Below are 57,671 nucleotides of genomic sequence, written 5' to 3' on the forward strand. Positions count from 1 at the left end.
CCCACTCTCGGGCGTTCCCCCCCCCCCCCCCTCTCGCCGAGCGCCCGCGGTCTTTCTATCCCCCCCTGGCCATCCGTGTCGACCCCGCGACCGGTCAGGTTGCGGGCAAAGGCTCGGCGGGCGGGTTCCAGCAGCAGCTCTCCCGCAGCACCAAGCCCACCACCGACGACGAAGGTCCCCGGATCCAGGGCTGCTGCGAGGTTGGCTAGCCCGAGCCCCAGCCACTGCCCGACGTCGTCGACCAGTTCCCGGCAGGCAGGGTCACCCTCCAGCGCCAGCTTGGTAACAATGGCACCGGTGATGAGCTCCGGGTCACCGTCGACCTCCCGCAGCAGGGCCTGCGCCACTGGTGAATTGGCCATGGCGAGCTCGCGCGCTTCCCGCCCCAACGCGTTGCCCGACGCGTACTGCTCCCAGCACCCACGGTTCCCGCATTCACAGCGGTGCCCCTGCGGGACGATGATCTGGTGCCCAAACTCTCCCGCCACACCAAAGCGCCCCCGCTCCAGGACGCCGTCCATAATCATGGCTCCGCCGATCCCGGTCCCCAAAGTGATGCAGACCAGCCTGCTTTCGCCTTGGCCAGCACCGAACCGCCATTCCGCCCAGGCCGCGGCATCGGCGTCGTTCACCACGGTAACCCGGCGCCGCAGGATCCGCTCCAGATTGAAGCGAAGTGGCTCGTTGCGCCAGGCGAGATGGGGGCTGAACAGCACCGTTCCGTTGGTTAGATCCATCCAGCCCGCCGCACCAATCCCCACGGACCTGATCCGGTATCCAGCGGACAACTCGGTCACCAGCTCAGCGATGATCGCTTCCACTTGGCGAGGGTCGTGTCCGGGGGTGTCCCTTCGCGCCTCGGCCAGGATATTCCCGCGGATGTCGACGACCCCGGCCGCCACCTTCGTCCCGCCAATGTCGATCCCGATGGCGAGACCTCGCCGCAGGAAGGTCGGCGAGGCCGGCGAGCCTGTCGTGAAGGCCTCGGGCCGACGTCGGACGGCACTGCCACCAGCCCCGGGCGCCCGCAACTGGCTTCGCAACCGTGGCTGCGCCGCTGCGTCCGTCTGCCTGATCATGGTAAGTCCTCGTCCCTGGGCCAGCTCTAGGCGTTGTGTGACCGTTACCGATTCGTACATTACTGGAGAGTACTAACGCTCGCCGAACCTATAGGCTAATAAAATCCCGCAGGTCTTGGAGATATCAAAGGAGATAATCGTGCGCGAATACAGCGTCCCCGTTCTGGTGGACACCCCCCGTGACAGCAATATCACGGAGTTGGTTGTCAAGCAGGCTGCAAAGCCCTCCAACCCCGCGTTGTTCTCAAAGAAGGACAGTGCCGGCGAATGGCAAAACATTCGGGCGACTGAATTCCTCGCTGACGTCCATCTCCTCGCCAAGGGCCTGATGGCAAGCGGCGTGCAGGCCGGGGATCGCGTAGCCATCATGGCTCGCACCCGGTATGAGTGGTCCCTGGTGGATTTTGCCATCTGGTTTGCGGGCGCCATCTCGGTTCCCGTCTACGAAACCTCGTCACCGTCACAGGTCGGCTGGATCCTCGAGGATTCGGGCGCCGTTGCCGCGTTTGTCGAGTCATCCCGCCACGAGAACGTAGTCCGTCAAGCCGCCGCCGCAGCGAATATTCCAGGTGTCCAGCACGTGTGGCAACTCGATAACAACGGCCTCGACCCGCTGCGCAGTGCGGGCAGCGACATCGGCGACCAGGCATTGGAGGCCCGGCGCGTGACAGCCGGGCTCGACGACATCGCCACCATCATCTACACGTCGGGCACCACCGGCAAACCCAAGGGCTGCGAACTCACCCACGGAAACTTCGTGGACCTGTCGGTCAATGCCGCAGCAGCACTGCCGGAGGTAGCCCACGAAGGCGCGCAGACCATCATGTTCCTCCCCCTGGCCCACGTGTTTGCCCGGTTCATCTCGGTGCTGTGCGTCGCGTCTGGCGCGACAGTGGCCCACACACCCGACGTCAAGAACCTGCTCCCCGATCTGCAAAGCTACAAGCCGTCCTTCATCCTCGCAGTCCCCCGGGTGTTTGAGAAGGTTTACAACAACTCGATGCTCAAGGCCGAGGACGGCGGCAAGGGCAAAATCTTCCACGCCGGAGCCAAGGTGGCCATTGAGTGGTCCAAAGCCGACCAGGCGGGCAAGGTCCCGCTGACGCTCAAGGTGAAACACGCGGTCTTCGACCGGATCCTCTTCAGCAAGATCCGCGACGCCATGGGCGGCCGCGTGGAGCACGCAGTGTCCGGCGGCGCGCCGCTGGGCGACCGGTTGGGACACTTCTTCCACGGCATCGGTCTGATGGTCCTTGAAGGGTATGGACTCACCGAGACCACCGCCCCCATCACCGTCAGCACCCCGAAGCGGATCAAGATCGGCACCGTTGGCGCGCCCCTTCCCGGCAATTCAGTGAAGATTGCCGACGACGGCGAAATCCTCGCGAAGGGCGTGTGCGTGATGCGCGGCTACTACAAGCGCGACGACCTCACCGAGGAAGCCTTTGTTGATGGCTGGTTCCGCACCGGCGACATTGGGGAACTGGATACCGATGGTTTCCTCAAGATCACCGGGCGCAAGAAGGAAATCATCGTCACCGCGGGCGGCAAGAACGTCATCCCGGCGCTGTTGGAAGACACCATCCGCTCCAACGCCCTGGTGTCCCAGTGCGTGGTGGTCGGCGACCATCGTGCCTTTATCTCAGCCCTGATCACCCTTGACGAGGAGGCGCTGCCGGGCTGGCTGGAACGCCACCAGCTACCCAAGGACACCACCATGGCACAGGCCTCCGAGCACCCACTGGTCACCGCAGAGGTGCAGCAGCTGGTCGATCAAGCCAACGCCAACGTGTCCCAGGCGGAGTCGATCAAGGCGTTCCGGATTGTGGCAACCGACTTCACCGAGACCAGCGGGCATCTGACACCGTCGCTGAAGATCAAGCGGGCGCAGGTCCTCAAGGACTACTCGGCAGTTGTCGAGGGGATCTATTCGGCTCCGCGCGCCTAGCCAAACCCTCTGTCGGGGCTGGTTACCCGGTCTTCAGGGACAGTAGCGCGTTTTCGACTACTTCCGTGAGGGCCGGGTGGATCCAGTACTGGCCGCTCGCCATGGTGTGGGCATCGAGCCCAAAAGACATTGCCTGAATCACCGGCTGAATGATCATTGACGCCTCGTGACCCATGATGTGGGCGCCCAGGATGATACCGGTGCCCTGATTCGCGATCAGCTTCACGAACCCGGTGGTGTCCTCCATCGCCCAGCCGAAGGCCGTCGACCCGTACTGCTGCACTGCCACGGTGATCTCAAAGCCTTCCGCTTCGGCCTTCGCCAACGCTTCCGACTCGGTCAGTCCGACGACGGCGACCTGCGGGTGGGTGAACACGGCGGCGGGAACGAACCGGTGATCGCTGGTACGTAGGTCCTCCGGGTGCATCAGATTATGCGAGACGATCCGCGCCTCATGGTTAGCGACGTGCTTGAGCTGGAACTTGCTGCTGACGTCACCGAGCGCCCACAGCCCATCCACCGGCGTACCGTTGCGAAGCACCCGCTGCTGCCCGTCCACGACCAAACGTCCGTCGGCTTCAAGATCGAGGCCGACGACGGCCGCATCCAGCCGATCGGTGTTGGGCACCCTTCCGGCGGCCACGAGGACGACGTCGACGTCGAGTTCCCGTGCGCTGTCTCCCGCGAGGACGGCGCGGACAGAGCCGTCGCCGTTGGCGGTCAGCGAGGCAACCGTGTGGCCAAGGACAACGTCCCACTGGCGTGCCGCCTCCGCGGTGAACGCCGCGGAGACGGTGTCATCGAGGGCTCGTAGGAGCTGACCGGACCGGTTGACCACCGTGACAGCCGATCCGAACGCACCGAAAATGTGGGCGAATTCGGCGGCAATGTAGCCGCCGCCGATAATCAGGATGCGGTCGGGCAACTCGTCCAACCGCATGATGGTGTCCGAGGTGTGAACCTGAGGGAGGGTGATGCCGGGAATATCAGGCAGCACCGCGCGGGACCCGGCCGCGATCACCACCTGATCCGCATGAATCTCTTCGCCGGATCCGGTCACGAACGACTTGTCTCCGGTGAAGCGGACGTAATCTTCGTAGAGGGTCACGTTCTCGAGCTCGTCGGCCCGGTACCGTCTGCCATCCTGCGAGATCGCGTCGATGCGGGAGAAAATCCGATCCCGGATGGCACGCCAGCTGACACCGCGTAGCTCAAGGTCCACCCCGAGCGCTGCCGCTTCGTGGCCGCCGGTGGCAAGTTCCGCCGGGAAGACGAACATTTTGGTCGGGATACAGCCGACATTGAGGCAGGTTCCGCCGAAGACGCCGCCGTCGATCAGCGCCACCTTTCGGCCGTCCCACTCGGGGGTGATCAGGCTGTTCCCTGATCCGGAGCCGATAATCGCCAGGTCGTAGTGAGTCATTGCAGCTCGTCGACTACCAGGGCCGCCAATTCGATGGCTGCATCTCGGGTGGCCGGTTTGAGCTGGGCCAGATCGATGCGGGACCCCTCAGCGAGGTGACGGTCATAAGGAATTCGCACAACGGTGCTGACCCGGGACCGGAAATGATCCTCGATCTCTGCGACATTCACCTGAGTGCCATTGCCCGAGGACAAGTTGATCACCACGATGGCGCTAGCCACCAGATCCTGCCGACCGTGCGCCTCCAGCCAGGACAGAGTCTCGGAGGCGAGCCGCGCCTCGTCGACGCTACCCCCGGAAACCAGTACCACGGCGTCGGCCTTCTCCAGTGTTCCCTTCATCACCGAGTGCACCATGCCGGTGCCCGAATCGGTGAGGACAATCGAGTAGTAGCGGCTCAGGATGTCGGTAACCGCACGATAGTCGGCGTCGTCGAACGCCTGGGCAACAGCGGGATCCGTGTCGGACGCCAGCACGTGCAGCCGTGACCCTTCACGGGCCACATAGCTGGAAAGCTGGGCAAAGGAGTCGACCATGAACCGGTTCTGGACCAGTTGGCGTGCGGTGAAGTCCGCCTTGCCAGGTGAGCGATCGGAGAGCGTCCCCCGGTCCGGGTTGGCGTCCATGGCGATGATGCGGTCTTCGCGGATCTGGGCCAGGGTCATGCCGAGCAGCGTGGTGACGGTGGTCTTCCCGACACCGCCTTTCCGCGACAGCACCGGGACGAAGCGGGTGCGCTCGCCCAGCCGCATCGCAATCCGGTGCTCCAGCGCCCGTCGAATGCGAACGGCATCCGAGTCGCCGAGGTTTACGTAGCCGAAGGTGAGCGTGTGAAGCAGCCGACGCCACCCGTCGACGGGTGGCCGCTTCGTCACTTCAAGGAGCCTGTCGGCCGTCAGGGATGAAGCCGTCTCAGGGCCGGCTTCCTTCCGCCGGCGGGCGCGGCGCGCCTCAGCGGTCTTTGGGACAGGCCGGTCCGCCGGAGGCGCGGCCTTGCCGGTTGAGTTCGCTGGGGGATTTGCCGACGGAAACCAGCCGCCAAGGTCCGACGCCGCTTCGGGAATCCCTGCGGGGGCTGCGGGAAGGTTAGCCGCCAGCGGGGTCGCCGCGGGCACATCTGCCGGCGGGGTCGCTGCGGGCATTGAAGAAGTCGCAGTCATTGATGGTGCCGCGGCCGGGGTTTCGCCGGTTCCGAAGGACCATGCGGCAGCGTAATCGACCGACGATCCGGCCAGCGCACCATGATCGCGCCGCGGCTCCCCTGCGCTGGGCGCACTGGGCGCCGTGCCAACCGGGGTAGCAGGGGCGTCGGTGACGACGTCGGTGGAATCGACGTCGTCACCGATGAGAGACTCGGGCACATCAGCCTCTGGCGTTGTACCTTCGGACGTTTCAGCCTCGTGCGCTTCAAAAGGCGAATCGTCTGATGGGTCGTTATCTGGGCTGGCGGACGGGCCGGTACCAGACGGATCTTGCGGGGCCATGGTTCCTCACAGGGTCAGCGGGGCGCGCTAAAGGCGCCGTGGTCTCCAGCCAAACACTAGCGCACCGGACCCCGCTACAGGATACCGGCTAGGCGGTTTCGATCACCATCAACAGGTCCCCGCCCTGCACCTGGGACACGGCGTCGACGGCGATCCGCTGGACGGTGCCACCCACTGGTGAGGTGATTCCGGCTTCCATTTTCATGGCCTCGATGGTGGCGATCGTGCCGCCCTGTTCGATGGTGTCGCCTTCGGCAACGGTGATGGTGACAGCACCGGCGAACGGCGCAGCGATCTGTCCCGGCATCGCCTTGTCAGCTTTTTCGGCTGCTTTGACGTCGCTGTGGATGCTGCGGTCACGCACGACGACGGGTCGCATCTGCCCGTTCAGCGTGCACATCACGGTGCGCATCCCCTTCTCGTCGGGCTCGGACACGGCGCTGAGCGTGGCAATTAACCGGACGCCCTTCTCCAGCGGGATGACGTGTTCGCTGCCCTGCTGCAGGCCATAGAGGTAGTCCCGGGTGTCCAGGACTGACACATCCCCGTACGTTTCGCGGGTGGCCAGGAAATCCTTGGTCGGTCCGGCGAAGAGCAGCCGGTTCAGGGTGGCCCGACGCAGTTTCGAATCCCCGGTCAGTGCTTCCTGGTCCTCGGCGCTGAGCTCGGTGTCACGAACCTTGACGTCACGGCCCTGCAACGCCTTGGTGCGGAAGGGTTCAGGCCAGCCGCCGGGAGGGTCACCGAGTTCGCCGCTGAGGAAACCGATCACCGAATCGGGGATGTCGTAGTTCTGCGGGTTCTGCTCAAAATCGGCGGGATCCACGTTGGTGCCCACGAGCTGCAACGCAAGATCCCCCACCACCTTCGACGACGGCGTGACCTTCACGAGGCGCCCCAGCATCCGGTCAGCTGCCGTGTACATGTCCTCGATGGCTTCGAACCGTTCCCCGAGGCCCAGCGCGATGGCCTGCTGGCGAAGGTTCGACAGCTGGCCGCCCGGAATCTCATGCCGGTACACCCGCCCTGTCGGTCCTGGCAGCCCGGATTCGAACGGGGCATACACGCGGCGGACCGCTTCCCAGTAGGGTTCCAGCGAGCAGACAGCCGCCAGAGAAATCCCGGTATCCCGTTCAGTGTTGGCCAGGGCCGCGACCAAGGCCGACGCCGAGGGCTGGCTCGTGGTGCCGGCCAGGGATGCGCTGGCGACGTCGACGGCGTCCACCCCCGCATTCACGGCGGCGAGCAGGGTGGCCAGCTGGCCACCGGCGGTGTCGTGGGTGTGGAGGTGAACGGGCAGGTCGAACCGTTCCCGCAGGGCAGTGACCAGCTGGGCCGCGGCCGCCGGCCTGAGCAGCCCCGCCATGTCCTTGATCGCCAGAATGTGGGCGCCGGCGTCGACCATCCGCTGCGCCAACTCCAGGTAGTACTCGAGCGTGTACAGCTTTTCCTCGGGGTCCAGCATGTTGGAGGTATAGCAGAGCGCCACCTCGGCGACGGCGGTGCCGGTGGCCCGGACCGCGCGGATGGCTGGCTCCATCTGGGAGACGTCGTTCAACGCGTCGAAGATCCTGAAAATGTCGATACCGGTCGCGGCGGCCTCCTTCACAAACGCCTCGGTAACCTCTTCCGGGTACGGGGTGTAGCCCACCGTGTTGCGGCCGCGCAGCAGCATCTGCAGGCAGATATTCGGCAGTTCCTTCCGGAGCGCGGCGAGGCGCTCCCACGGTTCTTCGCCGAGGAACCGCAGGGCGACGTCGTACGTGGCCCCACCCCAGGCTTCCACCGACAACAGTTGGGGGGTAGCGCGGGAGACGGCGTTTCCGGCGGCTACCAGATCGCGGGTGCGGACCCGGGTGGCGAGCAGCGACTGGTGTGCGTCACGGAAGGTGGTGTCGGTGACCGCGACGGCCGTCTGGGCACGCAACTCTGCCGCGAACTTCTCGGGCCCGAGCTCCTGCAGCCGCTGCCGCGATCCCGGACCGGGAGCGGCTTCGCCCTCAGCAGCGACGGGAAGCTTGTCGGCGGGGTCGATTTCCACCAGACGTCCACCGTGGGGCTTGTTCACCGTCACGTCGGCGAGCCAGGTGAGCAGTTTCGTCCCGCGGTCGGCGGAGACCCTGGCGGTGAGCAGTTCGGGCCGTTCGTCAATGAAGCTGGTCGCCACGTTGCCGGCGATGAAGTCCGGATCATCCAGGACGGCCTGCAGGAAGGAAATGTTGGTGGACACACCGCGGACCCGGAACTCGGCCAGGGCCCGACGGGCCCGGGTGACCGCCGACTTGTGGTCGCGGCCCCGGCAGGTCAACTTCACCAGCATGGAGTCGAAGTGCGGGCTGATCTCGGCACCTGCGTACACGGTGCCACCGTCGAGCCGCACCCCGGCGCCGCCGGCGGACCGGTACGCGGTGATCTGCCCGACGTCGGGCCGGAACCCGTTGGCCGGATCCTCGGTGGTGATGCGGCTCTGCAGGGCAGCACCCCGCACCTGGACGGTGTCCTGGCTGAGGCCGAGGTCGGCGAGGGTCTCCCCCGCAGCGATCCGCAGCTGGGCCTGGACCAGATCGACGTCAGTGATCTCCTCGGTGACCGTGTGCTCCACCTGGATCCGCGGGTTCATCTCGATGAAGACGTGCTGGCCGGCCCGTTCACCCACGGTGTCGACCAGGAACTCGACGGTGCCCGCGTTGACGTAGCCCAGCGCGGTGGCGAAAGCGACCGCGTCCCGGTGCAAGGCCTGCCGGATACCCTCATCAAGGTTCGGAGCCGGAGCAATCTCGATAACCTTCTGGTGCCGGCGCTGAATTGAACAGTCCCGCTCGAACAGGTGCATGACATTGCCCTGCGCGTCGGCGAGAATCTGGACCTCGATGTGACGGGGGCGAAGCACAGCCTGTTCGAGGAACATGGTCGGATCGCCGAACGCCGAGTCGGCCTCCCGCATGGCAGCTTCAAGCGCTTCCGGGAGGGCTTCCCGCTTGTCGACGCGGCGCATCCCCCGCCCGCCACCGCCGGCCACCGCCTTGGCGAAGATGGGAAAGCCGATCTCGTCGGCGGCGGCGATCAACTCATCAAGGTCAGAGCTGGGCTGCGATGACTTAAGCACCGGGATGCCAGCCTTCCGGGCGGCTTCCAGCGCGTGGACCTTGTTGCCGGCGAGCTCCAGCACGTCGGCGGGCGGCCCGACGAAGGTGATACCCGCTTCTTCGGCGGCCCGGGCAAGCCCGGGGTTTTCTGAGAGGAACCCGTAGCCCGGGTAGATGGCGTCACACCCGGATTCCTTCGCAACCCGGACAATTTCCTGGACGTCGAGGTAGGCGCGGACCGGGTGCCCCTCCTCACCAATGAGGTAAGCCTCGTCAGCCTTCTGCCGGTGGATCGAATTGCGGTCCTCGTAAGGGAACACCGCAACCGTCTTGGCTCCAACCTCGAAGCCGGCCCGGAAGGCGCGGATGGCGATCTCGCCTCGGTTTGCTACCAGAATTTTCGAAAACATCGTTCTCCTGCGTACGTGCATCTCACCACTAGGTTTGGGCGTTCGTGTCCTGCGTCACGACAATTCTCACCCTACCGCGCTGTGACGCCGACCTCTCAACCCCGCCCAGCATCTGAAGTCAACCGACGCTGAAACTGACCTTGTAACGGCTACGGCTCACCTATGATGGATGGTAGGTCAGCCGCCGTAGCGACTCAGACCAGATCCAGATGCAAGAGCGCCGCCAGCAGACGACTGGGGCCGGGGATTCCGCTGGCGCGACCTCTGACGGCCGTGTACACGAAATGTTAGGTATTGGTTTAAGAAGTGCAAGTAGTGAGCATCAGCAGCCTCAAAGGCGGAGTCGGCAAGACGTCCGTGACTCTCGGGCTGGCTTCGGCAGCACTTGAGGCTGGAATTCCGACCCTGGTGGTCGATCTGGACCCACACGCCGATGCCACCACAGGTCTGGGCGTGAAGTCCGCCGATCGGCTCGATATTGGTCGGTTGCTCAAGAATGCGCGCCGCGGCGATCTCGGGGCCAACGTGATGCCTAGCGGCTGGGTGGCATCGGCGCTCAGGCAGAACCCGCCGTCGTCGGATAAGAAACCCATTCTCGACGTCGCCGTGGGTTCCGCCTACTCCGGCATCTACGACCGGCCGGATCTGGGACGGCGGGACCTGCGACGTCTCGCCACCCTGTTGTCCCGCCTCGAGGGGTATGGGCTGGTTTTGATCGACTGCCCGCCGTCGCTCAATGGGCTGACGCGGATGGCGTGGACGGCGAGTAATCGGGTGCTGCTGGTCGCCGAGCCGGGCCTGTTCTCGGTGGCCGGCACTGAGCGGACCATGCGTGCGCTCGAACTGTTTAGACGTGAGTTCGCGCCGAATCTGTCGACCGCCGGGATTGTTGCCAACCGGGTGCGGGCCAGCTCCAATGAGCATACGTTCCGGCTGGCTGAAATGCGCCAGATGTTCGGCGATCTGCTGCTGAGCCCTACGATCGCTGAGCAGGCGAACTGGCAGCAGATTCAGGGCGCCGCCCACTCCGTGCACCATTGGCCCGGCGAATCGGCGCGAAACGCGGCCGGATACTTTGATGAGCTGCTGAAGAACCTGCTGGATTCCGGTCGGCTAAGAAGCCGCGTTGCCCGACGTGCCTGAGCCGGTTTGCTGACAACGCAGCCCGGCGATGCCTGGTCCTAGCTGATCTTGCGGGTGGCCCGGCGTTTGCTGAGTTCGTCGTCGGGAAAATCCTGGTCGGCTGCGTGCTCGCTGGGCAGGGCAGCGAGGCTGCCTTCCACCTCGCGCCACACCTTGCCGACGGCGATGCCGAAGACACCCTGGCCGCCCTGAACCAGGTCGATGACTTCCTCGGCCGAGGTGCATTCGTAGACGCTGGCGCCGTCGCTCATCAGGGTGATCTGGGCCAGGTCCTCGACGCCACGTTCGCGCAGATGCTCGATTGCGGTGCGGATCTGCTGGAGGGAAACCCCGGTGTCGAGCAGCCGTTTGACAACCTTCAGGACGAGAATGTCCCGGAAACCGTACAGGCGTTGGGTACCCGAGCCTGAGGCTCCGCGGACGGCTGGCTCTACGAGGCCGGTGCGTGCCCAGTAATCGAGCTGGCGGTAGGTAATGCCAGCGGCTTTGCAGGCTGTGGGGCCGCGGTAGCCGGCGTCCTCATCGAGAACGGGGAGGTCTTCTGTGAACAGGAGGCCTTGAGCGCTGGCCGGGATCCCGGATCCGGACACAACCGCGTTGGAACCCGTACCGGCGTCGCCTTTGGGACTCACGTGTTGCCTCCTCGTTCTGATTACCGTGGGAAAACTTGAACGGTGAACACTGGGCACACCAGAATTCTCAGGGTTTGCTCCCAAGTCTGCCTTGAGTTCATGGCTAGTGCAATGGACCGTATGCTTCGACGTTAGATCGCCCGGCACCCCAGGTCAAAGATGTGGGGCTTTAAGAGTTTGGCGTGTCGGCCCTTTAGCGCTCGAAATCCTCTGGTTCCACGTCGGCGAGGAACTCACGAAACTGGCGAAGCTCCCGTTCGGCGTTAACCGGCGGCGCGGCGGGCGTCTCGTCGTCGTCGTCTGCCTCGGTGATCTCCACCCCCGCCTCATCCATCACTGACACGGCGCAGTAGATGGGGCACGGGACGCGGAGGGCGACCGCGATGGCATCGGAGGCACGCGAGCTCACCGAGGTGCCGTCGTCGAACACCAGCTCGGCGTGGAAGACGGTGTCCTGCACAGAGATCAGCCGTACCTGGCTCACCTCCCGTCCCAACGCGTTGACCACGCTGACCAGCAGGTCGTGGGTCATGGGCCGGGGCGGGACGATCCCCTGCTGCACGAAGGCGATGGCGCTGGCTTCGGGGGCGCCGATCCAGATGGGGATGTGACGTTCACCCTTGGTTTCCTTGAGAAGGACGAGCGGTTGGTTGGAGGGCAGTTCGATCCGAACCCCGACAACTTCTACTTCAAGCATTGTGGGCCGCCTCAGCTATCCATGCGGGAAATGTGGCCCTGCACCAGCGCAGTGTGCAGGTTCAGGCACAGCTCGCTGATTTCGCGGGCCATTTCGGCGGCACGGGCCTTGGAGGCGACGTCCCGCCGGGAGGCGACCGGGGCGACGACTCGTTCCACGAGGCCTAGCTCGCGATCGGCTGCGGCACGGAACGGGCGCAGGTGCCGGGGTTCGATCCCGTGGCCCTCCAGCAGCACGCACGCCCGGGTGATCCGGAGGGCGTGTTCGTCGAAGCGACCATCGACCGGGGCGATCAAGCCGAACCCCACCAGGTCCAGCACCAGGGCGTGCCTGGCTCCCGCTTCGGCGGTCAGTGTTTCCAGTGTCAGCGAGCGGGTGTAGGAATTCAGTTCACGGGACATCTGATCGGAGACCATCCGCGGGGACAGCGTCATGCCGCCCGGCAGCGACTCGGGTTTCTCACCGCGGTCAATGGCGTCGACGTAATCCTTGATGACCTTCAGCGGCAGGTACTGGTCCCGCTGCAGTGCCAGGACAAACCGGAGGCGCTCCACATCGTGGGGTGCGTACTTCCGGTAGCCGGCCCGGGTTCGCTGAGGGGAAATCAATCCTTTTTCCTCAAGGAAACGGATTTTGGAGGCGGTGATCTGCGGGAAGTCCCCTGACAGTTCGGTGAGGACCTCCCCAATGTTGAGCACATTGCCGTGGACTCGCTCGGGAGCGAGTCCTACGGAGCGCCGCGCTGACTGGGGTAAGGGCATGCAGCGGGACCTATTCCTGTCCGAGAGGCTGAACTGGTGACTGCTGCTGCCCGACGGTCTGGGCAGTGTAGAAGGTCAGGCGGAACTTGCCGATCTGGATCTCATTGCCGTTGCGCAGGGCCACACTGTCCACCCGGTCGTGGTTAACGTAGGTGCCGTTCAGGCTGCGGGTATCCATCACTGTGAATCCGGCATTGGTGCGCTCAAACTGGGCGTGCTTGCGAGACACCGTGACGTCGTCGAGGAAGATATCGGCGTTGGGATGGCGGCCAGCGGTTGTCACGTCCTGGTCGAGGAGGAACCGGGCACCCGCATTGGGGCCACTGTGGGCGACCAGCAGGGCTGAGGTGCCGGGCAGTGCGGTGACCGCTGCCTGCTCTTCGGAGGATAGCTTCGGGTCCGCAGCGGAGGGCGCCAACGCTGGGATGCCAATCGTGGTGGTCTCGGGCGAAGGCGCCTGATTATCTGTTCCGCCATACGTGGCCGCGTTTTCGTTGCCAACCATGGTGTTCCTCCCCAGAATATGTGGCCAACCGGTCGCGAGACCGATTGGCCACCGTGTCCCTACAACGGTGATCTTGCCAGCTGTGCCGGACGGATCCGGTAGCTCTAGCCTACCTGCTGTGAGTAATCCGATGAACTCATCAGCTCATCCACCGCCGAGGGATCGGCAACCCTGATTTCGAGCAGCCACCCCTCCCCGTAGGGATCGGAATTGATCAACGCCGGATTGTCTTCCAGAGCTTCGTTGCGGGCGACTACCTCGCCGGTGACTGGTGCGTAAATATCGCTGACACTCTTGGTGGATTCGACTTCACCGACGACGTCGGCGGCCGTGATCTGCGAGCCGGCCTCTGGCATCTGAACATAGACCACATCGCCGAGCGCATCCTGGGCGAAGTCAGTGATACCAACGCGGACCACGCCGTCGCTGGTCGGCGGGGTCACCCATTCGTGCTCGACCGTGTAGTGAAGGTTATCGGGAACGTTGCTCATGGGGCAGCCTTTCGTCGTACTCCGGTCTGACTGGGTGCGACGTCCTGCGGATGCCACTGATCGAGTATAGGCATAGTGATTGAACGATGGGCAGGAATGGACTACCCACAGCTCGCCGAGTGAGGAAAGATCGGATCATGACCGATCTCCCCTTCCCCGTTCAACCCATGCTCGCCAAAGCCGTCAGCGATGTGCCCGAACCCGGCAGCGTGGCCGGCGGCCTCCTGTACGAACCGAAGTGGGACGGATTTCGTGCCATCATCCGCCGCGACGGCGACACCATCGACATCGGTAGTCGCGGCTCGAAGATGCTCACCCGGTATTTCCCGGAACTGGTCGAGGCGCTGAAGGTTTCCCTTCCGGAGCGGTGCGTGGTCGACGGCGAAATTGTGGTCCGCACCGGCTCCCCGGGCAATGAGCGCCTCGATTGGGAGGCGCTGTCGCAGCGGATCCACCCAGCCGAAAGCCGGGTGCGGCTGCTCGCGGAGGAAACGCCTGCCTCGTTTGTCGCTTTCGATCTGTTGGCGACCGGCTCCGTGAACCTGTTCGACTCGCCCTTCGCTGACCGTCGGGCCGCGTTGGAAGACATTGGCGGCGGGTTCACTGCGCCGATCCACCTCTCCCAGATCACTCAGGACGTCGAGCTGGCGCGCCGTTGGCTGGTCGAGTTTGAGGGGGCCGGGCTCGACGGCGTCGTCGCCAAGCCGCTGGACGCCGGCTACGAGCCGGGCAAGCGCCGAATGCTCAAGATCAAGCACCACCGCAGCGCGGACGTCGTCGTCGTTGGCTACCGCGTCCACACGAGTGGTGCGGGCGTGGGCTCGCTGCTGCTGGGGCTATACGACGACGGCGAGCTCCGCAATGTGGGCGGCGCCTCGGCGTTCACCAATAAGCGCCGTCTTGAGCTGGTGGATGAGCTGGAGCCCGACGTCGTGCGCGATGCCGACGGCGAAGCAGTTCGTGGGGAGACGGATCGGAGCCGGTTCGCTTCCAGCAAGGACGTGTCCTTTGTACGGCTGCACCCTCGGCGGGTGATGGAGGTGAGGTACGACCAGATGGAAGGCTCGCGCTTCCGGCATACCGCCCAGTTTTCCCGGTGGCGGCCGGACCGCGACCCCGAATCCTGCACATTCGATCAGCTGGAGGTACCCGTGGCCTACGACCTCAGCGAGGTCCTCGCCTAGCCCCTCCTTCCCTTCCTGTCGCAAATTTAGGACTCGGACCCGGCCTTGTGCGCAGTTGTGGCGGGTTGTCCGCGTCCGGCGCGGCGTCGTCGGGAGCCTTTGTGCAGCAGTGGCGGGTCGATCACGCCTCCACTCACCACTACTGCGCAGGTGTTTCAGGACACCCGCCACAACTGCGCAGATACGGGGCCGGAGGTGCTGAATGCGTGGGTTCCGACCCTCGTCGCCCGCGGCGGAGGAGTTACTTATCCTTCTTTGCCCGGCTGGGCTGGACGCGGGATGGCTCCCCCGGCATCTTCGGGTAGTCCGGTGGGAAGGGCAGCTCTCCGAGGCCCGAGTCGAGGTCGCGCTGCCACCAGCCGAGCAGCTGGTCAATGGAGCCTGGCTTCTCGTGGAAGCGGGCCCACGGGTCACCGGTGGTCTTGAGCCGCTCAGGCACGGTCAGCACCGTGAAGAATTTGGGATCGGCGTTCTCCAGTTCGTTCCACTCGATGGGGCAGGAGACCGGGGCGTGGGCCAGAGCCCGGGGACTGTAGGCACCCGCGATAGTGCGATCCCGGTTGGCCTGGTTGAAGTCGACGAAGACCCTCTCGCCCCGCTCCTCCTTCCACCAGGCGGTCGTGACGGCGTCGGGCATGCGGCGTTCCAGTTCACGGGCGGCAGCGATCACCGCATGGCGGACGTCAAGGAACTCCCGGACCGGCTCGATGGGTGCGAAGACGTGGAGCCCCCGGTTACCGGAGGTTTTGACGAAGGCGGTGAGCCCGGCTTCTTCCAGCACCTTGCGCAGTTCGACGGCGGCGGGGATGGCGTCGTCGAAATCTGTTCCCGGCTGGGGGTCAAGGTCAATGCGCAACTGGTCAGGGTTGTCCGAGTTGTCAGCCCGCGACGGCCAGGGGTGAAAAACGATCGTGTTCATCTGGGCGGCCCAGACCGCGGCAGCGGGTTCATCGATGACAAGTTGCGGATGGGATCGCGCGCTCGGGTAGATGACGGGTACCGACCGGATGTACTCGGGTGCGCCCTTGGGCGGATTCTTCGAAAAGAACTGTTCACCCCCGATCCCGTCCTTGAACCGCTGCAGGGCAAGGGGGCGGTCGCCGTTGGCGGCGACGAAGGCCTCTCCCACCTCGGCTAGATACTTGGCCAGGTCCAGCTTCGTGATGCCAAGATCGGGCCACAGGACTCGACTGGGACTGGAGATCCGCACGTCCCGGATACCGTGGGGTCCGTCGACGGACAAGACAGTTGCCTCAGATGCCATAGCTCCAACATACTCCCACGCCATATTCACCTAGATTCACCGCCGGCGAACCGCCAACCGGATCTTCGATGTGGGGCCGAACACAATCGAAAGCTGCTGGATAAAGGTTTTCACATGGTCCGCCCGCAAATAAGACTCGCGCCAGCATTGTTAGCGGCTAGTGGTCGGTCTAACGCCTCGGACCCGGGCCGGTTCAAATAAAGGAGTCATCATGTCGACGAAGCATGGCGGGACCGTTGGGCCTCGACAATCAAGAAAAGTGCTGGCCCGGCCGGGCCAGCAACACGGTCCCCGGCGATGGCTGGCCGCTGCCCTGTCCAGCGCACTGCTGGTTGCCGCGCTCTCCCCTCTTGCTGCAAGTCCCGCTCTGGCAGCAACGGCGGGGATGAGTCCGGTGGACCCACAGAACGGATTTCCCACCTGGTATTCGGACGGGACCGTCAAGCTCCAGTTTTGCTATATGGCCGGGGCTGGCTGCCTTTCCGAGCCGCCGGACGCAACCTCGCCGGCCTCCTATCCGGATAATTTTCCGGAAGAAGCGTTCTGGTTCAACGCCGAGGCTGCGGGCGGAAATCTCGGCCTCTATGAAGCGGCGCTGGAGGGTGCCCACCTGAACGGTGTTGTCACGGACGAAGAGCAGATGGGCTTTGGCCGATTGCGGTTCATCGTTGATAACCTCGAACCCGGTGCCAGCTACACCATCACCCATCCCTATGGTGTGAACGCCTTCATCGCCGAGCAGGACCCGAAGGTGGCGACAATCGGGCTAATCAAGCAGACCATCGACACCGGAGTTTGCGCACCGACGGCACAGGTACCGTGCGATTGGGGCGGGTGTCGGTGAAGCGTTCCTGGGAGATAACGCAGCCACCACGACGTCGACCTTCCTCCGGCAGGTTGGTGCAGCAGCCGGAACACTGGGTGACATCACCACGGCGCGCGCCGTGACAGGTGCGCCAATCGGCAACAATTTCGTGCGGGTGGATGGCCCCAATGCTGGCGGCCCTGGTATCAACACGCTCACGGTCAGCACCTTCACCGTCCAGGGCCTGATCTTCAACGGTGCGGACGCTGCACCGTCGACCCCTGACCTCGCATCGACCAGTGACAGTGGAAAGTCGGCCACGGACAACATCACCAAGGTGACCACTCCGACCTTTACTGGAACCGTTCCGGGCGTCGGCACCAGCGAAGCGACGGTTGAGCTGCTGGTGGATGCTGCCGTGACACCGGCGGCCACCACCACCACGGTAGCCGGAGCGTACTCCGTGGCCTTGGATACTGCCCTCGCCTCCGGGGTGCACCGGGTCCAGGCCCGGACCCCTAATCCGGAGTACACGATCGATCCAGCCACGGGCACGCCGGTGGACCCGACGATTCCTCAATACCTCATTTCCGGTACGCTCACCTTCAGCGTGGATACGGTTGCGCCGCCCGTCAGCATCGTGGCACCGTTCCCGTCCAATCCCACCGCCGACACCACTCCGACATTGCACTTCACCTCGTCGGAATCGGCCGTGACTTTCGAATGCCAACTGATGCCCAGCAACCCAGAGTGGGATCCAACGTGCATCTCCCCGAAGAGCTATGACGCACAACTGAACGGCACCTACACATTCAACGTCCGTGCTACCGATCCCGCTGGCAACCTTGGAACTGTGACCTCCCGCACCTGGACCATTGGCCCCGCAGACACCGTGGCGCCAACGCTCAGCTCGCAGAATCCGTTGAACAACGCGACAGGCGTTCCGACGCTGAACACGATCACGGCCCAGTTCTCCGAACCGGTCAAGAACGTTAATACATCCTCCTTCGTCCTGCAGGATCCTGCCGGGACCATCGTCCCCTCTACCGTCACCCTGGACACCACCACCAACCGGGCGGTCCTGGATCCTACCAACCCGCTCGTGGGCAGCACCCGCTACACGGTCTCGCTAAAGAACACCATCGCGGACCGGTCCGGGAACCTGTTCGCGGGCACCACGTGGGCGTTTACGACTACGGACACCACTCCCCCAACTGTCACCTCCCGAACCCCATCGAGTGGGGCAATCGGCGTCCCGACATCGGGGAACATCACCGCCACGTTCAGTGAGGCAGTCACCGGGGTCAGCGGGACCACCTTCACCTTAAGAAACGCAGCAGGCACCTCAGTCTCCGCCACGGTGTCCTACAACACCACGACACGGGTTGCGACACTAGATCCCACCGCAGCCCTCGCTGCGAACACAAGTTACACAGCCACTTTGACCGGCGGTCCCACAGCTGTCCGGGATGCAGCAAATAACGCGCTCACCACCACATCCTGGTCGTTCACCACGGGAGCCGCTTCTGACACGACCGCCCCCACCGTGACTGTCCGGACCCCGGGCAGCAACGCCAGGGGAGTCAGCGCAACGGGGAACATCACGGCCACGTTCAGTGAGGCAGTCACCGGGGTCAGCGGAACCACCTTCACCCTAAGAAACGCGGCAGGCACCGCCATCGGTGCGACGGTGTCGTACAACACCACCACCCGGGTTGCGACCCTGAATCCAACTGCTACTCTCCCGGCAGATACCCGGTACACGGCCACCCTGACCGGTGGAACCACCGCGATCCGGGACGGAGCCGGAAACCCTCTGGCCACCCAAAGCTGGACGTTCACCACCGGGCCCGCCCCCACCGTGACCGCCCGAACCCCGGGCAGCAACGCCACGGGAGTCAGCACAACGGGGAACATCACCGCTACGTTCAGTGAGGCAGTCACCGGAGTCAGCGGAACCACCGTTGTTCTCCGAACGTCTGCCGGAACAGCGGTGACAGCGACGGTGTCCTACAACACCACCACCCGTGTGGCAACACTCAGCCCGTCGGCAACTTTGGCGGCCGGCACGGTCTATCGAGCAACCCTGAGCGGCGGAACCGCCGCCATTCGGGACCTGATCGGCAACCCGTTGACGACGACGGCATGGAGTTTCACCACCGGACCGTAATACTTCCCGGGTAGCGCGGAGGGAAAGCGGCTTCGACCGGGTTGGACGGTCGGAGCCGCTTTCTTGCGTCGAGGGTAGGGCACCCGAGCTGACCTGCCGTGCTATTTTTCCCGATCCGTCATACATCGCGGCGGGGCGCCCTTCAAGTCCACCCGGGTAAATCAGCAAAGGCTAGACGCCCAACGAATGGGTGTGCCTCCTCCCCTTGGCGAACGAACTACGAAGTAACCCCCGGCGCGCCGTCCAGGCGTGCGAGGGCTTTACGGAGCCGCCCATTCGCATCGTCTGCGATCTCTCGGACGGCCTGGGTATCGCTGAGCTGGACCATGGTTTGAGGATCAATCGCCTCAATTGTGGTCTCACTCGCGTCTCTGCCCCTGCGGACAACGACGTTGCACGGCAACAACACGCCGAGTTCCGGCTCCGCAGCGAGGGCACGACTTGCCAGAGCGGGGTTGCAGGCGCCAAGGATCAGGTAGTCGCCGACGGCGTCGGCTGAGTCGGTCCCCAATTTGGCTTCAAACGTGGCGCGGACATCGATTTCCGTAAGGATTCCGAAGCCCTGTTCCGCAAGTGCGTCGCGGGTACGCTGGACCGCTTCAGTCCAAGAGAGGGGAACGGTGACCGTGTGCGTATAGCTCATAGAAACTCCTTGGGCTGATCGGCTGATCCAGTACTGGATCAGGGGCCGATTTAGTGGCAGTTCAGGCGAGGGATAAGAAAAGCTTTTCCAGGTCCTTCATGTCCATGCTTGCGTCTTTACGGACAATGCACTGCTCCAGACCGCTGGCAATAATGGCGAACCCGGCACGGTCCAGGGCCTTCGAAACAGCAGCAAGCTGGGTGACGATATCTTTGCAGTCGCGCCCCTCCTCCAGCATCCGGGTCACAGCGGCGAGCTGACCCTGAGCACGCTTGAGCCGGTTAACCACAGGGGTCAGTTCTGTTGAGTCTAGTTGCATGACATCTCCGATAGCGGGACTTTAGGTACTTCTCGAGTATACCCCAAGGGGTGTGTTGACTACCCCCTGGGGTATACGTATGCTCATTAAGTACTCAATTCCGTCACCACTGTCCCGAAAGGACCTTCATGACTTCGCCATCCTTCGCGCCAAATGTCACTTCCCTCGCGCCTGAAATCCTGAGTTCCTGGATCCAGGAGCACCAGGATCTCGTGGTGATTGATGTTCGCTCCGCGGCTGAGTTCGAATCCATGCATATCCGCGGCTCCTACAACGTGCCTCTGCCGTTACTGTCGGAGCACACAGACGAACTCGCTGCCCGACTAGGGAGCCGCGTCGTCCTGGTGTGCCACTCCGGAGCCCGCGCTGAGCAGGCCCGGCAACGCCTCGGCGGTTCCGGCATCAGCACTGCTTACGTCCTCGCCGGGGGTGTCCCGGGATTCGCGGCTGCGAATGGAAACGTAGTCCACGGCAAGGCCCGCTGGGACCTCGAGCGCCAGGTGCGCCTGAGCGCCGGCTCTCTCGTTATCCTCGGCCTGGCGGGGGGCAGGTTCGTCTCCCCGAAGATCCGGCTGCTCGCCGGTGTGATCGGCACCGGCCTGACCTTCTCCGCCGCGACTAATACCTGCGCCATGGGCCGGGCGATTTCCGCCATGCCATGGAATAAGGCAGCGGAAGAGCCCACGCGCGAAAGCGCCATCCTCCAGTTCCCCGTCGGCACAGTCGCCCCGGTCGAGACCAAAGCGTCGTGACTGAGACCCTCATCCTCGTCCTCGCCCTATCCGTCATGATCGGGCTCTCGCTCGGAGTTCTGGGTGGCGGGGGGTCCATTCTGACCGTGCCAATTCTGGTCTATGTGGCCGGCTTTGAACCCAAGGAGGCAATTGCAGCGTCCCTGTTCGTCGTCGGCGTCACCTCTGCGGTGAGCGTAATCAGCCATGCGCGGGGCGGACGGATCATGTGGCGCACCGGGTTGATCTTCGGCGCAGCTGGTATGGCCGGGGCCTTTGTCGGCGGGCTGCTTGGCGGCCAGATTCCCGGTCAGATCCTTCTGATTGCTTTCGCTGTCATGATGGTGGCAACCTCCGTGGCCATGCTCCGCGGCAGGAAAAAAGCCCGCGGGAATGATGCCACCGAACCGGTCAAGCACGAACTCCCTCTAGGCCGGGTGGTGCTTGACGGCGCCGTCGTCGGCCTCGTCACTGGCCTGGTTGGTGCTGGCGGTGGATTCCTCGTTGTTCCCGCGTTGGCGCTGTTGGGCGGCCTACCGATGTCAGTCGCCGTCGGGACCTCGCTGGTAGTCATAGCCATGAAGTCCTTCGCCGGGCTTGCCGGTTACCTCACCACGGTACATCTGGATTGGGGTCTGACCCTGTCCGTAACGGCGGCCGCGATTGTGGGAGCCCTCATTGGCTCCAGGCTGGCGGGCCGCATCCCGGAAGCCGCCCTGCGGAAGGCGTTCGGATGGTTCGTCCTGGCTATGGGCCTTTTCGTCCTGACCCAACAGGCGCCAGCAGACCTCCGCTTGGGCATCGTTGCGGCAACGCTAGCCCTGGCAGCCGCCGCCGCAACGATCTGCTGGTTCTTCGTCAGCTCTTGCCCACTCCGGAAAACCCACCGGACAAACCACGACCGGAATGGCCAGCCTTCACCGGCGGCCTGACCACGACAGAGTCAACGAGCACCTGTAATTTGCTCCATGGTGGCGAACCCATCCCCCCACAAACAGTTCAACTACGTGAAGGAGAAACTCATGGCTGAAATCACCATCAGCGAAACCAACCAACGTCGCAACGAAGCCCGGATCCTCGATGTCCGCGAAGACTTCGAGGTTGTCGAAGGTATCATCCCCGGCGCCCTCCACATCCCCATGGGCCAACTTCAGGACCGACTGTCCGAACTGGACCCCGCTATGCCCGTGATCGCCGTCTGCCGCAGCGGCAACAGATCTGCCCGCGCAGCTGACATCCTCAACGGTGCGGGCTTCACCGCCGACACGATGGCAGGAGGCATGATTGCCTGGACCGAGACCGGACTCCCCACCGACGCAAGCCCTCAGGAACCTGGCATCCTTTCCTAACTGATGCCCCCCGCTACGACACCCCCGTTCCCCAGGAAGACACATCCCTAGTTTGGGCAACCCCTGTTGCCATATACCCCCTAGGGTATTATCGTTAATATCGGAATGACGGGATTGACTCCCTCACCACCCCTTCACAAAGGAAGACACCAATGCTTATCGAGCGTATTTACGATGAAGATCTAGCCCAGGCCAGTTACCTGATCGGCTGCCAGGCCAACGGCACGGCCGTGGTTGTTGATGGCCGACGTGACATCGCGGTGTACCAAGAGTTGGCCGCGAAAAACGGCATGAAAATTGTTGCCGTCACCGAAACACACATCCATGCCGACTACCTCTCCGGCACCCGGGAGCTGGCTGCTGCCACTGACGCGACGATCTACGTCTCAGGCGAGGGCGGACCGGACTGGCAATACGAATTCGACGGCGAACGGCTGTTTGACGGTGAGAAGATCACCGTCGGCAACATCAGCATTCAGGCACTCCACACCCCTGGGCACACCCCTGAACACTTATCCTTCCTCGTGACCGACGGCGCATTCAGCGACCAGCCCGGCTACCTCCTCTCCGGTGACTTCGTCTTCTCAGGCGATCTGGGACGGCCGGACCTGCTGGACGAAGCGGCTGGCGGAATCGACACCCGGTTCGAGGGTGCCAAGCAGCTCTTCGCGAGCCTGCGGGATAAATTCCTGACCTTGCCCGATTACGTCCAGGTCCATCCAGCGCACGGTGCCGGTAGCGCCTGCGGCAAGGCCCTGGGCGCCATCCCGTCATCCACGGTCGGCTACGAGCGCCTGTACGCCTGGTGGGGTCCGTACCTCACCGCCAACGATGAGGCTGGTTTTATCGACGAATTGCTCGATGGCCAGCCCGACGCCCATGCCTATTTCGAACGGATGAAGCGTGAGAACAGGGAAGGCCCGGCGGTTATGGGCGAACGTCCCCCGCTCGCCGAACTGGACTCTGCCGCCGTTGCCGAAGGCCTCGCCGAGGACACATTAACCTTCGTCGACACGCGCTCTCATGACAACGTCCACGAGGGTACGGTGACCGGCTCCCTGAACATACCGGCCGGCAAGTCGGTGGCCACCTACGGCGCATGGGTTGTCAACCCCGAAATCGACAAAAACCCACTGGTGCTGCTTGCCGACGGCAGGGAACAGGCCCAGGAAATGTGGGATCATCTGGTCCGGGTTGGGATCGACAACGTCTCCGGCTACGTCACCACGCTGTCCGGACTACCCCTGAGCACTCCCCGCCTGATCCAGCCGGAGGAACTGGAAACCTTCGATGCAGCGTTGGTACTGGATGTCCGTAACCGCACCGAACACGCGGCAGGGCACGTCCCCGGATCAACCCAACTAAGCGGTGGCCGCGTCATGTGGCACCTCGACGAGCTACCTGCCGAGGGTACCATCGTGACGTACTGCCAGAGCGGCGTCAGGAACTCGGTTGCCGCTAGTGCCCTGCGCCGGGCTGGCTACGACATCGTCGAACTCGATGGGAGCTACGCGGCCTGGGCTGAACACCAGAACCTGGCAGCCTCGGCAACATAATCGGACAGCACCAGAATCCACTCGTCGGCGGCGGCCCGGGAAACCGGGTCGCCGCCGACGACGTCCGACCGAGCCACACGGAGTGCGCAACAGATGACCGATCGCGCCCCCTCCCGCCCACAATCCGGGACAGCTGGAAACATTGCCGTTTCAGATAGCGGCTGGCTTACTGGTGGCACTGGGTTTGGATTGGCTGCGCAGATCTGGCTGCGATTTCACCGCCGCAGGAATAGCCGCGAAAAGAGTCCTTTCTTTCCTTTGGCTTCCTTTACGTGGCCGCGACATTGCTGAGAATTAGGCACGCCCCGCATCACCTGATCGACGTGCTGGCCGCATCCTGCCCAGGTGGTCTTTCCGCATTGTTTACATGTAGCTGTCCGACACATCGTGCCTCCTAGTTCCAAATTTATATACCCCATGGGGTATAGAAGTGAATGAGCAAATGCAAGGATGCAAGCGGGCATAGGAACCCCATAAGCTATCGGCCAACAACCAGCCGTCACGCCGATGGAAGTGACGCTCGTCAGCTGTCGTTGCTTCCAGTCGCTATAAGTGCATGGGTGTGCACTTAATGCTATATATAGGTCCAGCAGTTTTTCAGTTCAGGTTTGAGTAGACGGGTTTGGCATGCTTGAGGTTCTAAGGGTCGCAGCGTATCGGAAGTTGTTTACGGCGCAGGTCGTCGCCCTGGTAGGAACGGGCTTGCTGACGGTGGCCTTGGGCCTGCTGGCTTTCGATCTGGCTGGCGGGCAGGCCGGCGCTGTGTTGGGGGCGGCGTTGACGATCAAGATGCTCGCCTACGTTTTTGTGGCGCCAGTGATGGCCGCCCTGGTTGAACGGTTACCGCGGAAAGCCGTTTTGGTGGGAGCGGATCTGGTGCGTGCCGCAATTGCGTTGGCTTTGCCCTCCATAGATCAGGTCTGGCAGATTTATGTGCTGGTGTTTCTTCTGCAATCGGCGTCGGCCACGTTTACCCCGGCGTTTCAGGCACTTATTCCGGTCATTTTGTCGAAGGAGAAGGATTACACTCGGGCCTTGTCACTCTCCCGCTTGGCCTATGACCTCGAGTCGCTGCTCAGTCCAGTGATCGCTGCAGTGTTGCTGACGCTCATGAGCTACAACAACCTGTTCATGGGCACGATGGCGGGGTTCCTCCTATCCGCCCTGATGGTGGTGACCACAGTGCTTCCGCAGATTCCGGCGGCGGAACGGTCCGGGTCTCTGTGGCACCGGACCACCTTGGGTACGCGGATTTTCCTGCGCGACCCGTCGCTGCGGGGGCTGCTGGCCCTGAACCTGGTGGTGGCCACCGGGACAGCGCTAGTGCTCGTCAACACGGTCGTCTATGCCCTGGACATGTTTAACGGGTCAAACACTGATCTGGCTGTGGCTCTGGCCTGCTACGGCGCAGGGTCGATGGCGATTGCACTCGCCGCCCCAGGGATCCTGGAGCGGATACCGGACCGCACCCTCATGATTCTGGGGGGCGTTGTGCTGGCATTGGGTATCTCAGCGGCGGCGGTGATCGCCTGGACTGAATACTCCTGGCTTCTCCTCCTCGCACTGTGGACCGTGTTGGGCGCCGGCACGTCGATGATCAATACCCCATCGGCACGGCTGCTGCGGCGCGCCGCCACCGACAACACCCGCGCGTACCTTTTCACCGCCCAGTTCTCCCTCTCACATGCCTGTTTCATCCTCACCTACCCGATTGCCGGGTGGGTTGGTGCGGCCGCCGGGCAACCGGCGGCAGCTGTCGTACTGGCTGTCTTGGCTACACTGGGAACGCTGGCAGCGTTGCGGTTGTGGCCCCGCGACCAGCACCCGAGTCTTGACGAGGTTCCAGCAGCACAGAAAGCACACTGAATGACTGAGCGTGAACTCCGTCCGGCGCCGAGCCTGCACCATCCTGGCACCCCTGACTCCCTTCGCCTTGAGGCGGGCGCGGCAGTATTCAGGATGCTCGCCGATCCCACCCGGCTTCACCTCCTGTGGCTGCTCGCGCAGGCACAGGCAGACGTAGGGTCGCTGGTAGACCAGACCGAAGCATCGCGCACATCAGTGAGCCAACATCTGGCGAAACTACGGTTCTCCGGTCTGGTGACCACCCATAAGGAAGGCCGCCATGTGGTGTATAGCATCGTCGACGGACACCTGGCCCGGCTGGTACAGGAAGGCATGAACCACGCCGATCATCAGGTCACCGGCGAGCCCACCCACGACTGATCGGTCCGGTCCAATCATTCGGCGTAGCAGCAGCGAACAACCACCAGAGTCAAAAACGCCCCCAAATACGCGAGGGAGGACCGCATATGTACAGTTCCGGACTCTTGCGCGTTCCTCGTTCGCTGGGCATCACGGCAGCGATTTTCTCCATTGCCGCCGGAGCGCATGTCCTCAGTGGTGGAGTATTGCCCCCGCCCGGCATTCTGGCAGCCCTTGGCGCGGTGTCGGTTGTTCCCGTTGCGGCCTTGTCTGGGCGCCGGTTCTCGTTCCTCATGCTGATCGCTCTGATGGGCGCGGGACAGATAAGCCTGCATGGCGCCTTCACGGCATTGTCCCTCCCCGGCCGCTGCCTGCCGTCCGTCTCGGCGGGTCTACCGCACCATGAGCCGGTGAGCTGCGCCGGATCGGCCCAGGCGCTCCCGGGATACGTCGTGGAACACCCCGCAGGCTTCATTTTCATTGCACACCTCGCCGCTGTCCTGCTTACAGCACTGGTTCTGGCGAAAGGCGACGAAGCCCTTTTCGGGATCCGACAATGGCTGGCCCCACTGCTGAACATCCTGCGGCCCGTAGCTCTCCTGCCGACCGGCGCCCCCAGGCTGGTTGCCCGGCGAACTCCGGTGATCATTCGACCGGCTCGCCGAATGTATCACTTCGAACTGCGGGGACCGCCCTCCTCGATGAACCCGGCCACCGCCTAGCTTCACGCGAACAAGTGCGCCTCAGATCGACCCCTGATCACCTCCCCCGCTATCTGCCGCACCATGCAGCCACCGAAAGGTTCAAACCATGAGTAAATTCTCACCGCGCGCGATTGCAGCGCCCGCATCTATTGCCGCTCTCACCCTGATGATGGCCGGATTCCTGGGAACCGCCCCAGCCCAGGCGCACGACTCGCTCGTTTCGACCTCGCCGGCCGAGGGTGAAACCATTACCGAGGATCGTGGGACGGTTTCCCTGACACTCACCGCGGAACCACAGAGCAGTGAAGGCGTGACTACCAGCTTCATCGAAGTCACCGCCGGCGACGGACACCCCTCCAGCTCCGGCGAAGTGACCGTCGACGGAGCCACCATCTCCACCGACGTCTTTCTCGAACACGAGGACGACTACACGGTCGATTGGCGAACAGTCTCGGCCGACGGCCATCCCATCGAGGGCTCCTATACCTTCACCTATTCCCCGGAGGGGGAATCCGCAGCAGCGACGCCTGAAGCCATGCCCAGTGCCGCCGAACAGACCGGCGCCCCAGCAGGCGACGGAGCACCCACCAACGGCGCCACTGCAGGAGAACCAGCCGGCGCCGATAGCACGAGCGGCCCAGGAACAGTCGAAGCTGCCTCGGCAAGCCAGGACGAAGGAACAGCCACCGGGATGATCATCACCACCGCCGCGGTCGTCGTCGTACTGGCCGCAACCGCTGCCTACTTCATCGGCCGCAGAAACAGCGCTAAAGACATTTAACCTGCCAGGAGGGAGGGGCTGAGCGTTAGCTGCTCAACCCCTCCCTCACCCGTCTACTATCGACTGCGCCGCGGGGATTCAATACCGCAGGCAGGAGTCGAGGCTGCCGTTCGCAGGGCTTGTATTTCTCCCTCATCCTTCCTCGGAAGCCGGTTTTCGGCACCCTATCCCCCGTCGCCGGGACAAGAGCCGACCGTCGGGATCGCGGCGCCGGTCCCCCTGCCCAGGAACACGACCTCACGGCGATTCAACTCAGCGTCAGCAATGATCTCGCACCGAAAATTGACGGAGCCGTGCTGGACTTCGGTGATTACAACAACCTGCACCGGTTCATCTGGTTGACCCTGCGCGCGGTGAGAGGCCCGCGGTGTACCTGCCGCCGATCCTTCGGACCGCCCGCGGGTAAACGTTCACCCTGCCTGAATGATCAGTGGCTCGGGCTCAGCGGCCAGTGAACGGAGACGACCCGGCGGCGCTTGTCTGGTGGCAGAGCACGCTGGTGGTCATCGGCGGACTGGTGGCCCTTTATACGGTGCTGCGCCGGACCTTCTGCGGCTTCTCAGGTCCCTCGCGGCGGACAAATCCCAATCTGCGGGTGTCCGCGCCGGAGTTGTCCTGCTGCTGGTCTATCTACTCATGCCCCTCGATGTCGTTCCGGATTTCCTGACCGTTATCGGCTACGCGGACGACGTGATCATCGTGGCTCTAATGCTTCGTTTCATCATTCGTCGAGCGGGGCTGGACGCGCTGGTCAAGCACTGGCCGGGCAACGCCCGCGGGCTGCAGGTTGTGATGAGACTTGGGGCGCCGGGTCCTGATGACTCTGTCCCCCGGCGAGGCAGCGGCTGCCTAACGGTTTTGCCTTAGAGTGTTGACTCGTTGGTTCGGCGGGTCTCGCGTCCTTCACCTTCGCGGACCCTGTTGTCCACCTCGGTGTGTGGTTCCTGGGGCTGATTGCCGACGGCGGCATGCGGGGTTCCCGGATCCGGCTGTGTGTCCCCCGATCACCCGCGCACTCGCCGTTACCAACGGTGATGCCGCTGTCAGTCGCCTCGAGCCGAAGGCCCGTAACGCGTTTCTTCGCGATCACCACCTGATCGGAATAGAGCAAGAGGGTCTCGCTCGTCTGAGCCGAGTAGCTCGCGAAGCCGGTCCCTCACCGCGGCTGTTCGCTTCTCACAAGGGATCCTTTCCGGCAGTCCTCGCCGAAGACGGGCGGTCTGGTACGGCTGATCGGGGCCGACGAGGAGCGCCAGGTCTTTCGTCATAGCACATTCAGTGCACAATGCGGTCAGCTTCGCGCCATGGCTTCAGCTTCGTCGGCCGCGCCGGGCATCGTGGTGGCTTCCTGGGCGAGGATGTGTGCGAAATGGCGAGCCGCTGCCGCATAGTGAGGATTGTCCAAGAGGTCGGCAACGGCTGCCGCGATCTTGTCTGGCGTCGACTTTGCGCTCAGACGTATGCCTGCGCCGTGCCGAAGAGCCCGCACCGTGTTGTCCTTCTGGTCGCGGCCCATCGGAATGCACACCAGCGGGACACCAGCCGCGAGAGCCTTGATCATCGTGCCGTGGCCGGCATGAGTGATGACAACAGATGCCTCGGGAAGTATCCGGCTGTGCGGCGTCGCCTGAACGACGTCGACATTGGGTGGCGCCTCGATTTCGTCCGGATCTACCGCAGGGCCGGTTGTCATGAGCCCCCGGACAGGTAGCTGACCCAGCGCCCGAGCGATGCGCTGGAGCAGACCGATCTGGTGTTGGAAGATCGAACTGGTGGCGACGAGGACGAGCGGGTCGGTGCCCTGAGAATGCCACCCGGCGGTTGCCCAAGCGGGGTCGTCGAGTTGCGGCCCGACATATCTGACATTGGCTGGCAGTCGGGGAGCGACGAAGTCGAACGACGGACTGGTCATGACCAAGACCTTCGTGCATCGGTCGAACAACTCGAATACGTCGTGCAGCGGCGGCTGTCCGTAGCTGGCCAGCACGGCGTTGAGCCGCGGCAGGGTGCGGCCCAGGAGCCACAAAACGGTTCTCGGGACCAGCATGTCCCTCGTCCGGCGAAGCACCCCCGGGCCTGGTGACCAGCCGGTCCCCATCAGGGGCAGGCCCGGCGTCGGCCGCAAGTAGGTCTGTGCAAGCAGAGCGGCGGTCGGAAGGCCGGTCGACTGGGCCCCGATCAGAATTCCGGGCAAGCCATCCGCCAGTACGGCGTCCACAGGGAACTCGCGAATGGTCGCCACGACGTCACTGGCGAAGCGCCTGGTCATTTCTTTCCCGCCGGCAAAGTCTTTGGCCGCCCGGAAGGCGCGCAGGGGGTTGCGCCCCTCTAACGCGGCGATCAGGGCCGTCTGCTCGGGTCGGGAGTTGACATGGGGCGCATCCCTCCACGGGCTAAAAGCGCAACCAGCCGATCTAGCCGACGCTTCGATCGTCGGATCGGCCAGCACGTGCACCTCATGGCCCCGCCGGACGAGTTCGGCGGCGAGACCGATGGCCGGTGGGACGGTCCCTCCGCCGTCGATCACCGCCAACAGGAACCGCGCACCGCCATGTCCCCGGTGTTCAGCCATCATCGGCCGGCGCCCGCCAGATCAAAGGGTGCCGCGCTGGCCATCAGCATCTCGTCGACCATAGCCATCTCCTCACTGATCGGCGTCGCGCAGCAGGTTGATGCAGAACGCCAGCGGGCCTTCGTCGTCGCCCCACATGAGATTATCCTCGGGTGCATGAACTGCGACAAGGCGAATGCTATGGCCGCCTATGGGCAGTTTTTCATGGCCACTAACGATGCCCAAGAGCGTCCACCGTCAGTGTGCGACATCTGGGACGAGATGCCGGTTCGATAGAATTTGCTGATGAGCTCGACGAGATTTTGCGCCTGGAGACCGGAACATGACAAGTCCGTATCGAACCTTCGCGTCTGCTTTCTTAAAGCCGGCTGTCCCGGTCCTCAGCGGCCAAGCAAAACACATCCGCCCTCCCGAAGGAGGGCGGATGTGAGGGCGTCGATTTTTTCGGCTGTGGATCGGCCGCCCATCTAAAGCGGGGCCAGCTGCACTTCGACTTGCAGCTGGGTGAGCGTCCCTCCCGGGACGCCTCTCCCAGTTTGCGTGGACAGTCCTATCAGTGACTTTGCGTTGTCAGCTCGCTGGTGGCCAGGGAGACCCCGGCCTCCGCTGCGATCGATTTGATCAGAGCCGACGCGTTCTCTTCCGACCACCCAGAGTCGACTGCAGCATCGACATACTTCCCTGCGGCGGTGACTCCGGGCACAGCCACACCAAGACCGGATGCGAAAGCCTGGATGAGACGGCTGTCCTTCTGCATCAGCTTGAGAGCGAATGACGGCGAATAGTCGTCGGCGAGGACCGAGGGCCCGACGCCATCGAAAATGGGCGAACGGAAGTCTGTGACTTTGAGTACGCCAAGCACCTTGTGGAGGTCCAGACCGGCGCGAGCGGCCAACGTGAGCGACTCGCCCAGGGCCAGAAGCTGCGATGCGACAACCAGGTTGCCGACGAGCTTCATCCGAACGCCCGATCCTCCGGGACCCATCAGGTGAACGGTCTCGCTGATCGGCTCCAGCACGCTCAAAGCTTCCTTGAAGGTGTCCTCGTCACCCCCGACGACGATCCAGAGGCCGCCGTTGTTGGCCTCGCCGCGTGAGCCGAAGACAGGAGCGTCGAGAAAGCGCAAGCCTTTCGACTCGAGTGCTTCGCGCTCGACCGCGCTCGCCTCCGGGCTGATGGTCGAGAGGTCGATCACGATGGGGTTGCCGTCGATGACGGCCGCAAGACCGTCCTCGCCAAGGACCACGGACTGGACTGCCACGTCGTCGCTGAGGCAATACATCACCAACGCTGCGCCCGTCACCGCACGGGCAATGGTGGGAGCGGACGTCGCCCCCGCAGCGACTGCTGATTCGACGGGTGCCTCCGAGCGGTTCCAGACGGTGACGTCGTGCCCTGCTGCGATTAGGTTCTTGACCATGCCGAGACCCATGGTCCCGAGTCCGAGGAATGCGATTTGCGTCATTCTGTGTGACCTCCTGTTTGTGATGAAGCCAGTGGCGCGTTCGCCGAGGCCCACGACTGCAGGAACCTCAGGAACGCAGTTGCGCCCGGGTCCTGCAGTCCGATGCTGCGTTCCTGCATCCACGATGCCCTGCCGCGGCGGGATTGGAGTTCCTTCGAGGCGATAACACCGCTTTCGGCGGCGCTTATGGCGGCGTCGAGCGCCATTGCCCCCGGCCCAGCCTCGAGAAGTGCTTCGGCAGCTGGGAACATTGCGTCAAGGATCGTTTTGTCGCCGACCTGTGACTTGCCGCGCTGGCTGATCGATTCGGCCGCAGCGATTGCGAATCGTCCAACCTGATCGCCCGCTATTGATGGCGTGTCACCCCACACGCGCGAACCCGCGAGTAGCGCGCCGGCCACCAGAGCCGCCATAGTCGACGGGTTAGCGTTCGCGAACGCCTTGGCACAGGCCAGGACGACATCCGACGGGGTGGCGCCCGTCGGCAGGGCTTCCAGCGACTCGACGGCTGCCGCTGCTCCCAACGAGACGGTAATGCCCAGGTCGCCGTCACCGAGGGCTTGGTCAAGATCGCCAAGTTCTTCCGAATAGGTGGTGAATTCGTGAAGGCAATTGCGGATCGCGATGCTGAGTTCGTTTCCATTCATGACTCGCTCACGCTTCCTTGAAGAACGGGGATTCGGCTGGCGCGTTGAGCAGGGCAAGCCGCTCGTCATTCAACGCCAGCAGAGAGATGGAGGCCCCCGCCATTTCCAGGCTGGTGGCGTACTCCCCGACGTAGATTTTGTCGATAATGATTTCCTGATCGGTGAGCAGCGTGTGCACGCGGCGGAATAGGAGGTAGAGCTCTTCGAGCGGAGTTGCCCCCATGCCGTTGACGAGCACTGCAACCCGATCCCCCGCGCCGATACCGAGGTCAGCCACGAGACGTTCGGTGATGCGTTCCGCAATCCGGTCCGCCGTCTCCAAGGCGCCGCGATGGAACCCGGGCTCGCCATGAATGCCGATCCCCACCTCCATTTCACCCTCGTCGAGCTCGAAGCTCGGCTTGCCGGTCGTGGGCAGGATCGTCGGGGAGAGACCGATTCCCATCGTGGCTGTGTTGTCGATGATGTCTTCCGCCACCGCGGCCACCTGCTCGAGCGAGTCGCCGCGCTCTGCAGCGGCGCCGGCTGCCTTGAAGGCAAACATGATTCCCGCGACACCCCTGCGGTCTGCGGAACGTTCCTTGGGCTGACTTGCCACATCGTCTCGGCCGACCGCGGTCACCGTGGCAATGCCTTCGAGTTCGGCCATGTCGGCCGCGAGATCGAAGTTAAAGACATCGCCGCCGTAGTTGCCATACAGGTAAAGAACGCCCGCGCCTCCGTTGACCGCTTTGGTCGCTTCCAGCACCTGAGACGACGAGGGGGACGAGAAGACGTTCCCGATCGCCACGCCGTCGCAGAGGCCCCGTCCGACGTATCCCTTGAAAAGCGGGAGGTGCCCGGACCCGCCGCCTGTGACGATGCCGACTTTGCCAACGACCGGAGCGTCGGCACGCACCAACACCCGCCGATCATCCGCGGGAGTTTTTACGAGGTCGGGATGGGCCAACAGAATTCCTTCGACGAACTCGTCGACGAAGGCGCTTGGTTCATTAATGATCTTCTTCATAGTTCTTGGTCCTTTTTTCGAGATCAGGTTCAGTGGATGACGGGCTCGGTGGAGGGGGCCTCAGTGGCCGGTTGGGATCCAGCTTTCTTCGACCGTTTGGTGCGCGTAGACGAAACCGAATCGAGGATCATCACTCCGATCAGAATTACACCCTGGGCGATCGCGTACTCGTACGACGAGAGCCGGATGGCGGTGAACCCACTGGACACAACCTGCAGGGTGAGTGTCGCGAGGACAACGCCAGCGACCGATGCGAACCCTCCGGAGGGATTCGTACCTCCCAGCACGGCGATGACAATCACCAGGAGGACGTAGGAGGAGCCGTAGTCGGCCGACGCTGTGGGGTTGCGAGCGAGGAAGAGCAAGCCGGCAAGCCCGGCGAGCAATCCACCCACCATGTAGGTCTTCATGAGCACCGCCCGTCGCGGAATAGCCGAGTATTGCGCGGCGACAGAGTTGGCGCCCTCCAGCTGGATCATTCGGCCGAGGGCCGTGCGATTGATGAGAACAGCGACGAGGGCAGCAACGGCGAGGAAGATAATGAAAAGCACGGGGATGTTGGCGACGGCCGCCTGCCCGATCGTGCCGAGTATGGCCGGCGCGCCGTAGAGTGTCGTGCCGCCCGTCCAGACGATGGCGATCCCGTTGTAGATCTGCATGGTGGCAAGTGTTGCCAGAATCGGGGTGATTCCCACCACGCTCACCAGGAAGCCATTGATTGCACCGCCGAGCACTCCGACGGCGAGACCGGCAAGAACAATGACGAAGGCGAGATTGTTTGCCAGGTCCGGGTCGTTCGTAGCTATCGCCGTGTGCAGGGTCGAAATGGTGATGGCGGAGAAATTAGCGACGGCTACCAGTGACAAATCGATTCCGCCGGTGAGCATGACGACCATCATCCCGATTGCGATGATGCCGATTTCGGGCGCAGCGACAGCGATGTTCTGCAGATTGATCGGACTGAGGAAGACTCCGGGGTTAAGGATGGAGAACAGCGAGATCGCCATAAGCAGCGCAACGACCATCCGTCCTGCACCACGGTTTGCGCCGGTACGTCGCACTAACCGTTCGGTCCAGCTCCCGACTTGACCATTGAACTGGCGCAGCGACTTCGAATTCGTACGGGGCGACTTCATGTCGGGGCTCAAGGTCCCACCTTCTGTTCGTCTTTGTGCGCCGAGTCGAGATCTTCGATCACACGCATCCGCCGGGAATCTCTTCGGGCCGCTATTGCCTGGATACCGACGCCGAGGACAAGGAGTACGCCGACCGCGGTGCGCAGCCACGCACTGGGTACGCCCACCAGCAAGAGGCTGTTCTTGATTACCTGCACGAGAAGTACGCCGAGTACAGTGCCAATCACGGAACCACGACCGCCGAAGATCGATGCGCCGCCGAGCACCACTGCTGCGATAATGTCGAGTTCGGTGCCGACCAGATCACGGGGGTTGGCGCTTCGACTGAGCACGATGTGGATGACGCCAGCGATTGCAGCGAGTGCTCCCACCAGCACGTAAACGGACACCTGAGTGCGCTTCACCTGGAACCCGGCACGCCGTGCCGCCTCCAGGTCGCCGCCCATGGCGTAGAGGGAGCGTCCGAACATAGAGCGCTTCAGCACCCATGCTACGAGCACACACAACAGGAGGGCCGGCACAACCAACACGTGCAGGTATGCACGACCCTCCGGCGTTGTGACGTCGAGCAGGTTCGTCGTGGCCAGTGCCGCCATCGACCCCGGGAGCTCTGCGAAGTAGGTGGCCCCGACATAGGTGTACATCGCGCCGAAAAAGATGCCCTGGGTACCGAGTGTCACGATCAGCGTGGGCAGGTTGAACTGGGCGATGACTATGCCGTTGATGAGTCCGAGGACAGCACCCACGCCGATCGCAATAGCGAAAATCCCGAGTAGGCCGGGGTCGTAGCCGGAGCTCAGGCAGAACGACACCGTTGCGTATCCGGCGAAGATCGCGATGGCAGCGAATGAGACGTCGATCCCGCCCGTGATCACGACGATGAGAACGCCTAGAGCGAAGATCACCGGAACAATCGAGCTCCGGAGGATTGAGAAGCCGGTGTTGGGGGTGAAGAAGGTTGGGTTGGCGATTGACATCGCAAGGATCAGCCCGAGCAGGACGAGGGCCAGAACGCCCTCGTTGTTCGCGCCTCGGAGCCGCCGCAGCGCGTCCATCAGGCCGACATCCGCTCTTGAATTGTGTCCACTGTGATGTGATCTCCCTCGAGAGTGTGGGTCAGGCGTCCTTGCCTGATGACTAATACTCGATGGCACGAGGCTACGAGCTCGGGGGCGTCGTCCGAGATGACGATCACGGACATTCCCTTGGCGGCCTCGACACGAAGGAGCTCGAGAATCTCTTCTTTCGAGCCGATGTCTACTCCGACGGTCGGCCCGTTAAGCATGAGCACGGTTGGTGCAGTCGCAAGCCATTTCGCGAGGACCACGCGCTGCGCGTTCCCGCCGGAGAGCGTGCGAACCGGGGCCTGCGCGTTCGGGGCGTTGATCTTGAGGCCCTCGAAGTAGTGCTTGATCGTGGCGGTGACGCCCAAGGTACTCAAAGTGCCCCACTTACTGCGGTGGGACTCGAGTGAGGCGGCGACAATGTTGTCAGCAATCGATTTTTCAAGGAATAGACCTTGGGAAAGGCGATCCTCGGGAACATATCCGATGCCTGCTGCGACGGCGTCCTGAATGGTGCGAATATTGACAACTTCGCCCGCGACCCGGATCTGGCCGTCGTCGGCGGGGGTAACCCCGAAGAGCGACTCTGCGATCTCGGTGCGGCCTGATCCCAGGAGGCCCGTCACGCCGAGAATTTCGCCGCGGCGCAACCCGAAGGAAATGTCCCGATAGGCCCCAGCCAGGGAAAGATTCGTGACCTCGAGAGCCAGGGGCGCCGACAGGTCGAGGTCGCTCACCGTTCGTGCTTCGTTGACCTCACGACCGGTCATGTGGCGCGAGATCGATCGCGGATCGAATTCGGACGTCGGCCCGCTCACGACCTGCCGACCGGATCGCATGATGGTGAGTCGCTGAGAGATGGCGAGTACCTCTTCGAGCTTGTGGGAAACGAACATCAAGGCCACTCCGCGGGCGCGAAGGCGCTCGACGAGGGCGAACAGCCGGCTCACCTCCGAGTGGGTGAGGGCTGTTGTTGGTTCATCCATGATGATAGCGCGCGCATCATTGACCAGGGCTCGACAGATTGCGGTGAGCTGCTTGTCAGCAACCGAAATATCTCCGACCTCGCGATCGAGATCGAGATCGAGATCGAGTTCTTTCAGAATCGCCTCGGCCTTGGGCCGAATGGAAGCAGGGGAATAGATCCGACGCCCGGTCGCGACCTCCGCAGTCAGCACAATATTCTCAGCCACCGTAAGGTTGGGGAAGAGCGAGAAATCCTGGTAGATGACCTGAATTCCGCTCTGGATAGCTGCGTGGGCGTTGATGTGGGAATGGGAGACTCCGTCGATGACGATCTCACCCGAGTCGGGCCGCTCCGCACCGGAGATGATCTTGATGAGAGTCGACTTGCCGCAACCGTTTTCGCCCGCAAGGCAGTGCACTTCTCCTGGGATCAGCTCGATGGACACGTCCCTGAGAGCGGGTACGCCACCGAAGGTCTTGGAAATTCCGTGTGCCGAGACGAATGGTTCTCCCTGCGGGGAATTGGGTGCGGAAGTAATAGCATTACCTTTCCAACTCGGATCCAGAGCGCGCATCCACTGGATGCGCGCCCCGACCCGGTCTGAGATGGCTAGAAGTCGTACTCGGCGGCTGTTTCGGCGTCGGCAGCTACCGAAGCTTCTCCGACAAAGACGTTGTCGTACCCTTCTAGCTTCTTGAGCGAGGTGTAGCCCTCGACTCCAAGATCGGTGCCTTCCTCGATGGTTCCGCCGTCGGCCAGAATTTGCGCGATGGCCAGCTGTGCCTCACCGGCGAGGGCGGGGTCCCAGAAGAAGATCTTGTCGATGGAACCATCAGCGAGGTACTGGTTGGCGACCGACGGGATGGAGGTGCCCATCACACAGACCTGGTCTTCAAGCCCAGCCTCCTGAACCGCACGCGCGATGCCGGGGACGTCGTTGCCGGCTGACCCCTGGAATCCGGCGATATCCGGGTACTTGGCGAGCACCTCTTTTGCGCGCTCGTAAGCAGTCCCCTGGTCGTCGGTGCTCTCAATCGGAGTCTCGACGCGAGTCATGTCCGGGAAATTCTCGGTCTGGTTCTCGTGCGCGGCATCAACCCACTCCATGTGCGTCTGAGCGGTCAGCCCACCGACGAACTGTACGTACTCACCTGTTCCACCCATGCATTCGGCCAGGTTGTCCATGATCTCGGCACCATAGGAGGGGTTGTCGAACGCCTCGATGTCGATGTCGACGTTCTCGATACCGGTTGCCTCGTGTGAGACGACAATGATTCCCTGGTCCCGAGCCTGCTTGAGCACCGAAGAGAGTGCCTCGGGCGAGTTGGGTACAACAGTGATTGCCGTGGGCTTCTGGGCGATGAGGTCCTGGACGATTTGAACCTGCTTCTCGGGGCTGACGTCGTCTGCGCCCTCCTGACGGGCATCGACGCCAGTTCGGTCAGCGAATGCCTGGATCCCTACCTCCATGCGCTGGAACCACGGAATGGTCTGAGCCTTTACGACCGTCACCATGACTTGTTCCCCGGAAGGGGTGGCCTCGCCGCTCGACTCGCTTCCGACCGAGCCCACTGATGAGCAGCCGACCAGGCCGAGAGATGCTCCCACCAGAAGCGCGGTGCCACGGAGGGTTTGCTTACTATTCATTTCGTTTACTCCCTTGTGAACGATTCAATGCAGGTGAAATCCTTGATGTAGCACGCTTACAGTTGCGCGCTATTGGTTGAAAATATCTTCGAACACCCGGCTTGTCAAGCGATATCGCGCAGATTTCTGCGCATTAATGAGCATAGATGGGTCAAGATCTCGCCGAGGATCCTTGTTTGCCCCCTTTTTCGGCGCGTTCCGAGCCCTCCTCCCTGAAGATCAGGTAATCGGGCGCATCGGCATCGGCATCAGCCAACACGCACTGGTCCGGAATGCGCACTTTCGCGCAGACGCTCTAGAATCGAACCAGCGATGAGGCTAGTCTGCGCAGGCAGTACTTTAGACAAGAAAGGAGCTGGATACGTGTCACGACAGGCAGAGATTGTCGAGGTTCTCAAGGATGATGGCTTCCGATCCGTCAACGATCTCGCCGCGCGATTTGCTGTGACTTCATCGACGATTCGGCGTGACCTTGAGCGTCTTGAGGCGATGGATTTGGTGCAGCGAACCCACGGTGGTGCGATCCCAGTTCGGCAATCTGACACTCCTCACCAATTCAAAGAGGAACTTCATCTCGCCGAGAAGTCCGCGATTGGCAAGGCAATGGCGGAGCGGATTCTTGAAGGCCAAACAGTGCTCCTCGATGGGGGGACCACGACGCTCGAGGTCGCGCGGCACCTGACTCGGCGCCGTCTCACCGTGGTGACCAATGATCTGCGCGTTGCCACGGAGATTGCCCGGCGACGTTCAGCGCATCTCGTACTTATTGGCGGCGAACTTCTCCCCGACATCTACACGACGTGGGGGCCGGCTGCAGTGCTTCAACTGGAGAATCTGCGAGTTGACGTCGCAGTGTTCGGCGCGGATACCGTCTGCGACGACGGCCTCTATCACACGAGTAGCTATGAGGTTGAGCTCAAAAGGCTGATGCGTTCCATCGCGAAGGAGGCCTTCTTCGTCGCGGACAGCTCCAAGTTCGGCCGTGAGGCGCTCTTCAAGGTCTTGGAGGTCAATGATTTCACTGCGGGGATCACTGACGATTTACTTGACCCCCTTCGCGCCTCGCAATTCCCCATTCCGATTATTTTGGCGGGCGCGCAACGGTAAGCTCCGTAGTGCGTATCCGCTTAGCTCAGCTTGGCTTTGGCTGCTGCCGGGCCGCCAGCGACTATCTCGGCTCCGGTAGACGGCGCCCGTTACCTGGTCGGGCCGCGAAGGGCTCGGAATGCAGACATCGGAGTGAGTTTCAGTTGTAACGGAAAGATCAATACGTCGGTGTAGTCCTGCAGATCCATGGCGCTGTGGGTTTCGCAGCGCCCACCCCTGGACGAGCAATTCCTATTACCGGGAATGGTGTGAAGGCTTGTAAAAGTCAGGCGGAGAGTGATCAACCCGATAAGGTATTCCGCAATGCGGTGCGCTGTCTGGGGATTACTGCGTTCGGGTGGTTCCGAAGGGTATTCTAACAACCCCCCTCTATCGGGTGGATCGTAGATGCCGTCGTCGCCACATCCGTCCCGGCGTGGACCGGCACCTATGTCTCGTACTAAGTCGATGATTAGCGAATGACCTCGGTCCAGAGCCCTCCGATACCGCAGACGAAATCATCAGAGGCCTTGAAAGTGGTAGATATCCCAAGTAGCACGAGTCAGAGGAAACGGCGTTCTGGTCCCCTTGTGGTCCTCTATCCTCAGACGCCCAAGGTCGACCGGTTCCGCTCTTAAGTGGGTCGTCCACCCAGAAAGGCCCAAGAGACCAGACTGTGACCTAAAATACCGCGTCCAGAACGACGAAGCCCCGATGAGATTTGCCGTCTCATCGGGGCTTCCAGCTGTCGGGATGACAGGATTTGAACCTGCGACCCCTTGACCCCCAGTCAAGTGCGCTACCAAGCTGCGCCACATCCCGATTGGCTCGCCGATGAAGGCTGAACCACCTGAAGAATCCTATCGCATACCCCGGCCCTGAACGAACCGGGCCGCCTTGAGGATCCCCAATCCGCTAGGCGTGCACGGGCGAGACTACTTCTTCTTGCCGCGCTTCTCCCGGACGCGCATGGCGACCTCGATCGGCGTTCCTTCGAAGCCGAAGGTTTCCCGCAGGCGCCGCTGGATGAAGCGACGGTAGCCCGGGTCGAGGAACCCGGTGGTGAAGAGAACGAACTTCGGCGGGCGCGACGACGCCTGCGTGCCGAAGAGGATACGGGGCTGCTTTCCGCCACGAACCGGGTGCGGGTGGGCAGCAACCAGTTCACCGAGGAACGCGTTGAGGCGCCCGGTGGGGATCCTGGTGTCCCAGGATTCCAGTGCACGGTCCAGGGCCGGGGTCAGTCGGTCCTTATGCCAGCCGGTCAACGCCGAAATGTTCACACGGGGTGCCCATTCGACGTGCGCCAGGTCCTGTTCGATCTCGCGCTCCAGGTAGGTGCGGCGCTCGTCGTCCATCAGGTCCCACTTGTTGAACGCCAGCACCAGCGCCCGGCCGGACTCCATGGCGAGGTTCAGAATACGAATGTCCTGCTCGCTGAGCACCTCGTCCACGGCCAGCAGCACCACGGCCACCTCGGCCTTTTCCAACGCCGACTGGGTCCGCAGGGATGCGTAGAAGTCGGCACCCTGGGCCATGTGCACGCGGCGGCGGATGCCCGCGGTGTCCACGAAGCGCCAGACGCGGCCGTCGAGCTCAATCATTTCGTCTACAGGATCACGGGTGGTTCCGGCCAGCGGATCCACCACTACCCGGTCGCTGCCCGCCAGCTTGTTCAGCAGCGACGATTTGCCCACGTTGGGACGGCCAATCAGCGCCACACGGCGGGGCCCGCCGGAGCGTTCCAGCCCGCCGTGCGCCGAGAACTTCGGGAGCACCTCGAGCGCCTGGTCCAGCATGTCACCAGTACCACGTCCGTGGAGAGCCGAGACGGGCCACGGCTGACCGAAGCCCAGACCCCACAGGGTGGAGGCATCGGCTTCGTTCTGGATGTCGTCAACCTTGTTGGCGACCAGGATGACCGGCTTCTTCTTTTTGCGCAGCATCTGCACAATGGCTTCGTCCGTGGCGGTGGCGCCAACGGTTGCGTCGACGACCAGCAGGACGGCGTCGGCCATGTCGACGGCGATCTCGGCCTGATCGGCGACCCGGGCGTGGATGCCACGGGCGTCGTGCTCCCAGCCACCGGTGTCCACGAGGGTGAACCCGCGCCCGTTCCAGGTGGCCGAATACATGACGCGGTCACGGGTGACGCCGGGGGTATCTTCGACGACTGCCTCGCGGCGTCCGAGGATACGGTTGACCAGGGTGGACTTGCCAACGTTGGGGCGTCCAACGATGGCAAGGACCGGATCGAGCTGCAGCGGGGCGTCGGGATCGTAATCCTCGGGCTCCAACGCAAGCAGCGCCGCATCTTCCTCGTCGAGTTCGTAGTCGTCGAGGCCGGCACGAAGCGACCGGGCGCGGACCTCCGCCTCGTCGTCGTCGATTCCGGCCAGGCGCTCCGCAATCGAGTCCTCGCCGGTCGGCTCGAACTCTTCTGCCCCTTCAATGTCAGGGCGGGCCTGGTTGTCAGTCATGAGTGCATTCCTTCGTTATCAGTGTGCAACGGTTCGAACGACATCGAGCACGGCCGTGATGGTCTGCTCAAAATCGAGTTCCGATGAATCTACGGTAACCACGCCATCTGCGGCCTGGTGAAAATTGACGACTGTCGAGTCTTTGGTGTCCCGCCCCAGGACCTGCGCCTGCAGCTGCGCGTCCGTTTGGGTGCCGCCGAGCTGGTCGCCGCGGCGGCGCAGGCGGGCGGCTTCGCTGGCGGTCAGCAGGATCCGTACTTCGGCGTCGGGCGCGACGACGGTGGTGATGTCCCTGCCCTCCGCGACGATGCGGTGCCCTGAGTCGGCGATGATCTGGCGCTGCCGCCGGATCAGTTCGCTGCGGGCGCCCATGGTGGTGGCGACGGCCGAGACAGCGTCGGAGACCCGCGGTTCACGAATCGCGTCGGTGACGTCCTGGCCACCGACGGTGATCGATTCGTTGTCGGGAGTAGTACTAATGCCCAGATTGATCGCACGGGCGGCGTGTTCGACGGCGGCGCCGTCATGCAGGTCAATCCCTTCGGCGAGGCAGTGCCAGGTAACCGCCCGATACATTGCCCCCGTGTCCAGGTAGGCGGCATGCAGGCGCCGCGCCGCCTCACGGCTAACGCTCGACTTGCCGGACCCTGAGGGACCGTCGATGGCGACCACCAGGGACTTGCCGATGCGGAAAAGGGAATGGGGGGTGTTCACTGGACCACTTTCCAACCGTTGGCGGTGAGGAATTCGAGGAGATCGTGCCGTTTGCTCGGTACCACGGAGATTTCGGCCATGCCCACCTGACGCCCGGGCGAGTGTTCCAGCCGCAGATCCTCAAGGTTGATGCCGGCGTCGCCAATTTCGGTGAGGAGCCGGGCGATCTGGCCGGGGACGTCCTCGACGAGCACCGTCATGCGGGCGAAGGCCTCGGGCGGGGTGCCGTGCTTGCCGGGGATGCGGGCCTGGCCCACGTTGCCCTCGGAAATCAGTTGTGCCATATCGAGCCGCGATCCGGCCCCGGTGGGGTTTTCGAGGGTGCCGATGAGCCGGTTCAGGTCCTCGCGCACGCCGTACAGAATCTGGACCAGACGGTCGGCGTTCGCCGACAGGATCTGCACCCACAGCCGAGGGTCACTCGCAGCGATCCGGGTCACATCGCGCAGGCCATTACCGGCCAGCGCCAGCGCATGCGGCGGCGAGTCCTGCAGCCTGCTCGCCACCAGCGACGACAGCACCTGCGGGAGGTGGGAGATCAGTGCAACCGACTGGTCGTGGTCCTCGGCACTCATGCGCGCGACGACGCCGCCCAGGTCAATTGCCAGCGCTTCGGCAGTACGGATCGATGCAGCCGAGGTCTTCGGTCCGGCGCAGACCACCCAGGGCATGCTGGTGAATAACTCACCGCGGGCGGCGACCGGCCCTGACTTTTCCCGTCCAGCCATCGGGTGGGTCCCCACGTAGCGGGCCAGAGCCGACTCGTCGACGACCGAAGTCAAGTGGTCCAGCACCGAAGCTTTCACGCTGGCAATGTCGACGACGACGGCATTCGGGTACTTGGTGAGCGCCTTGGCACTCAGGTCCGCCGTGACATCGGGCGGTGCTGCGACAACGATCAGTTCCGGGTCAAGAGTTTCCGCCGGGTTGTGGGACCGTCCCGCGCCGATATCCTCGGCCACCGCCTGGGTGGAGGGAGAGATGTCGGTCAGTACGACGTCGATCCCCCGGGCCCGCAGCCCCAAGCCAATGCTGGCGCCCAAAAGCCCCGTGCCCACAATGAGCACGGGACCGGACAGGTGGGTACCACCGTGATTAGCGCCAGGCATGTGTTTAGAGTCCCACCGCTGCCAGCAGGTGTCCGACTTCCTGGTTGCCTAGGACCCTGATGCTGCCCTGGCGCTGGTCGTTGACCCGGATGGGGCCTACCTGGGTACGGACCAGACGCTCGACGGGGTGGCCGACAGCCTCGAAAAGACGACGGACCACACGGTTACGGCCGGAGTGCAGCACCACCTCGACCAGGATGTGCCCTGGGGTGGAGTCGACCAGCCTGAACGAGTCGACGCTGGCAATGCCGTCTTCAAGTTCGATGCCTTCGCGCATCTGCGCGCCGATGCCGTGAGCCATTGGCCCGCGGACCTGTACGAGGTAGGTCTTGGGGACCTCGTAGGAGGGGTGGGTCAGCCGGTTGGTGAGTTCGCCATCGTTGGTCAGAAGCAACAGGCCCTCGGTGGCGACGTCGAGACGGCCCACATGGAAGAGCCGTTCGTTCTCGTTCTTGTTTTTCAGGTAGTCACTGATGCAGGGACGACCCTCGGGGTCCTCCATGGTGCAGATGACGCCCTTGGGCTTGTTGAAGACGTAGTAGACCAGATGGTCGTTGAGCTGCAGTCTGATGCCGTCCACGTGGATAGCGACCTGGGTGGGATCGACCCGGACGCCGAGGTCGGTGACGATGGTTCCATCAACCTCAACGCGGCCGTCCTCGATCATTTCCTCGCAGACGCGGCGTGACGCCACTCCCGCCGAGGCCATGATCTTCTGGAGGCGAACGCCGTCGGGGTTGTGGACATCAAGACGGTCGACAGGTGCCGCTTTGGGCCTCTGTACCTTGGGCCGGCGGACCGGTCCGAGGCTTTGGCCGAAGCGTTCCCGGCCGAAGGCCTTGGGCCCGGCTGGCTGCTGCCGGCCGCCGCTCTTCTTGGCTCCAGCTGGCTTGGGGGTGCGGTTAGCGAACGGGCGTGCCTCGCCCGACCCTTCCGAAGCGCCGCGGTAGCCGCCGGTGGTAGGACGACCGCCGCTGGTGGGGCGACCACCTGTGGTGGGACGACCGCCGCGGGCTGAGGTGTCGCGGGGTGCACCGCTGCGTGGTGAACTGTCGCGTGACGCGTCGCGGGAGTAGCCGCCCTCGCGTGGTGCGCCGTCGCGGCCTGGCTTCGCACGGGCGGCACTGCCGCGGGCTGGACCCTGGCGCTTGGCGCCGTCGCGGGCCGGCCCCCTGCGTTCTCCGTCGCGGTCCGACCCTGCACCCTCGCGAGGCGAGCCTTGGCGCGCGTCGCCGTCGCGCCCTGCTCCGGAAGCCGAGCCGCGGCCGAACGCGTCGCGCGCCGACCGACCACGGGCTGTTCCTGAGCCGGCGCGGGGAGCACCGCCGCGTGCCGGCCCGCCGCGCGGCGCGCCGTCTCGGGAACCGCCGTCGCGGGTGGCACTGTCACGGCCGGAGTCGTCACGCGCGTACCCCTCACGGCCGCTGGCAGGACGTGCGGACCCGTCGCGTTTGGGGGTGTTGCGTCCGGAGCCGGACCGTGGCGCCTGTGTCATTGAATATCCTTTTAGCTAGCGTGTTTAGTACGTGGTGTCATCAAAATCACCGAGGTTTTCCAACCCGGGTAGATGTGGTGAAAGCTGCGGCAGGTCAGCAACGCTGCCAATACCTAATCTTTCCAGAAAGTACGAAGTTGTTCCGTACAGAATTGCGCCTGTTTCAGGATCGGTTGCAGCTTCGGCGATCAGACCGCGTAACGCCAGGGTGCGTACCACCGAATCCACGTTCACGCCGCGGATCCCTGAAACTCTTGCCCGAGACACCGGTTGCCGGTAGGCGATGACGGCGAGGGTTTCCAAAGCTGCCTGTGACAGGCGGGCGCTTTGTCCTTCGAGCACGAACTTCGCCACTACCGGCGCAAACGTGCTGCGCGAGAAAATCCGCCATCCACCGGCGACGCTGCGTAGCTCGAAGCCACGCGGCTGTGAAACCGCCGGATCGGTGGTGTGCCCTTCCGGGCCCTGACCAGTATAGCCGTCATACTCCTGCTGGAGTTCCACCAGCAGGAGCTGGACTTCGGCGACCGGAACGAGGAGGGCAGTGGCGAGTTGCACGTCGGTGACTGGCTCGTCAACCACCATCAGCACCGACTCCAACGCGGCCTTGATACCGCCTGGTTCACCCGCGGCATCGAAAAAGGTCTCCTCATCGCCAGGGTCCTGGGCTTTCACTGTGATCCTTCAAGGGGTGGAGGGGGCAGGGCTGGCGGGGTGAGCATTGGCTGGTCGTATTCATCACTGATCGAGGCTGGGGACCAGTCGCCGACCCCGACAGACCAGCGGATCGTGAGGTTTCCAAGTGGCGCGCTCTGGTCAAAGGAGATCACCGCATCACGGAACATTTCCAGCAAGGCAAGAAATCTGACCACCACGGTCAGCATGTCCCCAGCATCCTGGGTGAGCTGTCGGAAGGACAGCGGCCGTCCTTCCCGGAGCCGGAGCCCCAGCAGCTCGGCCTGTTCGCGAACGCTCACCACCGACCCGTGTAGGTGGTCGACCCCCACCTCGGTGGGTGCGGGTTCGCGGGGCGCCAACGCTTTCGCCGCCAGGTCTGCGAACTGCCCGGGGGTGGTGTGCCAGGACAATTCGGGCATCATCGCCGCGACCTGGGGTTCGAGGCTTACCTGCCGCGGGAACCGCTGGCCTTCCTCGGCTAGCCGCTCCCCCAGTTGCCGGGCGATTTCCTTGAACGCCTTGTACTGCAGCAGCCGGGCGAACAGGAGGTCCCGCGCTTCCAGCAACGCCACATCCTCATCGTCCTCCACCTCACCGGCAGGAAGCAGTCGGGCCGCTTTCAAATCCAGGAGGGTCGCGGCGATGACCAGGAATTCGCTGGCTTCGTCGAGGGAGAAATCGGCGTCAGTGCCCTGGAAGGCGCGGATATACGCGATGAACTCGTCGGTGACCGTGGCCAAGGCTACCTCGGTGATGTCCAGCTCATGCTTGGAAATGAGCCCCAGCAACAGGTCAAACGGACCACTGAAGTTTTCCAGCCGGACGGTGAACCTGGTTGGCTCCCGTGCTACACCGTCGTCGGGCGTCACGGCGTTCGCTTCGGCGTCACGCATGGGCGCCAGGGTGCGCGGCGCACTGCATGGTTAGGGGGCGCCCCCGCGCGCGATCAGTTCCTTGGCCAGCCGGCGGTAGGAGTCGGCACCCGAGTGGTTTGCCGCGTAGGAGGTAATTGGCTCGGCGGCCACTGTCGCATCGGCAAACTTGATGGTGCGCTTGATGACCGTCTCGAAGACTTTGTCACCGAAAGCTTCGACCAGTCGGGCGATGACTTCGCGGCTGTGCAGGGTCCGGGCGTCGTACATGGTGGCGAGGACGCCGTCGACCTGCAGTCGCGGGTTCAACCGGTCCTGGACCTTCTCGATCGTTTCGACCAGCAACGCAACGGCGCGCAGCGCAAAGAACTCACAGATCAGCGGGATGATAACGCCGTGCGCCGCAGTGAGCGCGTTGACCGTCAGGAGTCCGAGCGATGGCTGACAGTCGATGAGGATGACGTCGTAATCATCCGAGACCTTCCGGAGGGCGCGGTCCAGTACCTGTTCGCGGGCTACCTCGTTCACCAACTGCACTTCGGCTGCCGAGAGGTCGATGTTGGCAGGCAACAGGTCCACGTTCTCGAATGCCGTGGTCTGAATGGCGTCCTGGATCTGCACCTTGCGGTCCATCAGCACGTTGTAGACGGTGAGATCGAGCTCGTGCGGGTTGGTGCCGAGGCCTGCTGAGAGGGCGCCCTGGGGGTCGAAGTCGACCAGCAGGACGCGGCGTCCCGCCTCGGCGAGCGCCGCTCCCAGGTTGATGGTGGAGGTGGTCTTGCCGACGCCACCCTTCTGGTTCACCATCGCTATCACGCGGGCCGGTCCGTGGGAGGACAAAACCGGTGGTTCGGGGAACACGGTCACCGGGCGGCCGGTGGGCCCGATCTCGGCGTCCGTCAGAGTTGTGGAACCCTGTTCGCTACTCACGTATGTATCCACGCTTCCGTTTAATCGCTGTGCTGAAAGTATCGCTTGCTTGCCTGCCCTCCACGTTACAACCGGGGCTGCATTCCGACGGGTAAATCGGCTGACACCGACCCGCGAGCCTTTAGTTTCAACCTGAGGTCTAAGCTTTCCCGGCTGGGACGGGAAGCACTTTTTGCATTAGCCCACCCGCCGACGCCGACCACTGGGATTGTCTAGACAATCCCAGTGGTCGGGGCCCGTCAGTGGGACGGTTTGCGGCGCACCCGCTGCGTCAGCCAAACAGCAGAATAGGCCCCTTCCCGGGTGGGAAGAGGCCTATTCGGGGGTGTTACCCAGGCAATAAAACCTAGCGGTTGGCGCCGACCCGGCGGTCGCCATCGTCATCGAGGACACCCAGGTTGTTGACGGCCCTGTCAGTGGTGACTGCGGAACCGTCTTCGACGTCGTCATCGAAGTGGCTGGCGCTCATGGTCGCCTCATCGAAGGGCAGGTTTCCGGCCAGGACCTCATCCACGCGGCCCCGGTCGATCTCGTTGGTCCACTTTCCGATCAGCACGGTGGCGACGGCATTACCGGTGAAGTTGGTCAGCGCGCGGGCCTCGGACATGAACCGGTCGATGCCGACGATCAGGCCGACCCCGTCCACCAGGTCCGGGCGGTGCGACTGCAGGCCACCGGCCAGGGTAGCCAGGCCAGCGCCGGTCACCCCTGCGGCACCCTTGGAGGCGATGATCATGAAGACCAGCAACGAGATCTGCTCGCCGAGGGCCAGCGGAGTACCCAGGGCGGACGCAACGAACAGTGACGCCATGGTCAGGTAGATCGCTGTGCCGTCAAGGTTGAAGGAGTAGCCAGTGGGAACGGTGACGCCCACCACGGGCTTGGAAACGCCCAGGTGTTCCATCTTCGCGATCAGTCGTGGCAATGCTGCCTCGGAGGAGGAGGTGGAGAAGATCAGCAGGTACTCGCGGCCCAGGTACTTCATCAGCTTGAAGATGTTGACACCGGTCACCAGCTTCAGCAGGCCACCCAGGATCACGACGATGAAGAGGATGCAGGTCACGTAGAACGCGGCCATCAGAGTGAACATACTCACGATCGCCTGCACGCCCGTCTCACCGACGACGGCGGCAATAGCGCCGAACGCGCCGATCGGGGCCAGCCACATCACCATGATCAGAATGCGGAAGACAAGTGCCTGGATGTGACCGATGCCGCGGAGGATTGGCTTTCCCGCGGATCCCATGCGCTGCAGGGCAAAACCAACCAGGAGTGCGACGAAGAGGGTCTGGAGAATGCTGGTTCCGGTCAGGGAGGCAAGCAGGGTGTCGGGGATAATGCCCAGCAGGAAGTCGGTGGTGGTGGCCGCTTCGCTGGTGTCGCCGGCGTCGTAGGTGGCACCGGAGAGGTCAAGGCCTTCGCCGGGCTGGACAATGTTGCCGACGACCAGGCCGATGGCCAGGGCGAAGGTGGACATCACCATGAAGTAGCCCAGCGCCAACCCGCCGACCTTGCCGACCGTTGCGGCTTTGGCGATGGAGCCGATACCCAGCACAATGGTGCAGAAGATAATCGGAGCGATCATCATCTTGATCAGACCGATAAAGCCAGCACCGATGGGCTTGAGGCTTTTGGCGAACTCTGGCGCCATGAGGCCCAAAATGGCACCAAGGATCACCGCCGCGATCACTGCAATGTAGAGGAAATGGGTCTTGTCGACCCTCTTCCGTGGTTTACCCTGGCTGGCCGACTGGGCCGGCTGACCTGCGGTGGATTTTGATGGCGCCATAGCCATACTCCTTCGGTGGATGATTCAAAGCTGTCTATCCCATGCTCGGGCGTACAGTGATGTGAATCACCATTGCGTTCATATTGTTCGCAGGATCAAAGGAAGGGAACAGCGGAACGGTGAGGAAATGGAGCCTGGCACGGCAATTCTTCATTGGGCAGTTGGTTTTCGTGCTGGCGCTGACCGCCGCCATCTCCTGGGTCCTCTACCTCGATGCCGAGCGGAGCACCTATGAGACCTCAGCCAATCGCATGCTCGCGATTGCGACGACGTTTGCCGACGATCCGTACGTCAATGCCTCGGTCTCACAGCCTGATCCCAGTGCCGCGCTCCAACCGTATGCCAGCGACGTGATGGGCGACCTCGGCGTCGACTTCATCACCATCATGGCGCCGGACCGGACCCGGTTCACCCACCGCAACCCCGAGGAAATCGGCAGCCCCTATATCGGATCGATCGAGCAGGCGCTCGACGGCCGGGCCCACACCGAGACGTTCTCCGGCACACTCGGACCCTCGGTACGCGCTATCGTGCCGGTGGTGGACGACGACGGCGCAGTGGTCGCGATGGTGGCGGCCGGGGTCACCGTGGACACGGTAGCGATCGCCCGGAACGCCCAACTGCCCCTGCTCTTCCTCATTGCGGCGGGGGCGGTGACTGCTGGAGCGGTGGTGTCTTTCCTGCTCAGCCGGCACCTCCGACGGGCCACCCTCGGCCTTGGCACGGACCAACTCTCGCACATGTTTGTCTTTTACGACTCGGTGCTCCATTCGGTCCGGGAGGGCATGGTCCTCACCAATCCGCGCGGTGAACTGGTGTTGTACAACGACCAGGCAGCGCAACTGCTCAGCCTCCCCCCGGCCCGCACCGGGCAGCCGACCCCTGCCCGCGACCTCGACCTGCCGCCGTCGCTCATTGACCTGCTGACTACCGGCCGACAAGCCATCGACGAATTCCACGTCACCGCTGACCGGATCCTCGTGGTCAACCAGGAGGCGGCAGTCCCCGGCGGGGGCAGCCGACCGCCGGGCGCCAGGCCGATGGGTACCGTCACCACCCTGAGGGACCACACGGAGATCGAGTCGCTGACCGGTGAGCTGGCGACCATGCGCACCCTCACCGACGCGCTGCGCGCTCAGACCCACGAACACGCCAACCGTTTGCACACCATCGTGTCCCTCATCGAGCTCGACCGCCGCGCCGAGGCCCTCGACTTTGCCACCCGGGACCTGACCCAGTCCCAGCAACTCACCGACGATGTGCTCGGTGCCATCGACGAACCGTTCATCACCGCCCTGCTCGTTGGCAAGGCCGCGCAAGCCAACGAACGCGGGATCGAACTGGCGATCGCCGTCGACGGCTTGATCGAAACCTCCCACCTCGATCCGAGCGCGCTGGTCACGATCATCGGGAACCTCCTGGACAACGCCCTGGACGCTGCGTCGGATTCGCGCGACCGGCGGGTCAGTCTCACTATTCAGCGCAGCGGCAGCAATGTGATGATCACGGTGCGGGATAGCGGACCAGGGCTGAGCGCCACCGGTGCAGACGCGTTCACGCTGGGGTTCAGCACCAAGGAGCCCGCAGTGGGCGGCGTGGGCCGCGGGCTGGGCCTGGCCCTGGTGCGCCAGGCGGTACAACGCCTGGGGGGTTCGCTTACGGTGGCGAACGACGACGGCGCCCGCTTCACTGTGCTGTTACCCCTCGTCTCGAGGCAGCCGCCCGTGGCGAACAACCCGTTCCCGGGTAGCACCCATGTCTGATGACATCAGGGTCCTGGTGATTGAGGACGACGCCATCACCGCAGACGCGCACGCCGAATATGTCAGGCGGCTCGATGGGTTCGCCCTGGTGGGGGTCGCCCACAACGGAGCGGAGGCCATGACCTTTTTAGGCTCGGGCGCGGATCGGGTGGACCTGGTGTTGCTGGACATGAACCTGCCGGACATCCATGGTCTGGACATCATCCGGAGGATCCGCGGCGCTGGCCTGCCCACCGACGTCATTGCCATCACCGCTGTCCGGGAGCTGCACATTGTCAGAGCGGCCATCTCCTCCGGGATTGTCCAGTACCTGATCAAGCCGTTCACCTACTCGGCCTTCAGCGACAAGCTGGCGAACTACCGGTCTTTCCGCGCGAACCTGGTGGCCCAGTCGTCCTCCACCACCCAATCCGAGGTGGACAACGCCCTTGCCGCGCTTCGTCCGCCCGCTCAGGGCAGCCTGCCCAAGGGACTCTCCGACGAGACGCTCAAGGGCGTGATCCTGATGCTCAAGCGGGGCGGCACCGCCGTCTCGGCGGTAGAGGTGGCAGCAGACCTCGCGCTGTCCCGGGTGACCGCACGCCGCTACCTCGAATACCTCGCCGACCAGCAATCCGCCCGACGCGCGCCCCGTTACGGGACCCGGGGCCGGCCGGAATTTGAGTACTCCTGGATCAGCTAGCCCGCCCGGGGCTGCAGGACCGATTTCATGGCGTCCAGCACAGACTGGTCCTCAATGGTGGAAGGCACCACGTACTCCTCACCCGCAGCGATCTGGCGCATGGTCTTCCGAAGGATCTTTCCGGACCTTGTCTTCGGTAGACCGTCCACCACCACTGCCTGTTTGAAGTCGGCCACCGGGCCGATCTGCTGCCGCACCAGGTCCACCAACTCTTGTTGGAGGGTCTCGGCACTGATGTCGATCCCAGCTTTGAGCACCACATAGCCGCTGGCGCGTTGCCCCTTCAGCGCGTCCGCCAGCCCGATCACCGCGCATTCGGCGACTGCCGGGTGCTGCGCCAAGACCTGCTCGATGGCCCCGGTGGAAAGCCGGTGTCCGGCCACGTTGATGATGTCGTCGGTGCGGCCCATCACGAAAACGTAGCCGTCGTCGTCGAGATAACCCGAATCACCGGTGATGTAGTAGCCGTCGAAGGCGCTCAGGTACGCACTGATGAAACGCTCGTCGCTTCCCCACAGGGTGGGAAGCGTTCCCGGCGGCAGCGGCAGCTTCAACGCGATGTTGCCTTCGGTCCCGGCCGGGACCGCATGGCCGTCGGCGTCGAGAATTCGGAGGTCGTAGCCGGGCTGGGGCAGCGTGGGCGAACCCGGTTTGATGGTCAGCTCTTCAACCCCGCGAGGATTGGCGCAGATGGGCCAGCCGGTCTCGGTTTGCCACCAGTTATCGATCACCGGCACGCCGAGCGTCTCGCCGGCCCACCGGTACGTGTCAATGTCGAGCCGCTCCCCCGCACAGAACAGCAGCCGCAGGCTGGACGTGTCGTAATCCTGACGCAGGGCAGCATCCGGGTCGACCTTCCGCACCGCCCGGAGCGCAGTGGGCGCGGTGAACAGCACGTTGATCCGGTGATCGTTGATCAGCCGCCAAAACGCTCCGGCATCGGGGGTGCCGACGGGCTTCCCCTCGTACAGCACCGTCGTCGCGCCAGCAAGGAGGGGGGCGTAGACGATGAATGAATGTCCCACCACCCAGCCGACGTCGGACGCCGTCAACATGACGTCGCCCGGGCGGACGTCGAAGATATTGGTGATTGACCAGGCCAGGGCGACGGCGTGCCCGCCGTTATCCCTCACCACGCCTTTGGGGGATCCCGTGGTTCCTGAGGTGTAGAGGATGTAGAGCGGGTCGGTGGCATTGACCGGGACGGGGTCGGCCGGCTCGGCTGTGGCGAGCGTTTCGTCCCAGTCGAGCCAGCTGGTGCCCGACGTCGTCGCGTACTGGACGCTGTTGTTCGCGAAACCCTCCCGCGATTTCACGATGACGGCGTCCACCCGGTGATCGCACAGTTCGAGGGCCTGGTGGACGGCGGGCAGGTACTCGATAGGGCCGCGCGGTTCCAGCCCGCCCGACGCCGTCACCACCACGGTGGGGCGTGCGTCCTGGATCCGCGAGGCCAGCTCTTTGGCGGCGAACCCGCCGAAGACCACCGAGTGAACGGCTCCCAAACGCGCCGTGGCCAGCATCGCGATCACGGCCTCGGGCACCATCGGCAGGTAGATCACCACCCGGTCTCCTTTGGCCACCCCCTGCGAGCGCAGGGCCCCCGCGAAGCGTGCCACTTCGTCCCGGAGCTCCAGATAGGTGTACTTGCGGACCAGACCGAGCATTGCCGAATCGTAGATTAGCGCTGTAGTGTCCCCGCGCCCGGCCTCGATGTGGCGATCCAGGGCGTTGTAGGACGTGTTGAGTTCACCGTCGGGAAACCACCGATGAAGTGGTGCGGCTGCGCTGTCCAAGGCGATGGTCGGGTTCTTGGCCCAGTCGACGCCCCGTGCTGCGTCCAGCCAGAACTTGTCGGGAGCCTCAAGGCTCCGGCGATACAGCGTGCGATAGTCCTGGCTCATACGGCTCTCCTCCACGTCAATGTGATGTGCTGTCATCCTACTGACGAGCGCCAGTCATGTATACATAAGCCGGGGAATCATCGATTAGGGTGGACTTTTTCTTGCGGTTGCAGGGCTCTCTGTATACATTGGCTTTACAGTGTTTACATCACAGCGAGCGTCGGCAGGAGGATGAATGCGGGCAAGCGACAGGGCTTACGCCGCCTTGAGGGCCGACATTATTGAGTGGCGCCTGGTCCCCGGAACTGTCCTGGCCGAGGTGGAGCAATCGGCCCGGCTCGGAGTCTCCCGGACACCCCTGCGGGAAGCCCTGGCCCGGCTCGGGGCGGAAGGCCTGACCGCCGCCCAGACCGGACGCGGCGTCGTCGTCACCGATATCTCCCTGGAAAAGATGGGCCAGCTCTTCGACGTGCGACTGGCTCTGGACTGCAAGGCCGCCGAGCTGGCTGCGGCACACCGGAATCCACCAATTTTCACCGCGCTGGCCGAACGCTTCAAGGCCGCCGGCGAGCTGATTACCGGCTCCGACCCGGATCAGCGTGATTACTATGCCCTGGTCTCCGAGCTGGATGCCGCCGTCGACGCCGCCGCCGACAACCAGTTCCTCCGCCAGGCGCAGGGCCAGCTACGTGCTCAACTGGTACGGATCAGGCGCCTGGCCAAAGACAACAGGGACCGGCTGCTGGCGTCAGCAGCCGAGCATGCGCAGATCGCCCGGTCCATTGCCGGCGGCAACGCTGACCTCGCCGCGGCCGCTACCAAAATCCATCTCCATAACAGTCTTGACCATCTGCTGGCCTCGAAACACAGTTTCGACGCTGGTTCCGTCCCACCCCGAAAGGCTCACCTCAATGGTTGAACATCATCTGGTCCGTACCCATCGCAGCGACGAGAACCTCCCCCGCGAGGAGCAGCTCGCCTACCGGCTGGCGCTGGTCGCGGCCGATCCTGTGGAGGTCGACGCCGACGTCGCCGACATGGTGATCAACCGCATCATCGACAACGCCTCGGTTGCCGTCGCCTCGTTCACCCGCGCCCCCGTGGTGGCTGCCCGCGCGCAGGCCACCAGCCACCCGGCGTCCTCGAACGGCGCCGGTGCCACCATCTTCGGGGTCCACGAGAAAACGTCGCCCGAGTGGGCCGCGTGGGCCAACGGCGTCGCGGTCCGTGAACTGGACTACCATGACACGTTCCTCGCCGCCGACTACTCCCACCCCGGCGACAACATCCCACCGATCCTCGCCGTCGCCCAGCACGCCGGGCGGTCCGGGCGGGACCTCCTGCGGGCCATCGCCACCGGCTACGAGGTCCAGGTGGATCTGGTCAAGGCCATCTGCCTTCACAAGCACAAGATCGACCACGTGGCGCATCTCGGCCCATCGGCGGTTGCCGGGATCGGCACCCTGCTGGACCTCGACGTCGAGACCATCTTCCAGTCGATCGGCCAGGCCCTCCACACCACCACCGCCACCCGCCAGTCACGGAAGGGCGAGATCTCCAGCTGGAAGGCCCACGCTCCGGCTTTCGCCGGGAAGATGGCAGTGGAGGCTGCTGACCGGGCGATGCGCGGCCAGACCTCGCCGACCCCGATCTACGAGGGTGAGGACGGTTTCATCGCGTGGCTGCTGGACGGTCCGGATGGCAGGTACGACGTAGCGCTCCCGACCGCCGGCGAATCCAAGCGGGCGATCCTCGACACGTACACCAAGGAGCACTCAGCCGAGTATCAGGCCCAGGCCCTGATCGACCTCGCCCGCAAGCTCCATGCGGCCCACCCGGAGGCGGCCGATCCCGAGCAGGTGCAGTCGATCGTCATCCACACCTCGCACCACACCCACAACGTGATCGGGTCCGGTGCAAACGACCCGCAGAAGTACGATCCCACCGCGTCACGCGAGACCCTCGACCATTCGATCCCCTACATCTTCACGGTCGCACTGCAGGACGGCTCCTGGCACCACGTCGATTCCTACACCCCCGAGCGGGCTGGCCGGGCCGACACCGTGGCACTTTGGCGGAAGGTCACCACGCTGGAGGACCCGGAGTGGACCCGGCGCTACCATTCGCTGCACATCAGCGAGAAGGCCTTCGGCGGCCGGGTGGAGATCACCCTGGCCGACGGCACGGTCCTCACCGACGAGCTGGCCGTCGCCGACGCGCACCCCCTCGGCGCCCGGCCATTCGCCCGGGAGCAGTACATCAACAAGCTACGCACCCTGGCCGCGGGCCAGGACGGCCACCGGATTGTCGACGAGGCAGAGATCGACCGGTTCCTCGCCGTCGTCGAACGCCTGCCCGAGCTGGACGCCGGCGAACTGGATCAGCTCAACCTGGTCGCGGCACCGGGCGTCATCGACCCCGCAACCGCACCGAAGGGACTGTTCTAAATGTTGTACTCCTCAGTGACCCCCGAGCAGAAGCGCATCGCGTTCCGCGCTGGATTGGCCTCGGGCCGGATCCAGCAGTTCCCCGGTGCGTTCAACCCCCTTTCAGCGCGGCTGATTGAAGACAAGGGGTTCGACGGCGTCTACATCTCCGGCGCGGTCCTCGCCAACGATCTCGGCCTACCGGATATTGGCCTGACGACGCTTACCGAGGTCGCCACCCGTGCCGGTCAGATTGCCCGGATGACCGACTTGCCGTCGATTGTCGACGCCGACACCGGATTCGGTGAGCCGATGAACGTGGCGCGGAGCATCCAGGAGCTGGAGAACGCCGGCCTGGCGGGCTGCCACATCGAGGACCAGTTCAATCCGAAGCGGTGCGGGCATCTGGATGGCAAAAACGTGGTGGACCTGGACACGGCCACCAAACGCATCCGGGCGGCCGCTGATGCCCGCCGCGACCCGAACTTCCTGATCATGGCGCGGACGGACATCCGCGGTACCGACAGCCTGCAGTCCGCCATGGACCGGGCCCGGGCGCTTGTGGAGGCAGGGGCCGATGCGATCTTCCCCGAGGCCATGCGCGACCTGAGTGAATTTCAGGCCATTCGCGACGCCGTCGACGTCCCGATCCTGGCCAACATGACCGAGTTCGGGAAGAGCGAGCTGTTCACCCTGCACCAGCTCTCCTCGGTGGGGGTGAACATGGTGATCTATCCCGTCACCCTGCTGCGTAGTGCAATGGGCGCAGCGGAGCGTACGCTGGAATCGATCAAGGCCGACGGCACCCAGCAGGGGGCCGTCGGTGCCATGCAGACCCGGGCTCGTCTCTACGAACTCGTGGACTACGAGGCATACAACCGATTCGACACCTCGGTTTTCAATTTTCAGGTGCCCGGTTCGCCGGAACACACGACGCAGCAGGTCCCGTCCGCTGTTGAACAGGAGTCCCCATGACAGAACCGCAGATCTATAAAGGGTTAGCCGGGGTTACAGTCGACACCACGGCTGTTTCCATGGTTAATTCCGACACCAACTCGTTGCTGTACCGCGGGTACCCGGTGCAGGAACTCGCCGCCAAGTGCAGCTTCGAAGAGGTCGCCTACCTGCTGTGGCACGGCGAACTGCCGTCGACGGACCAACTCGCCGAATTCACGGGGTTTGAACGCAGCCACCGCGCGCTAGCGGACAACGTGAAGGCTGCGATCGATCTGCTGTCCACGACGTGCCACCCGATGGACGTTGCCCGCACGGCCGTCTCGGTGCTCGGCGCCAACCACCCGCTGGCCAGCGATTCCTCCCCCGAAGCCAACCTTGAGAAGGCGATGGAGTTGTTCGCAGCGTTTCCCGCCGTCGTCGCCTACGACCAGCGCCGCCGTCGTGGTCAGGAGATCGTTGCTCCGCGGGACGATCTTGACTACTCGGCGAACTTCCTGTGGATGACGTTTGGCGAGGAGGCGGCGCCCGAGGTAGTCGAGGCGTTCAACGTGTCAATGGTGCTGTACGCGGAGCACTCGTTCAATGCGTCAACCTTTACGGCTCGGGTGATCACGTCAACGTTGGCTGACCTCCATTCGGCGGTCACTGGTGCCATCGGCGCCCTGAAGGGGCCGCTGCACGGTGGGGCGAACGAGGCAGTGATGCACACGTTCGAGGAGATCGGCATCCGCACCGACGAGTCCCGTGAAGAGGCTGCCGCCCGCGCGAAGGCGTGGATGGAGGATGCTCTCGCCCAGAAAAAGAAGGTGATGGGCTTCGGCCACCGGGTCTACAAGAACGGCGACTCACGGGTACCGACCATGAAGGGCGCGCTGGACGGGATGATCAAGCACTTTGGCCGGCCCGAACTGTTGGGCCTGTACAGCGGGCTGGAAACGGCGATGGACGAGGCGAAGAGCATCAAGCCCA

51 protein-coding genes and 1 tRNA gene (1 of these 52 running past the window's edge) are annotated in these 57,671 nt (G+C 63.7%); 22 read left to right on the forward strand and 30 right to left on the reverse strand.

Annotated elements, in window-relative coordinates; all coding sequences use genetic code 11:
- Positions 1 to 1,079, reverse strand: a 1,079-nt coding sequence (locus tag ACX80A_RS12875; protein ID WP_459260143.1) for an ROK family protein, incomplete at its 3' end; no start/stop codon positions are given.
- A gap of 139 nt (positions 1,080 to 1,218) precedes the next feature.
- Between ACX80A_RS12875 and ACX80A_RS12880 the strand changes: the two genes are divergently transcribed.
- Positions 1,219 to 3,027 (forward strand): AMP-dependent synthetase/ligase, encoded by a 1,809-nt coding sequence (locus tag ACX80A_RS12880; RefSeq protein WP_459260144.1) that lies wholly within the window; start codon positions 1,219 to 1,221, stop codon positions 3,025 to 3,027.
- A 22-nt stretch (positions 3,028 to 3,049) separates the two neighbouring features.
- Here the strand turns inward: ACX80A_RS12880 and ACX80A_RS12885 are convergent, their stop codons facing one another.
- From ACX80A_RS12885 to ACX80A_RS12895, 3 genes are all read right to left on the reverse strand, one after another.
- Positions 3,050 to 4,450: a mycothione reductase gene (locus tag ACX80A_RS12885; RefSeq protein WP_459260145.1), complete on the reverse strand. Its 1,401-nt coding sequence runs from the start codon at positions 4,448 to 4,450 to the stop codon at positions 3,050 to 3,052.
- The gene (locus ACX80A_RS12890) at positions 4,447 to 5,811 is read right to left on the reverse strand and encodes a MinD/ParA family ATP-binding protein (protein ID WP_459260146.1); all 1,365 of its coding nucleotides are present in this window, start codon (positions 5,809 to 5,811) and stop codon (positions 4,447 to 4,449) included. Before ACX80A_RS12890 ends, ACX80A_RS12885 begins: the two co-directional genes overlap by 4 nt.
- Before the next feature lie 211 nt (positions 5,812 to 6,022).
- Entirely contained in the window at positions 6,023 to 9,430 is a 3,408-nt protein-coding gene (locus ACX80A_RS12895; RefSeq protein WP_459260148.1) for a pyruvate carboxylase, read from the reverse strand.
- 306 nt (positions 9,431 to 9,736) lie between these two features.
- Here ACX80A_RS12895 and ACX80A_RS12900 point away from each other — a divergent pair, with 306 nt between their 5' ends.
- A complete protein-coding gene (locus tag ACX80A_RS12900) occupies positions 9,737 to 10,573 on the forward strand; it encodes a ParA family protein (protein ID WP_459260149.1) in 837 nt (278 codons plus the stop codon).
- Between the two features lie 38 nt (positions 10,574 to 10,611).
- On the opposite strand, the gene ACX80A_RS12905 is transcribed toward ACX80A_RS12900, so the two are convergent.
- From ACX80A_RS12905 to gcvH, 5 genes are all read right to left on the reverse strand, one after another.
- A complete protein-coding gene (locus ACX80A_RS12905; RefSeq protein ID WP_459260150.1) occupies positions 10,612 to 11,205 on the reverse strand; it encodes a MerR family transcriptional regulator in 594 nt (197 codons plus the stop codon).
- Between the two features lie 193 nt (positions 11,206 to 11,398).
- Complete coding sequence (locus tag ACX80A_RS12910) at positions 11,399 to 11,902, reverse strand: bifunctional nuclease family protein (protein ID WP_459260151.1); 504 nt, start codon at positions 11,900 to 11,902, stop codon at positions 11,399 to 11,401.
- A gap of 11 nt (positions 11,903 to 11,913) precedes the next feature.
- Positions 11,914 to 12,663: a transcriptional regulator FtsR gene (gene ftsR, locus ACX80A_RS12915; RefSeq protein ID WP_459260152.1), complete on the reverse strand. Its 750-nt coding sequence runs from the start codon at positions 12,661 to 12,663 to the stop codon at positions 11,914 to 11,916.
- A 10-nt stretch (positions 12,664 to 12,673) separates the two neighbouring features.
- Positions 12,674 to 13,168: an FHA domain-containing protein gene (locus ACX80A_RS12920; protein ID WP_459260153.1), complete on the reverse strand. Its 495-nt coding sequence runs from the start codon at positions 13,166 to 13,168 to the stop codon at positions 12,674 to 12,676.
- A gap of 104 nt (positions 13,169 to 13,272) precedes the next feature.
- On the reverse strand, positions 13,273 to 13,659 hold the full coding sequence (gcvH, locus tag ACX80A_RS12925) for a glycine cleavage system protein GcvH (protein ID WP_459260154.1): 387 nt from the start codon (positions 13,657 to 13,659) through the stop codon (positions 13,273 to 13,275).
- Positions 13,660 to 13,796: 137 nt separating this feature from the next.
- Here gcvH and ACX80A_RS12930 point away from each other — a divergent pair, with 137 nt between their 5' ends.
- Positions 13,797 to 14,843 carry an ATP-dependent DNA ligase gene (locus ACX80A_RS12930; RefSeq protein ID WP_459260155.1) on the forward strand — a complete coding sequence of 349 codons (1,047 nt, stop codon included), beginning with the start codon at positions 13,797 to 13,799 and terminating at the stop codon, positions 14,841 to 14,843.
- 241 nt (positions 14,844 to 15,084) lie between these two features.
- Here the strand turns inward: ACX80A_RS12930 and ligD are convergent, their stop codons facing one another.
- The gene (ligD, locus tag ACX80A_RS12935; protein WP_459260156.1) at positions 15,085 to 16,107 is read right to left on the reverse strand and encodes a non-homologous end-joining DNA ligase; all 1,023 of its coding nucleotides are present in this window, start codon (positions 16,105 to 16,107) and stop codon (positions 15,085 to 15,087) included.
- A gap of 211 nt (positions 16,108 to 16,318) precedes the next feature.
- On the opposite strand from ligD, the gene ACX80A_RS12940 reads away from it, so the two are divergent.
- Both ACX80A_RS12940 and ACX80A_RS12945 read left to right on the forward strand, forming a co-directional pair.
- On the forward strand, positions 16,319 to 16,951 hold the full coding sequence (locus ACX80A_RS12940) for a hypothetical protein (protein ID WP_459260157.1): 633 nt from the start codon (positions 16,319 to 16,321) through the stop codon (positions 16,949 to 16,951).
- A 100-nt stretch (positions 16,952 to 17,051) separates the two neighbouring features.
- A complete protein-coding gene (locus ACX80A_RS12945) occupies positions 17,052 to 19,082 on the forward strand; it encodes an Ig-like domain-containing protein (RefSeq protein WP_459260158.1) in 2,031 nt (676 codons plus the stop codon).
- A gap of 217 nt (positions 19,083 to 19,299) precedes the next feature.
- On the opposite strand, the gene ACX80A_RS12950 is transcribed toward ACX80A_RS12945, so the two are convergent.
- The gene (locus ACX80A_RS12950) at positions 19,300 to 19,725 is read right to left on the reverse strand and encodes a DUF302 domain-containing protein (RefSeq protein WP_459260159.1); all 426 of its coding nucleotides are present in this window, start codon (positions 19,723 to 19,725) and stop codon (positions 19,300 to 19,302) included.
- A 61-nt stretch (positions 19,726 to 19,786) separates the two neighbouring features.
- The gene (locus tag ACX80A_RS12955) at positions 19,787 to 20,044 is read right to left on the reverse strand and encodes a metal-sensitive transcriptional regulator (protein ID WP_019482538.1); all 258 of its coding nucleotides are present in this window, start codon (positions 20,042 to 20,044) and stop codon (positions 19,787 to 19,789) included.
- 128 nt (positions 20,045 to 20,172) lie between these two features.
- Between ACX80A_RS12955 and ACX80A_RS12960 the strand changes: the two genes are divergently transcribed.
- The 9 genes from ACX80A_RS12960 to ACX80A_RS13000 all read left to right on the forward strand — a co-directional run bounded on the left by ACX80A_RS12960 (position 20,173) and on the right by ACX80A_RS13000 (position 28,237).
- Positions 20,173 to 20,796, forward strand: a complete 624-nt coding sequence (locus ACX80A_RS12960; protein WP_459260160.1) for a rhodanese-like domain-containing protein — start codon at positions 20,173 to 20,175, stop codon at positions 20,794 to 20,796.
- The gene (locus ACX80A_RS12965; RefSeq protein ID WP_459260161.1) at positions 20,793 to 21,707 is read left to right on the forward strand and encodes a sulfite exporter TauE/SafE family protein; all 915 of its coding nucleotides are present in this window, start codon (positions 20,793 to 20,795) and stop codon (positions 21,705 to 21,707) included. Before ACX80A_RS12960 ends, ACX80A_RS12965 begins: the two co-directional genes overlap by 4 nt.
- A 90-nt stretch (positions 21,708 to 21,797) precedes the next feature.
- Entirely contained in the window at positions 21,798 to 22,124 is a 327-nt protein-coding gene (locus tag ACX80A_RS12970; protein ID WP_459260162.1) for a rhodanese-like domain-containing protein, read from the forward strand.
- 152 nt (positions 22,125 to 22,276) lie between these two features.
- Positions 22,277 to 23,680, forward strand: coding sequence for an MBL fold metallo-hydrolase (locus tag ACX80A_RS12975; protein ID WP_459260163.1), 1,404 nt, complete (start codon positions 22,277 to 22,279; stop codon positions 23,678 to 23,680).
- A 627-nt stretch (positions 23,681 to 24,307) separates the two neighbouring features.
- The gene (locus tag ACX80A_RS12980) at positions 24,308 to 25,546 is read left to right on the forward strand and encodes an MFS transporter (RefSeq protein ID WP_459260164.1); all 1,239 of its coding nucleotides are present in this window, start codon (positions 24,308 to 24,310) and stop codon (positions 25,544 to 25,546) included.
- The gene (locus ACX80A_RS12985) at positions 25,547 to 25,906 is read left to right on the forward strand and encodes an ArsR/SmtB family transcription factor (protein ID WP_459260165.1); all 360 of its coding nucleotides are present in this window, start codon (positions 25,547 to 25,549) and stop codon (positions 25,904 to 25,906) included.
- Between the two features lie 86 nt (positions 25,907 to 25,992).
- The gene (locus ACX80A_RS12990; protein ID WP_459260166.1) at positions 25,993 to 26,607 is read left to right on the forward strand and encodes a hypothetical protein; all 615 of its coding nucleotides are present in this window, start codon (positions 25,993 to 25,995) and stop codon (positions 26,605 to 26,607) included.
- 88 nt (positions 26,608 to 26,695) lie between these two features.
- Positions 26,696 to 27,370, forward strand: a complete 675-nt coding sequence (locus ACX80A_RS12995; RefSeq protein ID WP_459260167.1) for a copper resistance CopC family protein — start codon at positions 26,696 to 26,698, stop codon at positions 27,368 to 27,370.
- A gap of 483 nt (positions 27,371 to 27,853) precedes the next feature.
- The gene (locus ACX80A_RS13000; RefSeq protein ID WP_459260168.1) at positions 27,854 to 28,237 is read left to right on the forward strand and encodes a YkvA family protein; all 384 of its coding nucleotides are present in this window, start codon (positions 27,854 to 27,856) and stop codon (positions 28,235 to 28,237) included.
- Between the two features lie 424 nt (positions 28,238 to 28,661).
- Here ACX80A_RS13000 and ACX80A_RS13005 read toward each other — a convergent pair whose 3' ends face one another.
- Positions 28,662 to 29,942, reverse strand: a complete 1,281-nt coding sequence (locus ACX80A_RS13005) for a glycosyltransferase (protein WP_459260169.1) — start codon at positions 29,940 to 29,942, stop codon at positions 28,662 to 28,664.
- Between ACX80A_RS13005 and ACX80A_RS13010 the strand changes: the two genes are divergently transcribed.
- Positions 29,922 to 30,218, forward strand: coding sequence for a hypothetical protein (locus ACX80A_RS13010; protein WP_459260170.1), 297 nt, complete (start codon positions 29,922 to 29,924; stop codon positions 30,216 to 30,218). The genes ACX80A_RS13005 and ACX80A_RS13010 overlap by 21 nt on opposite strands.
- 277 nt (positions 30,219 to 30,495) lie before the next feature.
- Here the strand turns inward: ACX80A_RS13010 and ACX80A_RS13015 are convergent, their stop codons facing one another.
- From ACX80A_RS13015 to ACX80A_RS13045, 7 genes are all read right to left on the reverse strand, one after another.
- Entirely contained in the window at positions 30,496 to 31,407 is a 912-nt protein-coding gene (locus ACX80A_RS13015; RefSeq protein ID WP_459260171.1) for an NAD(P)-dependent oxidoreductase, read from the reverse strand.
- Positions 31,404 to 32,054: a DAK2 domain-containing protein gene (locus tag ACX80A_RS13020; protein WP_459260172.1), complete on the reverse strand. Its 651-nt coding sequence runs from the start codon at positions 32,052 to 32,054 to the stop codon at positions 31,404 to 31,406. Before ACX80A_RS13020 ends, ACX80A_RS13015 begins: the two co-directional genes overlap by 4 nt.
- A 7-nt stretch (positions 32,055 to 32,061) precedes the next feature.
- Entirely contained in the window at positions 32,062 to 33,063 is a 1,002-nt protein-coding gene (locus tag ACX80A_RS13025) for a dihydroxyacetone kinase subunit DhaK (protein ID WP_459260173.1), read from the reverse strand.
- 29 nt (positions 33,064 to 33,092) lie between these two features.
- Complete coding sequence (locus ACX80A_RS13030; RefSeq protein ID WP_459260174.1) at positions 33,093 to 34,088, reverse strand: ABC transporter permease; 996 nt, start codon at positions 34,086 to 34,088, stop codon at positions 33,093 to 33,095.
- 119 nt (positions 34,089 to 34,207) lie between these two features.
- Positions 34,208 to 35,254, reverse strand: a complete 1,047-nt coding sequence (locus tag ACX80A_RS13035) for an ABC transporter permease (RefSeq protein WP_459260175.1) — start codon at positions 35,252 to 35,254, stop codon at positions 34,208 to 34,210.
- Positions 35,254 to 36,804 (reverse strand): sugar ABC transporter ATP-binding protein, encoded by a 1,551-nt coding sequence (locus tag ACX80A_RS13040; RefSeq protein ID WP_459260176.1) that lies wholly within the window; start codon positions 36,802 to 36,804, stop codon positions 35,254 to 35,256. The genes ACX80A_RS13035 and ACX80A_RS13040 overlap by 1 nt, the downstream gene beginning before the upstream one ends.
- Before the next feature lie 35 nt (positions 36,805 to 36,839).
- Positions 36,840 to 37,877, reverse strand: a complete 1,038-nt coding sequence (locus ACX80A_RS13045; protein ID WP_459260177.1) for a substrate-binding domain-containing protein — start codon at positions 37,875 to 37,877, stop codon at positions 36,840 to 36,842.
- 363 nt (positions 37,878 to 38,240) lie between these two features.
- Here ACX80A_RS13045 and ACX80A_RS13050 point away from each other — a divergent pair, with 363 nt between their 5' ends.
- Positions 38,241 to 38,984, forward strand: a complete 744-nt coding sequence (locus ACX80A_RS13050) for a DeoR/GlpR family DNA-binding transcription regulator (protein ID WP_459260178.1) — start codon at positions 38,241 to 38,243, stop codon at positions 38,982 to 38,984.
- Between the two features lie 727 nt (positions 38,985 to 39,711).
- Here ACX80A_RS13050 and ACX80A_RS13055 read toward each other — a convergent pair.
- The 9 genes from ACX80A_RS13055 to ACX80A_RS13095 form a co-directional block, all read right to left on the reverse strand.
- Positions 39,712 to 39,785 (reverse strand) — tRNA-Pro (locus ACX80A_RS13055).
- Positions 39,786 to 39,898: 113 nt separating this feature from the next.
- Entirely contained in the window at positions 39,899 to 41,443 is a 1,545-nt protein-coding gene (gene der, locus ACX80A_RS13060) for a ribosome biogenesis GTPase Der (protein ID WP_459260179.1), read from the reverse strand.
- Positions 41,444 to 41,461: 18 nt separating this feature from the next.
- Entirely contained in the window at positions 41,462 to 42,157 is a 696-nt protein-coding gene (gene cmk / locus ACX80A_RS13065; RefSeq protein ID WP_459260180.1) for a (d)CMP kinase, read from the reverse strand.
- Positions 42,154 to 43,266: a prephenate dehydrogenase gene (locus ACX80A_RS13070; protein WP_459260181.1), complete on the reverse strand. Its 1,113-nt coding sequence runs from the start codon at positions 43,264 to 43,266 to the stop codon at positions 42,154 to 42,156. The genes cmk and ACX80A_RS13070 overlap by 4 nt, the downstream gene beginning before the upstream one ends.
- 4 nt (positions 43,267 to 43,270) lie before the next feature.
- Positions 43,271 to 44,761 (reverse strand): pseudouridine synthase, encoded by a 1,491-nt coding sequence (locus ACX80A_RS13075; RefSeq protein ID WP_459260182.1) that lies wholly within the window; start codon positions 44,759 to 44,761, stop codon positions 43,271 to 43,273.
- Between the two features lie 24 nt (positions 44,762 to 44,785).
- Entirely contained in the window at positions 44,786 to 45,436 is a 651-nt protein-coding gene (gene scpB, locus ACX80A_RS13080) for an SMC-Scp complex subunit ScpB (protein ID WP_459260183.1), read from the reverse strand.
- Positions 45,433 to 46,332 (reverse strand): segregation and condensation protein A, encoded by a 900-nt coding sequence (locus ACX80A_RS13085; protein ID WP_459260184.1) that lies wholly within the window; start codon positions 46,330 to 46,332, stop codon positions 45,433 to 45,435. The genes scpB and ACX80A_RS13085 overlap by 4 nt, the downstream gene beginning before the upstream one ends.
- Positions 46,333 to 46,362: 30 nt before the next feature.
- Positions 46,363 to 47,241 carry a ParA family protein gene (locus tag ACX80A_RS13090; protein ID WP_459260185.1) on the reverse strand — a complete coding sequence of 293 codons (879 nt, stop codon included), beginning with the start codon at positions 47,239 to 47,241 and terminating at the stop codon, positions 46,363 to 46,365.
- 346 nt (positions 47,242 to 47,587) lie between these two features.
- Entirely contained in the window at positions 47,588 to 49,030 is a 1,443-nt protein-coding gene (locus ACX80A_RS13095; protein WP_459260186.1) for a cation:dicarboxylate symporter family transporter, read from the reverse strand.
- A gap of 119 nt (positions 49,031 to 49,149) precedes the next feature.
- On the opposite strand from ACX80A_RS13095, the gene ACX80A_RS13100 reads away from it, so the two are divergent.
- Together ACX80A_RS13100 and ACX80A_RS13105 are read left to right on the forward strand one after the other, a co-directional pair.
- Positions 49,150 to 50,793, forward strand: a complete 1,644-nt coding sequence (locus ACX80A_RS13100) for a sensor histidine kinase (RefSeq protein WP_459260187.1) — start codon at positions 49,150 to 49,152, stop codon at positions 50,791 to 50,793.
- The gene (locus tag ACX80A_RS13105; protein ID WP_459260188.1) at positions 50,786 to 51,475 is read left to right on the forward strand and encodes a response regulator; all 690 of its coding nucleotides are present in this window, start codon (positions 50,786 to 50,788) and stop codon (positions 51,473 to 51,475) included. Before ACX80A_RS13100 ends, ACX80A_RS13105 begins: the two co-directional genes overlap by 8 nt.
- Here ACX80A_RS13105 and ACX80A_RS13110 read toward each other — a convergent pair.
- A complete protein-coding gene (locus ACX80A_RS13110; RefSeq protein ID WP_459260189.1) occupies positions 51,472 to 53,379 on the reverse strand; it encodes a propionyl-CoA synthetase in 1,908 nt (635 codons plus the stop codon). The genes ACX80A_RS13105 and ACX80A_RS13110 overlap by 4 nt on opposite strands.
- A gap of 175 nt (positions 53,380 to 53,554) precedes the next feature.
- Here ACX80A_RS13110 and ACX80A_RS13115 point away from each other — a divergent pair, with 175 nt between their 5' ends.
- The 4 genes in view from ACX80A_RS13115 to ACX80A_RS13130 are tightly spaced (each overlapping or abutting the next) and all read left to right on the forward strand, a layout consistent with a single transcriptional unit that may run on beyond the window.
- Entirely contained in the window at positions 53,555 to 54,238 is a 684-nt protein-coding gene (locus ACX80A_RS13115) for a GntR family transcriptional regulator (RefSeq protein WP_459260190.1), read from the forward strand.
- Positions 54,231 to 55,766, forward strand: a complete 1,536-nt coding sequence (locus ACX80A_RS13120; RefSeq protein ID WP_459260191.1) for an MmgE/PrpD family protein — start codon at positions 54,231 to 54,233, stop codon at positions 55,764 to 55,766. The genes ACX80A_RS13115 and ACX80A_RS13120 overlap by 8 nt, the downstream gene beginning before the upstream one ends.
- The gene (gene prpB / locus ACX80A_RS13125) at positions 55,767 to 56,720 is read left to right on the forward strand and encodes a methylisocitrate lyase (protein WP_459260192.1); all 954 of its coding nucleotides are present in this window, start codon (positions 55,767 to 55,769) and stop codon (positions 56,718 to 56,720) included.
- Positions 56,717 to 57,671, forward strand: partial view of a bifunctional 2-methylcitrate synthase/citrate synthase gene (locus ACX80A_RS13130; RefSeq protein WP_459260193.1) — the 5' portion only. The gene runs 185 nt beyond the window's last position; 955 of the gene's 1,140 nt are visible here — the first part of the coding sequence; its start codon is at positions 56,717 to 56,719; its stop codon lies off the right edge, out of view. Before prpB ends, ACX80A_RS13130 begins: the two co-directional genes overlap by 4 nt.

Source organism: Arthrobacter sp. TMN-50, assembly GCF_054511125.1.

Coding starts and splice junctions, on each gene's coding strand:
- ACX80A_RS12885 (WP_459260145.1), bottom strand. CDS start 4,450: ATGACTCACTACGACCTGGCGATTATCGGCTCCGGATCAGGGAACAGC.
- ACX80A_RS12895 (WP_459260148.1), bottom strand. CDS start 9,430: ATGTTTTCGAAAATTCTGGTAGCAAACCGAGGCGAGATCGCCATCCGC.
- ACX80A_RS12910 (WP_459260151.1), bottom strand. CDS start 11,902: ATGCTTGAAGTAGAAGTTGTCGGGGTTCGGATCGAACTGCCCTCCAAC.
- ftsR (WP_459260152.1), bottom strand. CDS start 12,663: ATGCCCTTACCCCAGTCAGCGCGGCGCTCCGTAGGACTCGCTCCCGAG.
- ACX80A_RS12920 (WP_459260153.1), bottom strand. CDS start 13,168: ATGGTTGGCAACGAAAACGCGGCCACGTATGGCGGAACAGATAATCAG.
- gcvH (WP_459260154.1), bottom strand. CDS start 13,659: ATGAGCAACGTTCCCGATAACCTTCACTACACGGTCGAGCACGAATGG.
- ACX80A_RS12930 (WP_459260155.1), top strand. CDS start 13,797: ATGACCGATCTCCCCTTCCCCGTTCAACCCATGCTCGCCAAAGCCGTC.
- ligD (WP_459260156.1), bottom strand. CDS start 16,107: ATGGCATCTGAGGCAACTGTCTTGTCCGTCGACGGACCCCACGGTATC.
- ACX80A_RS12940 (WP_459260157.1), top strand. CDS start 16,319: ATGTCGACGAAGCATGGCGGGACCGTTGGGCCTCGACAATCAAGAAAA.
- ACX80A_RS12950 (WP_459260159.1), bottom strand. CDS start 19,725: ATGAGCTATACGCACACGGTCACCGTTCCCCTCTCTTGGACTGAAGCG.
- ACX80A_RS12955 (WP_019482538.1), bottom strand. CDS start 20,044: ATGCAACTAGACTCAACAGAACTGACCCCTGTGGTTAACCGGCTCAAG.
- ACX80A_RS12960 (WP_459260160.1), top strand. CDS start 20,173: ATGACTTCGCCATCCTTCGCGCCAAATGTCACTTCCCTCGCGCCTGAA.
- ACX80A_RS12970 (WP_459260162.1), top strand. CDS start 21,798: ATGGCTGAAATCACCATCAGCGAAACCAACCAACGTCGCAACGAAGCC.
- ACX80A_RS12975 (WP_459260163.1), top strand. CDS start 22,277: ATGCTTATCGAGCGTATTTACGATGAAGATCTAGCCCAGGCCAGTTAC.
- ACX80A_RS12980 (WP_459260164.1), top strand. CDS start 24,308: ATGCTTGAGGTTCTAAGGGTCGCAGCGTATCGGAAGTTGTTTACGGCG.
- ACX80A_RS12985 (WP_459260165.1), top strand. CDS start 25,547: ATGACTGAGCGTGAACTCCGTCCGGCGCCGAGCCTGCACCATCCTGGC.
- ACX80A_RS12990 (WP_459260166.1), top strand. CDS start 25,993: ATGTACAGTTCCGGACTCTTGCGCGTTCCTCGTTCGCTGGGCATCACG.
- ACX80A_RS12995 (WP_459260167.1), top strand. CDS start 26,696: ATGAGTAAATTCTCACCGCGCGCGATTGCAGCGCCCGCATCTATTGCC.
- ACX80A_RS13010 (WP_459260170.1), top strand. CDS start 29,922: ATGTCCCCGGTGTTCAGCCATCATCGGCCGGCGCCCGCCAGATCAAAG.
- ACX80A_RS13005 (WP_459260169.1), bottom strand. CDS start 29,942: ATGGCTGAACACCGGGGACATGGCGGTGCGCGGTTCCTGTTGGCGGTG.
- ACX80A_RS13015 (WP_459260171.1), bottom strand. CDS start 31,407: ATGACGCAAATCGCATTCCTCGGACTCGGGACCATGGGTCTCGGCATG.
- ACX80A_RS13020 (WP_459260172.1), bottom strand. CDS start 32,054: ATGAATGGAAACGAACTCAGCATCGCGATCCGCAATTGCCTTCACGAA.
- ACX80A_RS13025 (WP_459260173.1), bottom strand. CDS start 33,063: ATGAAGAAGATCATTAATGAACCAAGCGCCTTCGTCGACGAGTTCGTC.
- ACX80A_RS13030 (WP_459260174.1), bottom strand. CDS start 34,088: ATGGTCGTTGCGCTGCTTATGGCGATCTCGCTGTTCTCCATCCTTAAC.
- ACX80A_RS13035 (WP_459260175.1), bottom strand. CDS start 35,254: ATGGACGCGCTGCGGCGGCTCCGAGGCGCGAACAACGAGGGCGTTCTG.
- ACX80A_RS13040 (WP_459260176.1), bottom strand. CDS start 36,804: ATGCGCGCTCTGGATCCGAGTTGGAAAGGTAATGCTATTACTTCCGCA.
- ACX80A_RS13045 (WP_459260177.1), bottom strand. CDS start 37,877: ATGAATAGTAAGCAAACCCTCCGTGGCACCGCGCTTCTGGTGGGAGCA.
- der (WP_459260179.1), bottom strand. CDS start 41,443: ATGACTGACAACCAGGCCCGCCCTGACATTGAAGGGGCAGAAGAGTTC.
- ACX80A_RS13070 (WP_459260181.1), bottom strand. CDS start 43,266: ATGCCTGGCGCTAATCACGGTGGTACCCACCTGTCCGGTCCCGTGCTC.
- ACX80A_RS13075 (WP_459260182.1), bottom strand. CDS start 44,761: ATGACACAGGCGCCACGGTCCGGCTCCGGACGCAACACCCCCAAACGC.
- ACX80A_RS13085 (WP_459260184.1), bottom strand. CDS start 46,332: ATGCGTGACGCCGAAGCGAACGCCGTGACGCCCGACGACGGTGTAGCA.
- ACX80A_RS13095 (WP_459260186.1), bottom strand. CDS start 49,030: ATGGCGCCATCAAAATCCACCGCAGGTCAGCCGGCCCAGTCGGCCAGC.
- ACX80A_RS13105 (WP_459260188.1), top strand. CDS start 50,786: ATGTCTGATGACATCAGGGTCCTGGTGATTGAGGACGACGCCATCACC.
- ACX80A_RS13110 (WP_459260189.1), bottom strand. CDS start 53,379: ATGAGCCAGGACTATCGCACGCTGTATCGCCGGAGCCTTGAGGCTCCC.
- ACX80A_RS13115 (WP_459260190.1), top strand. CDS start 53,555: ATGCGGGCAAGCGACAGGGCTTACGCCGCCTTGAGGGCCGACATTATT.
- ACX80A_RS13120 (WP_459260191.1), top strand. CDS start 54,231: ATGGTTGAACATCATCTGGTCCGTACCCATCGCAGCGACGAGAACCTC.
- prpB (WP_459260192.1), top strand. CDS start 55,767: ATGTTGTACTCCTCAGTGACCCCCGAGCAGAAGCGCATCGCGTTCCGC.